Genomic DNA, 57671 nt, shown 5'->3' with positions numbered 1-57671 from the left:
TCGATGGCGCTGTACATCGGGACGTTCTCGACGATGTTCTTCATCGAGCGACCGGTGCGGCGCTTCGGCTTCAAGGCCGTCATCGTGACGGGCATCGTGCTCATCACCGCCGCCACGCTGCTGTTCCCGCTGACGGCGGGCTCGCTGACGGCGTGGTTCCTGCTGCGCCTCGTCATCGGCGTCGGCGACAGCGGCATGCATTTCGCCACCCAGCTCTGGATGGTCAGCCGCGCGCCGGCGAGCCGCCGCGGCACCTTCATCTCGCTGTACGGCATGTCCTACGGCGTCGGCTTCAGCATCGGTCCGCTCGGCATCAACCTGCTGCATTTCGGCGAAGCGGCGCCGTTCCTCGTCAGCGCCGGGCTGTACGCCGTCGTGCTGCTGCTCGCGCTCGGCCTGCCGGCTAAGGATCGGCCGGAAGCGGCCGAGCCGGGCGAGGCGACGGGCGCCGCGCGCTACCTGAAGGTGTATCGGATCGCCTGGTACGCGCTGCTGCCGGCGATGCTGTACGGCATCATGGAAGCGTCGATGAACAGCAGCTTCCCGCTGTACGGCACGCAGATCGGCCTTGGCCGCGAAGCGATCAGCGCGCTGCTGCCGGCGCTCGGCCTCGGCGGCCTGCTGCTGCAGCTGCCGCTCGGCTCGCTCAGCGACCGGATCGGCCGTCTGCCCGTGCTGATCGGCTGCGGGCTCGGAGGCGGCGTGCTGTTCGCCTGCATCCCGGCCGCGGGCGACAGCGTCGTCCTCGTCGCCGCGCTGCTGGCGCTGGCCGGCGGCCTCGTCGGCTCGTTCTTCTCGCTCGGCCTCGCTTATGCGGCCGACCAGCTGCCGCGCCATCTGCTGCCGGGAGCGAACGTGCTCGCCTCGATCCATTTCTCCGTCGGCAGCATCGCCGGTCCGGTCGTCGGCGGCTTCGGCCTCCGGTACGGCGCGGCCGGCAGCCTGTTCTGGCTGCTGGGCGGAGCGTTCCTGCTGTTCGGCATGATCGGGCTGGCGCTCGCGCGCCTGCGTCCTCCGGCCGCGGCCGCGGACGCCGAGCGCTGACGCTTTTTCCCGGATGTTGGATAATGTTCGGAAAATAAGCCGAAAATCAAAGAGATCGGTTGACTTATGTCGAAAATGAAGGTAAATTAGTTACGTTCTGATTGATATCCAACGCAACTTTCGTATAATTCCGGGGATCGGCCCGGAAGTCTCTACTCGGTCACCGTAAATGACCAGGCTACGAAAGTTCGGAGCGGAAGCCGCTTGCGCCCCGCTCGCTGTCGCCTTCATCGTCCGGCTGTTGCCGGCCGTCGGGGCGGCAGGGAGCGGAGCCGGGACCATTTCCGCTCCGGACGATCCGGGAGAGACGCTTCCGGCAGCTGCCCGCCAGCTGCCGCGCGCTCTCCTTTTTGCTTTTCCGAAAGCAAGGCCCGAGGCCGCTCCCGCGAAGGGAGCGCCTCGGGCGCCAGCCAATCCAACTGTCCAGGGGGGACAAGCAGCATGGAGCGCTTCTTCAAGCTCAAGGAAAACGGCACCACCATCCGCACCGAAATCATGGCCGGCCTCACGACGTTCATGACGATGGCCTACATCCTGGCCGTCAACCCGAGCATCCTCTCGGCGTCCGGCCTGAGCTGGACCGCAGTGTTCCTCGCGACTGCGCTGGCGGCAGGCATCTTCACGATCGCGATGGGCCTGTTCGTCAACTTCCCGGTCGCGCTCGCGCCGGGCATGGGCCTCAACGCCTACTTCGCCGCCACCATCATCGCCTCGCAGGGGACGGGCAATCCGATCTCGCCGGCGATGGGCCTGACCGCTGTCTTCATCTCCGGGATCATCTTCCTCATCCTGACGGTGACGCAGATCCGCCAGATGCTCATCACCGCTGTGCCGGACAGCCTCAAGCACGCGATCACGGTCGGCATCGGCCTGTTCATCGCCGTCGTCGGCCTCAAGAACAGCGGCATCATGACGATTGCCGCCGAGACTGCGGTCACCGACGTCGAAAAAGGCACTTTCACCAACCTGCTCAGCTTCGAGACGGTCATCCACATGGGCGACATCCATAACCCGTCCGTCTACCTGACGATCCTCGGCCTGCTGCTCATCGCCGTGCTGATGGTGCTGCGCGTGCCGGCCGCGTTCCTGTGGGGCATCCTCGGCACGACGCTCGTCGCCTGGCTCACGGGCAACCTGCCGACGATGGCGGAGAACCCGACGTGGCTGCCGGACTTCGGCGAGCTCAACTTCTGGCACTTCGACTTCGCCGGCGTCATGCAGGTCGGCCTCATCACCGTCGTGCTCACGTTCACGTTCGTCGAGCTGTTCGACACGTTCGGCACGCTCGTCGGCACGGCCAACCGCGCCGGCTTCATGAAAAATCCCGAGGAAGGCAAGAAGCGCGTCGGCAAAGCGATGTTCGTCGATGCGGTCGGCGTCAGCGGCGGCGCGATGCTCGGCACGAGCACCGTCACGGCCTTCGTCGAAAGCTCCTCCGGCATCGCCCAGGGCGGCCGCACCGGCCTGACGGCCGTCACGACCGGCATCTGCTTCCTGCTGTCGATCTTCCTCGCTCCGCTCGTGGCGCTCATCCCGGGCTCCGCGACGGCGGCGGCGCTCATCCTCGTCGGCCTGCTCATGATGCAGTCCGTCAAGGAGATCGACTTCCAGGACATGGTCTACGCCGTTCCTTCGTTCTTCATCATCATCATGATGCCGTTCACGTACAACATCGCCAACGGCATCAGCTTCGGCATCGTGTCGTACGTCCTGCTCGCCCTGCTGGCCAACCTGATCGGCAAAGCCGGCAAGAAATACAACATCCATCCGCTCATGTGGATCCTCGCCTTGCTGATCGTGCTCCGCTACCTGTACCTCGGAGCGGGCTGATCCCGTTCGGGTCCGCCGCCCTTCCCGCTCTACGCGGGAAAGACGGCGGACCCCGGCCTGCGGCATGCAGCAGCCGCCTCTCGCGCCATTCGGCGTGCGGAGGCGGCTTTTTTGTTTTGGCGCACGGTCCATATGTTTCCAGGTGGTGGGGGTCGGGTAAGGATGGAGACGATGGGATGGATTTATACCTATTCGATCTCGGACTGAACGTGGGTCGCTCCAACGAGATGGAAACCTGGACGAGCACGAAGTCCGAGTTCGAGAGCAACGTTGGCGGAAATCGTCACATGACGGAATTCGAGTTCAAGACTTCTCAGTCGAGCGAAAGTAGCTTCGACCTCGGCCTGAATGCGGACAAATCCTCTTCGTACGAGAAGTGGAGCCGCGATTCGGAAGGCTACAATCACAGCAAGGACCTTGCTGAAGGAGGTCAAGGAATGGAGTCCGGCGCCAATGCGAACTCGATCGAGTCTTCGGTCGAGCGTGCAAGTAAAGGCAGCCTCGATCTCAGACTTGATCTGAACCTACATGCTTCCTCGGCATCGGATTTCTTCCGCTCTGCCAATAGCCGCTCAATCGCGTAACCTTCCTCCATGTGGGAAGAGCCATTGAAACACGGAATGAAAGCAGGCCATTCGGCTCCAGCGGAGCTGAATGGCCTGCTTTTTGCTTTGATAGTGGATAGTTAAAATGAATTAACTAGATAGCGCGAGTTTAGATGACTTGATTTAAAAGTACATCGACTGATTTGATTTGCGAATTGATGGAACTGGTAAAATTATTTGAAATAAAATTTTTAATAGTTTTAATAATACAAAATATCAAATTAATAGATTTAATCATTATAATGAACTATTATGTATATTGTTGTAATATAAAGGATTTGATTTGATGAAAAGGGGAGGGTTGGTTCTGATTTGTTGATTCAATAAAAAATGGGGAGGTTCTTTTTCTTGATTAAAATAAAATACAAAAAGTGGATTTCTTCGTTATTGTTCTTTCTTTTGATTTGTACAATGATAAACCCTGCTATTATAGCTTCAAATATTTCGAATAATGAAAACATTTCAAGTGAGTTGGTTGTTACGGATAGTACATATAACCTTGATTCTTCTGTTACCGAAAACATTTATAACACTAGAAGCTATTTTGTTAAGTTAAAAAATTCCAAGCAAGATAAACTTGAATTCGTTAATAAAAAGAAGTTGAAAAAATTTAAACATAAGATTCTTAAATATGCCGATTCTATTGAAATTGAACTGACTGAGCAAGTCGCTGCTCAAATGTCGGCGGATCCAGAGGTCTTGCTTGTAGAAGAAAACTCAATAGCTTCAATTTTGTCTATAGATAAACCTAATAAAAATAATTCTGAAGTTCGTAAAATCAAAAATAACACTGAGATTATTCCTTGGGGATTAAAGGCCATAGGAGCTGATATGGCAAAAAACAAAGGGAATTCTGTGAAAGTAGCGGTTCTTGATACGGGAATCTCCAATCACCCGGATTTGAAAGTGGAGGGTGGAATATCCTTCGTTGAAAATGCTTCCTCGTCGATAGATGACAACGGTCACGGAACGCATGTCGCGGGGACAATTGCTGCAAAAGATAACAAGCAAGGAGTAGTGGGCGTTTCTCCCAAGGTGGACTTGTATTCCGTGAAAGTTCTAGATGCTTCTGGGGCGGGAACTTACTCAAGCATTATTCAAGGAATTGAATGGGCTATAGATAACAAGATGGATATAATTTCAATGAGTTTTGGTGGTGCTGAACCTAATGTTTCTTTACACGAAGCCATTATCCAAGCCTCAAAAAAAAACATCATACTCGTGGGGGCGGCTGGGAATTTAGGTTATGGAAGCGAGAATGAAGTTTACCCCGCTAGATATGATGAAGTAATTTCAGTTGCTGCTGTTAATAAAAACTTTAAACGAGCAAGCTATTCAAGCACCGGATCTGGAGTTGATATTGCAGCTCCCGGTGCTGAAATCCTCTCCACAAGCAATCAGGCTGATTATGCGACGCTGTCCGGTACGTCAATGGCCGTTCCTCATGTAACAGGGGCTGTGGCTTCTCTATGGTCTCAAAACAAAAAATGGACTTCCCAACAAATTGTAAACAGACTTTACATGACCGCCACCCCTATGGGGCAAAAGAGTGAATACGGTTATGGAATACTAAATCTGGCAAGAGCGCTTGGTGTAATCGACCATCCAATTCCACCTTTTGAGGAAGAGTCTTCATTTAACATTAATGCTTGGGATACTAGAGTACTTGTACAGTTAAATCGTTTAATAGATCTGCAGTCATTTGCTAAAGAAGCCGGATTTAAAGAACTTGCTTCCCAGATGGAAGAGAAAATTAACTACCTTAATGAATTAAATAAAAGTCTACATGAACTTCCGATTGAATTTTCTCAAATTTATTCAAAAGAAGAAGTAATTCAGCGCAGCTATGACGAAAATGAATACTTCAAGTTAAATAGCCAAGCTTTTCAGGAATTAGAGAACGAATATAAAACTGCAGTTTCGACATATCAAACAATTCTCGAACGACCGGCTGTCGGATTAAATGGAATCAAAGCTTCTGACCTGAGTGTTCAAGAATCTAAAACTGTGACCGTTCAGTTTCCGGAAACGCTTGATAATTCCTACAACAGAAGCCAGACCATCTCGATTCCTAATCTGACTAGCATAGACGGTATTACTGTCTCAAATGGATCTGTCTCCTACGCTGTTTCTGGAAGTAATGTGACCGTGACGGTCGGTGGAGGGAGTCCTACTCGTACAGCATATAACGGCTATAAATTTCAACAATTGAAATCACTCACTGTATATCGAGATCGATTAGGTGAACTGCCGCCAACTTGGAGTATCGATGAAAACGGGTATAAAGGAGATATACCTAAAACGGGAGAACCTTACGCATATACAGGAAGCTACACCTCGTCGGATACCAAAACGGTTAATACAGTGGAATGGGGCACGGTCAATACGGAATTCCCTCCTTATAAATCCTATGATCAGGATGGATATAAAGGTCCCCTATATAAAACAGGAGATAAGTATCAGCTTTCTCAAACCCAGTATGGTTCTAGAGACAGTTCTTCCAGTTCGGGCTTCGCTTCATATATCATGTACGATGACGGATCATATAAAGGCGCCTTATATACAACAGGTTCCAGCTATGTCGTTTCTGGTGCATATACACCATCCTCCAGTCAAAGCTTTACCGGAAGTTGCAGCAATAATGTCGTCAATACTTACCGGTATGGAGTGCTTCAAAATTCAAGTTCCGGATCATGTCCATCGAGTTATTCCATTAACTCGAATGGCTACGTAGGTTCAATTCCTCAGTCGGGGTCAGCCCAACTGACCTATAATTCGGGATCTTGCCCATCGACAGCGGCTAGTTGCACGCAAACAAAGACCTATGTTCAAAATTACGCCGGTACGTTGTCAAAGCCGGCTGTAGATACGAGAACATGGAGACAGGACTATCGAGGAACGGTCTATAGCTACAATTATTATCAAAATTATCGAGGAGATGTCACACGTCCTGAAGTAGATACTAGAAAATGGCTTCAAACGTATGAAGGGCACATTTATAAGGGAGGTACCGATACTTTCTATTCGTATACGGTCAACATCAACGCGACGGTGACTCCTCCAGACGTCACTCCTCCCTCAACGCCAGGAAATCTATTCGCTAGAAACGTGACTTCTTCAACCGTTACGCTTCAATGGGATGCTTCAACCGACGATTCGGGAGTGCCTGGATATAACGTTTACAAAAACGGAGTTTTTGAGCGGACATCTACTGCGGCAGTGGCCCAAGTTAGTAATTTATCAGCAAGCACATCTTATCAATTTAGTGTTCGAGCCATTGATCGTTCGGGGAACCTGTCCGCATATAGCAACACGATAACTGTGACCACCGCCGGTCCCAGCTATGATAATTCTCCAATATTATCGAGTGGCTCGTCTGTGGATGTTGATTTACCTTCAGGCAGCTTCAATGTTTATCGAATCATCCCATCAACAAGCGGAACCTACTCATTTACAACGGGACCTTTTGGAGGCACTGGAAGTTCCAATGATACTTATTTGGAGCTTTATTCAGATTCTCAATTAACTAACCGGATTGCTTTTAATGATGACTACAACAGTACTATGTTCTCCCATATCTCGACCATGTTGACGAGCGGGACCATTTATTATCTAAAGTTAAAAGGGTACGAATCTACTGCTGTTCATGCCAGGCTGAGTGTTACCCAGACCCAAGTACTTCAACATCAAACGATGCTTCTCGACCAGCCGATTGATGTTGAGAGTCCAGCAGGAACATTTAAGACCTATCAGTTCACGCCTGCAGTTACCGGGAGCTATCGGATTTTTACGAATTATTTTATGGGTGCCAACTCAAGCGGAACGAACGATACTTATCTATCCTTATACTCGGACTCCGCGATGAGTAATCATGTTATTTCAAATGATGATTCAAATGGTACGGTGTTTTCAACGCTCACAACTACTTTAGAGGCTGGGAAAACCTACTACATTAAGCTCCGACACTATAATACAACGACTTCTATTAAAGCAAGATTGATGGCGACAGTAGGACTGCCTTCGTTCACTATCTTGGATCTAGGTAGCAATTCATCCAAGAGCATAAGTACACCGGTAGGCACTCCAGCTTATTTTTCCTTTACAGCACCAGACAGCTCTTTATACCGCTTCTATACTTCATCGTATCAAGGAGTAGGATCGAGTAGCAACACGGCGCTTCGTCTTTACCGGGACCAAGCATTGACAAGCGAATTGGCATACAATAATGACCTTGTCAATAATCCTTATGGTGATCAATTTTCCAGTATTGAGTTTTCTCTTACAGGTGGCACCACTTATTATATTAAAGTGGAATCGGCAGACAATACAGGGATTTATGCGAATATCACAGTTGAGAAAGATTCTGACGGGACAAGAGCCGGTGCAACTCCGGCCAGCTGGGAGCAAATATACACAAATGAACTAAGCTCTAAGTTGGACAAGGATTATTTCCGAGTCGATGTCTCAGAGCCTATGGAAGTACACTTGAATATTACGGCCAATAAAGTTACCTTGTACGATTCCGTGGGAGATATTTACGGACTATTTCTACCGAATGATTTAGAAAGCTTTACTCTACCAACAAGCGGAGTATACTACGCATTGGTTGAATACTATTCAGATATTGAGACAGCTGCTTTAAGTGCTCAATCAAATCCGGTAGTGAATCTGTCAGTCGCTCTATCTGTATATTCGGATGGAATATCCATTGCGAATGTAAGAGCTCAAGCCATTAGCACTTATTATGTCTCTAACAAGCAGACAGGCGTTATGTTCGGTTCTGATGGGGCATCTTCAATGGGGACTACTGGGTATTTAGATGGTACAAATACGGTCAATTATGCCAATATTAAATATTCATATTGGAGTTCTCATAACAATACAACGATTCAAGTATTAAACCAATTTGGTAATTTAGTCTATGAAGAAACCGTAGGATATCGAGCCGGACAAACCATGAGTCCTGGCGGTTACGCGATTCCTAGCACTTATTATTTTAAATGGAAAGGAGAATTAAATCGTAATACCAGCCTAGCTGTACCTTATGATACGGATTGGGATGGCTATCCAGATAAAAATCTTGCTCCGAACGGTATTTATTATGTTGTTATCAAGCCTACTGATGCTCCCGGAAATTCTCATCCTACGATAGCCAGTTTAAGTGTGATCAATGATTCAAATTATCTAACCAAAACAATTCTTCCGCCTCCAAAAACAATGAAGAATGGTGTGGTTATTACATCATCAAACAAAGGAAAATGTGAGGTATGTCTTAAATACTTTATCAAGTATGTTTGGGATCGTGGAGGGAGTTTCCCGACTCCTCAACTGACTCAATATGATGCATGGCTCAGAGGAATTTACGGTCTGAACGGTCTTGAAAAGTTTTGGGCATACACAGAATCCTTTGTTTATAACCCTAATCAGTCCGTAATGGATAATTTGCAAAGACTGATTAGCTATGGGGGCTTTATTCCTGTATTAGGAGCAGGTCCTGACGGAATTAATTCGGTTTTATACTTGATTCGAGGGCAAGAAGCAAATGCTGCATTGTCAGCAGTAGGAATGGTGCCTTTTTACGGAGATTCTATTCTTGGAGTAAGGGTTTTTAAACAGATCTACCGCTTTAATCCTTGCAACTGTTTTGCCGCGGGCACTGAGGTTGACACTGAGACGGGGCTAAGGCCGATTGAGACCATACAGGTAGGTGACCGTGTATGGTCAAAGAATCCGGATACAGGCGAGGTTGCGTTCAAACGGGTTGAGGCGATCTATACTCGCCAAACAAATGAAACCTGGACGGTTTATTTCGGAAATGAGTCTTTAAAAACCACCGATCTCCATCCTTTCTGGATAAAGGGAAAAGGTTGGGTTTACGCAAGGGACTTAAAACCTGGTGACGAGTTGGAAAGTCGAACGGGCGCATTCCTTACAGTAAAAAAAATTGTACAAGCTTCTGAGAAAATAACCTTGTATAATTTTAGTGTAGAGGATTTCCATACCTACTACGTTTCTTCGATTGGAATTCTGACTCATAATTCTACTTGCATTCCAGCTTCTATTTATGAAGCTCGTGTTGCTGGTAAAATTAAGTCCACGATGACGGGAAGCACTCCTTCTGAAATTTTAAGAAAAGAGCTTCAAAGCGCAAATCTGATTCCGGACGCTGCAGAAGGAAGTATTTCAAGTTGGCAGGCGCACCATATTGTTCCGGCGGGTGCTTCAAATGTGAAAGATGCAAAAGATGCAAGGGATACTCTTGTAAATGATTTTAAAATTGATATCAACTCAGCGGCAAATGGGATATGGCTTCCGAAAGTAAAAGGAGAAACATTTTATGCTATGCAGGATTGGGATGGAGTTACCGTTCAATTAGCGACACATAATGGCGGCCACACAACAAGTTATTATTCTTATGTTAATAAAAAGCTTTCGGACACCTATTTGAAATATGGTCCATCTGGCATGAACCTTCCGCTTGCAGATCTTCAAAGAGAGGCGCAGTTAACTTTGCAAAGCATCCGAAAGGACTTAATCGAAGGTAAAATCGCAATCGGAAAAGTTAAGTAATTAATTTAAATAATATCTGGAGGTGTGTGACTTGCGAATCTGGAGTTTCTCTTACGCGATGGACAAAGGATACGACTTATTGGAGTTCCTAAACGATGACTTTAACTTTAACCATCATTTTAACGGTAAACCGATGAAAGAAGATTGGGTTCCATTCGAGGTGAAGACCATCTCGAAGAAAAGCTTGCCTACCGATTGTACAGGAGTGGGGGGGACTCCTATCATTTCTGATAGGGCATTGGCCGTACTGCAACCGATCATTGACCGCAACGTCGAAGCGCTGCCGTTCATTCATCCGGAGAAGCCCTACTATGCCATCAACGTGACGACGGTGTTGGAAGCTCTGGATTACGAGAAAGCGATCTACACAAGAAATCCGAGATATCCGCAGGTAATTACAGATATTGAGCGATATGCTTTTCGTCCAGAGATCATCGGGGACAATGCTATATTCAAAACTCCTGAGTTTCGTGGAACCGAAGTCTATGTCACCGACACGTTCAAGCAAGCGGTTGAAGCCGCGGATTTGAAGGGCTTTGCTTTCTTTCTCCTATGGGATTCGGAGCAAGAGGAACAAGGCGGGGCGGCAACGGAGACGGAACCAGAAGAGGTCGGCGAGCAATTTTCCTTTGACGAAGCGCAGAAGCGGATCGAGGACGGAACCGTCGTGGCGAGCGGAGAATGGAGGCTGAAGAAGGACGGGGACGGAGAAATCCTGCTCGGTCGCCTCTACGCGAACGGAGAGCTGTCGTGGATCGCACCGATCTATTACCCGCCGATCCTGCTCGATTTGAAGTGGTATGTCGTGAGGGGGGAGGAAAACCTGTAACGGCAGTTGACGATTTTTACAAGCTCGGCCCGTGAACGATTCACGGGCCGAGCTTTTTATTACGCGTTCCCAGTGCCAGGCGGCAGAGCTTCCTAACGTCAAAATTGCCTTTAGGGAGAGCGAAACAGCGGCTGTGGAGCTTCCTGACGACAAAATTGCCTTTAAGGAGAGCGAATCAGCGACTGAGGAGCTTCCTAACGACAAAATTGCCTTTAGGGAGAGCGGAACAGCGGCTGAGGAGCTTCCTAACGACAAAATTGCCTTTAGGGAGAGCGGAACAGCGACTGTGGAGCTTCCTAACGACAAAATTGCCTTTAAGGAGAGCGGAACAGCGACTGTGGAGCTTCCTAACGACAAAATTGCCTTTAGGGAGAGCGGAGCAGCGGCTGCGGCGCAATCCTTGACCCATTCTCATGAATGGATCACGGGGCGGCCAAGCTGCGAAGCGCAGACTGACACGATCCGGCGGAGCGCTCCCTCGGCAGCGGATCGGCGAATCAGGGGCTGCTGCTCGTGCCCGCCCCCCTCACTCCTGCTGCGAAACGATCCGCACTCGGTAGCGCGGAGCGAGCGCGACGCCGCGGTAGACGCGCCCCTCCAGCTCGTAGCTCCAGCTGAGCGCGGCGGTGCCGACGATCTCGCCGTCGAAGACGATCCCGCTGCCGCCGGCATCGCTGCCGCCGAGGCCGGAAATGCCTGCGATCCCGCCGCCGCCGAAGTCGGCGGCGACGCGGCCGCTGTACCGCACCCGATGCACGCTGCCGGGCAGCAGCCGGCCGAGCTGCAGCCCGTCGGCCAGCACCGCCGCCGGCGCGCCGTCCAGCCGCAGCGTTTCCGGCAGCAGCTGCAGCCCGTCGGGCACGAAGCCCGAGAGGAAGCCCTCGGCGGGCTGGCTGCCGATCGCGCTGATCGCGATCTCGATGCCGACCGTCTCGCCGGGCTCGCTGACGGTGCGGTCGGCTGCCGCCGCGACGCGGAAAGCCGCTGCCGTCACGACGGTCAGCGCCGGTCCGGCCGCGACCTCGCTCTCGACCGGCCGACCCGCCCCCGCGCTGAAGCGGACGACCGCTTCATTGCGCAGCGGGAGCGGCTCGGAGCCCGGCCGTCCTTGGAGCGGCAGCACCTCCGCCCGGTAAAACGCCGTGACGGGAGCTCCCGGCGAGACGAAGCCGAGCGCCAGCCCGCTCTCCAGGCTGCCCGCCGATGCCGGCGGCGCTTCGCCGTCCACCCGCAGGCTGCCGGCCAAGTACCTCAGGCCGGCTGGCAGCGGATCGGCCAGCACCGCGTACAGCGGCGGCCCGGACGGCACGCTTGCCGTCACGACATAGCTGAGGATGTCGCCGGGCGAAGCCTGATGGGCGTCGACCCGCTTCGTCGCCTCGGGCGGATCCGGCGGATCGGGCGGATCGGGAGGTACGATCGTCAGCCGGACGGGGTTGGACGCGACGGCTTCCGGCTCCCCGTCCGCCGACACGTACTCCGCCGACGCGGAGGCGAGCTGGCCGGAGGCGGCAGTCGAGACGACGGTCGCCGCGAACGACAGCCCTACTTCGGCGCCGGCCGCCAGCTCGCCGACGAAGATGCCGGCGAGCGGATCGGCGTCCGGCAGGCGGACGCCGTTCAAGGTGACGCTGCCGGGGATGAACGCCACGCCCGGAGGCAGCGCGAACCGGACGACGATGCCGGTTGCGGCGGAGCTGCCGCTGTTCACGAGCCGCAGGACGTATTCGGCGGTTCCGCCGACCGCGACGGGGTCGGGGCCGGCCGTCAAGTACGCGGCCAGCGCGGCCGGGCGCACCGGAATCGAGAGCGCCGCCGGCTCGGCGCCGACTGCGAGCACCCGCCCGCTCGGCGTGCGGAATGTCGCCGAGCCCCACGCCTCGTTCACGAGCGCGCCTCCCGGCACGGGGCCGGTCACCAGCGCCTGAAAGCGGAACGAGGCGCTGCCGCCGGGCTCGAGCAGGCCGAGGTAGATGCCCTGCGCCGGATCGGCGCCGGGCAGCAGGCCGCCGCCGAGGACGACGCTGCCGGGCACGAACGAGGCGCCGGGCGGAATGCTCGCTCCGGCCGTCAGCTCGCCGGCGAGATTGCCTTCGTTGAAGGCGGTCACCGTATAGGCGACGATGCCGCCGACGGCCGCCTCCGCCGTCGAGGCGGTCAGCTGCAGCCGGATGCGCGGCCCTGCGACGAAGGTGACGACCGTATTGGAGTAGGCGGCGGAGCTGACGACGCCGGACTGGAAGCGGACGGTCGACTGGTTGTGCAGCGGCTCGAGCGGCGGCGCCATCAGGAGCTCACCGCCGTCACCGTCACCTGGAACGTGACGGCGACGGACGCGCCGGCGGCGATCGTGCCGACCGCGATGCCGGACGCCGGGCTGGCCGCGGGCTGCGCCGCTCCGTTCACCGTGACGCTGCCGGGCACGAACGCGGCCCCGGCCGGCACGGGGTCGACCAGCACGACGCTGCTGACGGTCGAGATGCCGCTGTTCGTCACGGTCATCGTATAGGTGAGCGTGTCGCCGACGACGGCGTCGATCGCCGAGGCGCTTTTGACTACAATGACATCCGGCGAGGAGACGGGAATGACGAGCGTGTTGGAGAGGACGCTCTGCGTCAGCGTGCGTCCGTCCGGCGGGCTGAACGTGAACGAGCCGGTCGCCTGGTTGCTGAGCAGCTGCGGATTCGGCAGCGAGTTGACGTTCACCTGCAGCGACAGGACGATGACGGCGCTCGCGCCCGGCGCGAGCACGCCCGCCGCGATGCCGGCCGTTGGATCGGCGCCCGGCTGCGGGACGCCGTTCACGAGCACGCTGTTCGGCACGAAGTCGGAGCCGGCCGGCGGGCTGTCGAACACGGTCAGACTGGCCGGGTAGTTGCCTGTATTGGTCGCGGTGACGAAGTAGGTGACGGTGTCGCCGACGGTCGCCTGCGTCCGGTCCGCCGACTTGACGAGCGCGACGATCGGCTGGTAGACGGGCGTAATGACCGGATTCGAGATCGAGCTGCCGGCGAAGGCGCCTGAGGTGAAGGCGGCCGAAGCGCTGTTGGTCAGGCTCGGCGGCGTCGGCAGTCCGTTCACGAGCACGTTGAAGGCGACGGCGACCGAGCCGCCCGGAGCGATCGTGCCGACCGGGATGCCGGTAGCGGGGTTGGCCGTCGGCAGCGAGGCGCCGCCGACGGTGACGCTGCCGGGCACGAACGAGCTGGCCGCAGGCACCGTATCCGACAGCACGACATTCGCGATATTTTCGATGCCGCTGTTGCTCACGAGCGCCGTATAGACGAGCGTGTCGCCGACGACGGCGTCGCCGGCGCTGACGCTTTTGACGACCTGTACGTTCGGCGAGCTGACCGGGATCGTCACCGTATTGCTGACGGCGCTGCCGGTGAGCGTGCGCGAGTCGGGCAGCGTGAAGGCGAAGGAGGCGGTCGCCTGATTGGCCAGCTGCTGGCCGGCCGGCAGCGACTGGATCACGACGGAGAACATGACGCTGACCGGCGTGCCGTTCACGACTCCGGCCGGGATGCCGGTCGCCGGATCGGCGCCGGGAACCGGCGAGCCGCCGACGATGGCGCTGTTCGGCACGAAGGCCGTGCCTGCCGGGATGACGTCGAACACGGTGACGCTCGCGCCGTAATTCCCGGTATTGCTCAGCAATACCGTGTAGACGACCGTGTCGCCGACCGTGGCGTTGACGGCGCCGGCCGATTTGACGGCCGCGACGATCGGCTGATAGACCGGCGTGACGACCGTATTGGAAAAGGCCGCTCCCGAAAACGTCCCGGTCGTGAAGCTGGCCGAAGCCGTATTGGAGATCTGCGCCGGAGTCGGCAGCGAGACGACCTGGAGCGAAAAGGTAGCGGTGGCGCTTGCGCCTGGCGCCAGATCATGCACGGGCGCTCCGGCTGCGGGATTCGCGGCGGGGTTCGCGACGCCGTCCACGGCGTAGCTGCCCGGCACGAACGCGGTGGCTGGCGGCAGCGGATCGGTGAGCACGAGGCTGCCGAGGGTCGTCGCTCCGCTGTTCGTGAGCACGATCGTGTACGGGATGATGTCCCCGACCGAGGCGGCGCTCAGCCCGGCGCTCGCGGCCAGCGTCAGATTGGGCGCCGACACCGGGATCGGCAGCAGGTTGGAGCTCGTGCTGCCCGTCAGCGTGCGGCCGCTCGGCAGCGTGAAGCTGTAGGCGGCCTGCGCCTGGTTGACGATGACCTGCGGCACGGGCAGCGAGACGATGTTGAACGAGAACGAGACGGCCACGCTCTGGCCGGGGGCGGCGACGCCCGCGGAGATGCCGGCGCTCGGGTCGGCTCCCGGCTGGGGGACGCCGCCGACGATGACGCTGTTCGGAACGAAGGCGGTTCCCGCCGGAACCGGATCGGTTACCGTCGCCAGCGCGGCGTAGTTGCCGCTGTTCGTCAGCGTGACCGTATAGCTGATCGTATCGCCGAGCGTCGCGCTCGCCGTTCCGGCGGTCTTGACGGCGGCCAGGCTCGGCTGGTAGACCGGCGTCGAGACGAGCGCGGACAGCGCGGAGGCGGCGAGAGCGCCGGAGGTGAAGGCGACGGAGGCCTGGTTGCCGACCGCTCCGCTCGCCGGCACGCCCGTCACCGTCAGGCTGAAGGCGACCGTGGCGCCTGCTCCGGGCGCGAGCGTCCCGAGCTGGATGCCGGCCGCGGGCGTAGAGGCGACCGGGATGCCGTTCACCGTGACGCTGCCCGCCGTCAGCGCCGTGCCGTCCGGCAGCGGATCGGTCAGCACGACGTTGTTGACCGGGTCGATGCCGGCGTTGACGACGGCGATGCTGTACGGAATCGAGTCGCCGACGGCGGCGTCCGCGGCGGTCGTCGTCTTGACGATGGACACGTTTGGCGGCGAGACGGAGACGCTCACGGCGTTGGACACGGCCGTCCCGCCCAGCGTGCGCCCGTCCGCCGTCGTGAACGAATAGGTCGCCGACGCCTGGTTGACGTACGTCTGCGGGCTCGGCAGCGTCGCCGCGGCCAGCGAGAACGTCGCCGTCAGGCTCGCGCCGGGCGCGATGCTGCCGATGCTGAACGGAGCCGCCGTCGGATCGACGCCGGGCAGCGGCACCCCGCCGACGGCGAGGCTGTTCGGCACGAAGCTCATGCCGGCCGGGAGCGTGTCGGCAAGCGAGACGATGCCGGCCAGATTGCCGCTGTTCGTGACGACGACGCTGTAAGCGACCGTATCGCCGAGCGTCGCGGACGAGCGGCTCGCCGATTTGACGAGCGCGATCTGCGGCTGCGTGACCGGCGTATTGGTCGCGTTGGAGGCCGACGTGCCGGAGAAGCTGCCGGAGGTAAAGCTGACCGTCGACTGGTTGATGATCTGCGATGGGATGGCCATCGTAACGTTCACCTCGTATTGGACGGCGGCCGAAGCCCCCGGTGCCAGAGTGCCGAGCGGAATGCCGGTGGACGGCGATGCGGAGGGGAGCGCGCTCCCCGAGACGACGACGCTGCCAGGGACGAACGCGGTGCCGCCCGGCAGGCTGTCTGCCAGCACGACGCTGTTCACCGGCGAGGCGCCGTTGTTCGTGACGATCACGGTATAGACGAGCGTATCCCCGACGACGGCCACGGTCTGGTTGAAGCTGGCAGCGGCCGAGACGCTCGGCGAGGAGACCGGCAGCGTCACCGTGTTGGAAGCCGCGCTGCCGATGACCTGGCGGCCGCCGGGCAGCGTGAAGGAATAGCTGCCGCTGGCCGAGTTGCTGGCCGTCTGCGGGGAAGGCAGCGAGACGACGTTCGCCACGAACGCGACGGTGACGGAGGCGCCGGGGGCGATATTCGGCAGATCGATGCCGGCTCCCGGATCGAGGCCGGGATTGGGCGCTCCGTTCAGCGTGACGGTATTGACGGAAAACGCGAGGCCGGAGGGCAGGATGTCCTTCACCGTAAACGGAGCGGCCGCGTTGCCGCTGTTGCGGATGACGAGCGTATAGGTGAAGGAATCCCCGACGGTGAGCGAGGCCGAGCTGGCCGACTTGACGATGGAGAAGACCGGCTGGACGACGGGCACGGACACGGCGTTCGAGACGGATGCGCCGGCGAAGGCTCCCGAAGCGAAGGCGGCCTTGGCCTGGTTGGCGACGGCGCCGGAGGCCGGGATGGCGTTCACGGCCGCCTGGAACACGATCGTCGCGCCGCCGCTCGGGACGATCGTGCCGAGCGCGATGCCGGTATTCGGATTCGCCGACGGCTGGGCGATGCCGTTCACGGTGACGCTGCCGGCGACGAAGCTCAGCTCCGCCGGCAGCGGATCGGAGACGATGACGTTCTGGATCGGCGATCCGCCGCTGTTGAACAGGACGACCGTGTAGGCGATCGTGTCGCCGACGGCCGCGGCCGGGGCGCTCGCGTTTTTAGTCAGCGTGACATTAGGCGAAGAGGCGGGCAGCGCGACGGTGTTCGACACGGCGCTGCCGCTCAGGCTGCGTCCGCTCGGCAGCGTATAGCTGTAGGCGGCCGAAGCCTGGTTGGCCAGCTGCGGCGGAGACGGCAGCGAGGCGAGCGTCAGCTGGAACGTGACCGCCCGCGAGCCTCCTGAGGCGATCGTGCCGGCGTTGATGCCGGACGCGGGATTCGCGGCCGGCGCGGGCACGCCGCCGATCGTGACGCTGCCCGGCACGAAGGTCGAGCCGGCCGGGATCGGATCGGTGATCGTGACGGCGGCGGCGATGTTGCCGCTGTTCGCGGCCGTCATCGTGTACGTGACGGTATCGCCGACGACGACTGCAGCGGCGGAAGCCGATTTGGCCAAGGAAACGACCGGCTGATAGACCGGCGTCGCTACGAGGTTCGACAGCGCCTGCCCGCTCGCCGTGCCGGAGCTGTACGAGGCTGCCGCCTGGTTGGAAAGGCTGCCGCCGGCCGGCACGGATTGCGCGGCCGCCTGGAACGCGACGGCGACGGAGGCGCCGGGGGCGATCGTGCCGACCGCGATGCCCGCGCCGGGAACCGCGGTCGGCCGCGCCGCGCCGCCGACCGTGACGCTGCCCGCAACGAACGCCGTCCCCGTCGGCACCGGGTCGGTCAGCACGACGTTCGTCAGCGCGGTGCCGCCGCTGTTCGTGATGACGCTCGTGTAGGTCAGCGTCTCGCCGACGGCGAGATCGGCCAGGCTCGCCGTCTTGGCGACGCTCACGCTCGGCAGGCTGACTGGGATCGTGACCGTGTTCGAGGCGGCGGAGCCAGACAGCGTCCGGCCGTCCGGCGGCTGGTACGTGTAAGCGGCGGTCGCTTGGTCGACGAGCTGCGGCGGCGCGGGCAGGCTGTTCACATTCACCTGAAAGGTGACGGTCGAGCTACCGCCGGCGGCGATGCTGCCGATCGCGACGCCGGCCGGCGGGTTCGCGCCCGCGATCACCGTCCCGTTCACCCGGAAGCTGCCCGTCACGAAGCTGCTGCCGGCGGGGATGTTGTCGGTCAGCGTGACGGACGCCGCGATGCTGCCGCTGTTGGCGGCGACGATCGTATAGGTGATCGTGTCGCCTACGGTCGCGGCCGCGGCGCTCGCCGTCTTGGCGAGCGAGAGGACGGGCGCGTATACCGGCGTCGACACCGTATTGGACGGGATGACGGCGGTGATCGTGCTGCCGCCGGCGATGCTGACGAACGAGAACGAGGCGCTCGCCGTATTGTTCAGCTGCGGCGGGCTCGGCAGCGCGGTGACGGTCGCCCGGTACGTCGCCGTGATGCTCGTGCCGAACGCCAGCGTGCCGATCGCCACGCCGCTGCGGATGTCGGCGGTCGGGAGCGCGGTCCCGCCGACCGTCACGCTGCCCGCGACGAAGCTGAGTCCGGCAGGCAGCGGATCGGTGAGGACGACGCTCGTCACGTTGGCGGTGCCGCTGTTCGTCATGACGACGGTATAGGTGAGCGTGTCGCCGATGACGGCGCCGGCGGCGCTGGCGCTTTTGACGACGGTGACGCTCGGGGAGTTGATGTTGATCTGGAGGCCGCTGGCGTTCAGGATGTAGGCGTCGCCGGAGGTGGTGAGCGTGAGGACGGCGCTCGTCTGGCTGTTGACCAGGCGCGGGCTGATGTCCACGTTGGTGATGTCCCAGCCTTGGCGGCCGCCGACGATGTTGGTGCCGGGCGCGCCGTTGGTCTGGTTGCGCGTCCCGAACGTGCCGGTCGTATCGAGCAGGCCGGCGTCGTTGTTGATTTGCGAGGCGAAAAAATTCGCGGCCAGATTGTTCGGCCCCGAGAGCGCGACGAGCGAGGAGGCGGTCGGGCCGAACAGCGCCTGGTCGCCGGTCCGGTTGGCGTCGCCTTCCTGGGAGCTGAACAGCGCCCGGGCGCCAAGCGCTCCGGACACGGGAGTGGCGAAGCCGGTGATCGGCGTCGTCGTCGAGCCGGACGTGGTGACGAGCACCGACCCGACCCGCAGCGACAGGTTGCGCAGCGGCAGCGAGGCGTTGCTGTAGATGACGGCCAGCGTCCAGCCGCAGTGGTTGGCCGTCGAGTCGCCGCTGACGACGATCGTGCCGACCGCGCCGCCCGTCGTGTAGGTGCCCGCTCCGCCGGCCTGAACGAGCGGAGTGACGTTGGCGGTCCGCACATAGGCCAGCACCCCGGTGCCGAGCGCGATGCCGGTCTGTGCTGTGACGCTGTCCGGCGAGACGGAGCTCGCTCCGACTGGCGTCGTGAACGTGACGGGGTTGTTGATCGCCGACGTCAGGTTGGCGCTGCCGTTCACATAGGTGCCGCCCCAGATGAGCTCCGCGTACAGGACGGTGCTGCCTGCGGGCAGGACGAGCACGGCCGACGAGCTGTTCAGCGTGTAGGCGTCGGTCGTGCCGGCAGGATAGCTGCCGTACTGCAGCGCGGTGTTCGTCGTGATGAAGGCGCCGATGCTGTCCTGCGTGCCGGGCACGCCGACCGTATCGGAGCGGCTGAGGCCGAGCGTGTTGCCGGTGAACGTCATGGCGCCCGCCGCGTTGAAGATCGCTCGAACGAGCAGTGGAATGGTCATCACCGCCTTGCGGATAAAGTCTTGGACGAGGCAGGACGAGCCTGCGCAGAAAGCCGATCGTAGACATCCGTCGCCAAAATAGCCGTCGTTCAACTCTATGCCGCGCGTCCTCCATAGTTGTTTGACTGCTGAATAATTAACTTTGCCCAAGGTTTCCACGGATCGCCCGGCCCGTTATAATAGAAGAAGCAATGTCCGAATGCATGGATGGTCCGGACCTGACTTTGCAGAGGAGGGGAAGCGGATGGAGCTGCAGCAAGCGATCCGGCAGCGGAGAAGCATCGGCAAGGTGCTGGATCTGCCGGTTGAGAAGGAGAAGATCGAGCGCATTCTGGAATCGGCGGTATGGGCCCCCAATCATCACCATACGGAGCCGTGGAAGTTTTTTGTCATGACGGGCGAAGGGCGGCGAGTGCTGGGCAGCGCTTATGCCAATGCGGCGCTCGATTCGCTGGCTGGACTGGATCCCGAGGAAAAGGAAGTCCGCCTGTCGCGAGAGGAAGCGAAGGCGATGCGTGCCCCGGTCGTCATCGCGGTCGCCTGCTCGCCCTCGACGAATCCCCGGGTCATCCGCTCGGAGGAGTTCGCGGCCGTCCATTGCGCCGTGCAGAACATGCTGCTGACGGCGCATGAGGAAGGGCTCGGCGCCGTCTGGCGCAGCGGCGAGCCGATGCATCATTCGTCGATGAAGTCGGCGTTCGGGCTCAAGGACGGAGAAGAGCTGGTCGGCTTCATCTACCTCGGCTATCCGGGCATGAACGTTCCGGAAGGGCGGCGCATCGCGGCCAAGGACAAGACGTTCTGGATGTCCTGACGTTCAAAATGGTTCGGATGGGGAGCATGGGCCGGTGCGGAACGATCGTTTTCGTGTCAGCTAACATCACATCCCCTTGAATGGAGATGTTCGGTTTTAAGGCGATGGAAGCCAACCTGCCATATTCGGCAGGTTGGCTTTTTTAGACCGGTTCGGCGGACCCGGGCCTGCCCTCTTCCGTCGAAAGCGCTTCCTGCCGTGCGGCATCCAGAGCTTGCGGGAGGCGGAAAAGCTTGTGTCGCTGCGGCATGTCCCGTCGAAACGAAGCGCCAGGAAGCGGCCTCTGAGAGCGGCAGCAGCCTTCAGGACGGAAATGTTGAAAGACGAACTATAGATGGATATTATCTTAGCAATGTTCGCTTTCTGCAGTTGACAGTGCCAAGTCGGATTGGTACACTAGGAAAGCAAAGCGGGGCAGCCGGGTTTGGCTCGCCTCGCAGATGTCGAATCTTGGAATAGGGCGAGCAGGGACGCGCGGCGTCCGGCTTGCCCGATAATCGCATACTCCTCGTATATATTCGGGAATCGGCCCGAACGTTTCTACCCGGCGACCGGAATCGCCGGACTACGGGAAGAACCGAAGCTCCGCATAGGCGCTTCGGGCAGAGCGGCGCCGTTTCCGGCGCGCGTGTTTCGGCGCCCGGCCGCCGCGCCGCTCTGCGATCCCGCAGGCTGGACGGCCCTCCCGCCCTCTCTTCACGAGAGGGCGGAGCGTCTTTCGTTCCGCGGGATTTTTTTGTACCTCCATAATCAGGCGAAGGCGGGATGAAGAGATGGGTGCAAGCGTAGGCGTCATCATGGGCAGCAAGTCGGATTGGGAAACGATGAAGCTTGCATGCGAGGTGCTGGACGAGCTCGGCATCGCCTACGAGAAGCGGGTCGTGTCCGCCCACCGGACGCCGGACCTGATGTTCGACTACGCCGAGAGCGCCGCGGAGCGCGGGCTCAAGGTCATTATCGCGGGAGCCGGCGGAGCGGCTCATCTGCCCGGAATGGTCGCGTCCAAGACGCCTCTTCCGGTCATTGGCGTACCCGTCAAGTCGTCTGCGCTGAGCGGGATGGACTCGCTGCTGTCGATCGTGCAGATGCCGGCCGGGATTCCGGTCGCCACGGTGGCGATCGGCGCGGCCGGCGGCACCAACGCCGGCCTGCTGGCGGCGCAGATGCTCGGCGCCTTCGACCCGGCCGTGCAGGCGCGCGTCCAGGCGCGGCGGGATGCGACGCGCGAGCGGGTGCTCGCGAGCGGGGAGGAGCTGCTGTGAGCGCGCCCGGCAAGGACGCGGCGCTCGGTCCCGGCGGAGCGGCGGTGACGCCGGAGCAGGCCCGCGTCGTCTTGCCCGGCGCGACCGTAGGCGTGCTCGGCGGCGGGCAGCTCGGCCGCATGCTGGCGCTCGCCGGCAGCGCGATGGGCTATCGCTTCGTCGCCCTCGATCCCACCGAGGACGGCCCGGCCGCCCAGGTCGGCGGCGGCATCCGCGCCGCGTACGACGACCGCGAGGCGGCGCGGGAGCTGGCGGAGCGCTGCGACGTCATCACCTATGAGTTCGAGAATGTCGACGCCGGCGTCGCCGCGATGCTGATGGAGCAATCCTATGTGCCGCAGGGCAGCGAGCTGCTCTACACGACGCAGCCTCGACTGCGCGAGAAGCGCGCCGTCGAGGCGGCGGGCGCGCGCGTCGCTCCCTATGCGGAGATCCGCAGCGAGGACGAGCTGCGCGAGGCGGCGGCCCGGCTCGGGCTGCCGGCCGTGCTCAAGACGGCGACCGGCGGCTACGACGGCAAGGGCCAGTGGGTCATCCGCAGCGAGGAGGAGATTCCCGCCGCCTATGCCGAGCTGTCGCGGGCGGGCACGGATCTCGTGCTGGAGCAGTTCATCCGCTTCGCCAAGGAGCTGTCCGTCGTCGCGGCGCGCAGCTCGCTCGGCGAGGTGCGGGCGTTCCCGGCCGCGGAGAACGTCCACGTGGACAACATCCTCCACTTGTCGATCGTGCCGGCGCGGGTCGCGCCGGACGTGCTGGCGGAGGCGGAGCGGCTCGCGCTGCGCATCGTGGAGCAGCTGGGCGCGGTCGGCCTCGTCGCGGTCGAGCTGTTCCTGACGGAGGACGGCGAGCTGTACGTCAACGAGCTGGCGCCGCGCCCGCACAACAGCGGCCATTATACGATGGAAGCCTGCCGCACCTCGCAGTTCGAGCAGCATGTGCGCGCCGTCTGCGGGCTGCCGCTCGGCGATCCGTCGCTGCTGAGCCCGGTCGTCATGGCCAACCTGCTCGGCCAGCATGTCGAGCCGGCGATCGCCCGGCTGAGCGTCCGCGACAGCGAGGCGGAGCGCCTCGGCGTCGCGCCCAAGCTGCATCTGTACGGCAAGGCCGAGGCCAAGCCGGGCCGCAAGATGGGCCATGTGAACGTGCTGGCGCCGGATGCGGACGCCGCGCTTGCTTGGATTCAGGGAACCGGCATCTGGCAGGCGGAGAACGAAGCGATCGGATCCTAGGCAGTTCAATTTATAGACAAGGGTGTGGAAGACAACATGCTGGAGCGTTACAGCAGGCCCGAGATGCGGGCGATCTGGACGGAAGAGAACAAATTCAAGGCGTGGCTGGAGGTGGAGCTCTGCGCCTGCGAGGCGTGGGCCGAGCTCGGCGTCATTCCGCGGGAGGACGTCGCCGCGCTGCGCGAGAAGGCCGGCTTCGACATCGACCGGATCAGCGAGATCGAGCTGGAGACTCGCCATGACGTCATCGCCTTCACGCGCGCGGTGTCCGAGACGCTCGGACCGGAGCGCAAGTGGGTGCATTACGGCCTCACGTCGACCGACGTCGTCGACACGGCGACGGGCTATCTGCTGCGCCAGGCCAACGAGATCCTCGAGCGCGACGTCGTGAATTTCATCGAGATCCTGCGCGGCCAGGCGGTCGCCTACAAGGATACGGTCATGATGGGCCGCACGCATGGCGTGCATGCGGAGCCGACGACGTTCGGCCTCAAGCTGGCGCTCTGGTACGAGGAGATGAAGCGCAACCTGGAGCGCTTCCGCCATGCGGCGGACGGCGTCCAGTACGGCAAGATTTCCGGCGCGGTCGGCACGTACGCCAACATCGACCCGTTCGTCGAGGAGTTCGTCTGCCGCAAGCTCGGCACGAAGCCCGCGCCGATCAGCACGCAGACGCTGCAGCGCGACCGCCACGCCGAGTACATGGCGACGCTGGCGCTGATCGCCACCTCGCTGGACAAGTTCGCCACCGAGATCCGCGCGCTGCAGAAGAGCGAGTTCCGCGAGGTCGAGGAGCCGTTCGCCAAGGGCCAGAAGGGCTCGTCGGCGATGCCGCACAAGCGCAACCCGATCGGCTGCGAGAACATCTCCGGCCTGGCGCGCGTCATCCGCGGCCACATGATCAGCGCCTACGAGAACGTGCCGCTCTGGCATGAGCGCGACATCAGCCACTCCTCCGTGGAGCGCGTCATCCTGCCGGACGCGACGATGCTGCTCAACTACATGCTCAACCGCCTCGGCAACATCATCAAGAACCTGCAGGTGTTCCCGGACAACATGAAGCGCAACATGGGCCGCACGTTCGGCGTGCCGTTCTCCGGCCGCGTCATGACGATGCTGATCGACAAGGGCTTCAGCCGCGAGCAGGCGTACGACACCGTGCAGCCGCGCGCGATGCAGGCTTGGGAGGAGCAGCGCCAGTTCCGCGACATCATCGCGGAGACGCCGGAGATCACGGCCGCGCTGAGCGCGCAGGAGATCGACGACGCGTTCAACCCGAGCTGGCATCTCAAGCATGTCGACACGATCTTCCGCCGGCTGGAGCTGATCTAGGGGGCTTTTGCGGCGGCGGGCACCGTTCGCTCGCTAGGGATCGTCCGCTCGGACGGCTGCAGGCTCGCTCAAGCGACCCATCGTTTTCGCTTCATCCATCTCGCATTGGCAGGAGGAACCATCATGGCTGCAGCAACGGAGGCGCTATCGACGGCGGCAGGCCTCATCCAGGCGCCGCTGCTCTATAAAGGAAAGGTCCGAGAGCTCTACGATCTCGGCGAGCATTACCTGATCGTCGTCACCGACCGCATCAGCGCGTTCGACTACGTGCTCGATCCGCCCGTCCCGGACAAGGGCAGCGTGCTCAACCGGCTGAGCGCCTACTGGTTCGAACAGACGGCCGCGATCCAGCCGAACCACGTCGTCCATACGGATGTGGAGCGACTGGGCGAGCTCGTCTCCGACAAGGACGCGCTGCGGGACCGCATCATGGTGACGCGCAAGGCGGAGCGGATCGACATCGAATGCGTCGTGCGCGGCTACATCACCGGCGGCGGCTGGCGCCAGTACGCGGCGACCGGCGAGATCAACGGCATCCCGCTGCCGGCGGGCCTGCGCAAGAACGAGCGCTTCGAGCGGCCGATCTTCACGCCTGCGGCCAAAAACGACGTCGGCCACGACGAGGACATTCCGTTCTCGCGGATGGAGGAGCTGGTCGGAGCGGACGTCGCCGCCCAGCTGCGCGACCGCAGCCTCACGCTGTACGAGTTCGCGCATGCGCGCTGCCTCGAGCAAGGCATTCTGCTGGCCGACTGCAAGTTCGAGTTCGGGCTCGTCGATGGCGAGATCATCCTGATCGACGAGATCTTCACGCCCGACAGCTCGCGCTTCTGGGCGCAGGACAAGTACGAGCTCGATACCGAGATCGACAGCATGGACAAAGAGCCGGTGCGGACGTATCTGCTCGGCTCCGACTGGGACAAGGACAGCAAGCCGGCGCCGCTGCCGGAGCCGGTCGTCGCCGCGACGACCGCCCGCTACCGCGCCATCTACCGCGCCATTACCGGCGAGGAGCTGAGCTGACCGCTATTCCGCGGAGCCGCAGCCGGATTTTGATCGGGCTGTATGCACCCGGGGGCTCGAAGCAGAGGCTGTAACCCGGAAAAGTCCGGTTGCAGATGCTCGGAGGCCTGAGGCAGGCGCTGCAACCCGAGAAAATCGGGTTACGGGAGCCTGGGGGCCAGAAGCGGGCGCTGTAACCCGACAAAATCGGGTTGCAGGGTGCCCGGAGGCCAGAAGCAGGCGCTGCAGCCCGAAAAAATCGGGTTGCAGGGCGCCAATTGAGCAACTCGGCACCAGCAGGCGGTCTGCGGTCGGAGTTGTGCGGAAAACCCGAGTAACTCAGCACCAACAGGCGGTCGACGGTCGGAGTTGCGCGGAAAAACCGAGTAACTCGGCACCAACAGGCGTTCGACGGTCGGAGTTGCGCGGAAAACCCGAGTAACTCGGCACTAGCAGGCGTTCGACGGTGGGAGTTGCGCGGAAAACCCGAGTAACTCAGCTTCGAGGAGCGCGACCGGTAGGCGTTAAGTCGAAAAAATCGAGCTGGTGAGCATTACGCAGGGAGCGGAGGGGACGGAAACCTCTTGGAGAAGCGGCAGCGGTTCCCTTGAAGGCCGGATTCCTTACGTTTCGGAAAGGGAGATCGAGGAATCTGGGCTTCAGCGGAATCGGAAAGAGGTTCCGTCCCCGGAGCGGCGTCAGCGGATAGCTCCGGCGGCCCCAATCGTTCCGCCGCCCGCCCATCAGCCCGCAAGCAGCTTCACCCGACAAACATTCAGCCCGACGAATCTTCAACCGCCTTGATAATCAATCCACTCAAGAGGAGTTGCCACGATGAAAGCAACCGTATACGTGACGATCAAGCAAAACGTGCTCGACCCGCAAGGAACGGCCGTCCAGGGAGCCCTGCACAGCATGGGCTTCGCGGAAGTGGACAAGGTCCGCATCGGCAAGTACCTGGAGCTGACCCTGGACACGACGGACCGCGCCGAGGCCGAGGAGCGCGTGCGCGCCATGTGCGAGAAGCTGCTGGCCAACACGGTCGTGGAAGACTACCGCTTCGAGCTGGAGGGCTGATCGGATGAAGTTCGCCGTCATCGTTTTCCCCGGATCGAACTGCGACATCGACTGCTACAAGGCGGTCGAAGAAACGATCGGGCAGTCCGTCGACTACGTCTGGCATACCGCCACGGACCTCTCCGCCTACGACGCGATCCTCGTGCCGGGCGGCTTCTCCTACGGCGACTACCTGCGCTGCGGCGCGATCGCCCGCTTCGCTCCGGTCATGGCCGAGGTCGTCAAGGCCGCCGAGGCCGGCAAGTACGTGCTGGGCATCTGCAACGGCTTCCAGATCCTGACCGAGGCCGGCCTGCTGCCGGGCGCGCTGCTGCGCAACCGCGACCTCAAGTTCCTTTGCCACCAATCGCCGCTCGAAGTCGTCAACGCCGCCACTCCGTTCACCAACCAGTACCGCGAGGGCGAGGTCATCTCGATCCCGATCGCCCACGGCGAAGGCAACTACTACTGCGACGACGAGACGCTGGCGCGGCTGCAAAAAAACAACCAGATCGTGTTCCGCTACGCCAGCGGCGGCAACCCGAACGGCTCGGTCCACGACATCGCCGGCATCTGCAGCGAGCGCGGCAACGTTGTCGGCATGATGCCGCATCCCGAGCGGGCGGTCAGCCAGCTGCTCGGCTCCGAGGACGGCAAGCGGATGTTCACATCGATTTTGAACGCATGGAGGGAACAGCATGACGCAGCAGTCAACAGCTAAGGCGTTGGAGCCGACGGCGGAGCAGATCGCCGAGCAGAGGATCTACCAGCAGTTCGGCGTGACGGACCACGAGTACGAGCTCATCTGCGGCTTCATGGGCCGCCTGCCCAACTACACCGAGATCGGCGTCTTCAGCGTCATGTGGTCGGAGCACTGCTCCTACAAGAACTCCAAGCCGATCCTCAAGAAATTCCCGATCACCGGCCCGAAGGTGCTCATGGGACCGGGCGAGGGCGCGGGCATCGTCGACATCGGCGACAACCAGGCCGTCGTGTTCAAGATCGAGTCGCATAACCACCCGTCCGCGGTCGAGCCTTACCAGGGCGCGGCGACGGGCGTCGGCGGCATCATCCGCGACATCTTCTCGATGGGAGCGCGTCCGGTCGCGCTGCTCAACAGCCTGCGCTTCGGCCGGCTGGAGAGCGACCGCGTCAAGTATCTGTTCGAGCATGTCGTCGGCGGCATCGCCGGCTACGGCAACTGCATCGGCATCCCGACGGTCGCGGGCGAGGTCATGTTCGACGAGAGCTACGAGGGCAACCCGCTCGTCAACGCGATGTGCGTCGGCCTGATCGACCATGACAAGATCCAGCGCGGCGTCGCCAAGGGCGTCGGCAACCCGGTGTTCTACGTCGGTCCGGCGACAGGCCGCGACGGCATCCACGGCGCGACGTTCGCGTCGGTCGAGCTGTCCGAGGAGTCCGAGGAGAAGCGCACGGCTGTACAGGTCGGCGACCCGTTCATGGAAAAGCTCGTCATGGAATCGACGCTCGAGCTGATCGACTCCGGCATCGTGCTCGGCATCCAGGACATGGGCGCGGCGGGCCTCACCTGCTCCAGCGCCGAGATGGCTTCCAAGGCCGGCAACGGCCTCGAGCTGTACCTCGACGAGGTGCCGCAGCGCGAGGAAGGCATGACGCCGTACGAGATGATGCTTTCCGAGTCGCAGGAGCGCATGCTGTTCGTCGTCGCTCCGGAGCATGAGGCGCAGGCGCGCGAGATTTTCGAGCGCTGGGGCGTCATCTGCGCCAAGGTCGGCAAGGTGACCGACGACGGCCGCCTGCGGCTGTTCCACCAAGGCGAGCAGGTCGCCGACATGCCGGTCAAGGCGCTCGTGGACGAGTGCCCGGTATACAGCAAGCCTTCGCAGGAGCCGGCCTCCTATGCGGCGAGCGCGTCGATCGACACGGCCGCTTTCGAGGAGATCACGGATCTGACGGGCGCGCTCAAGGACGTGCTGGGCTCCCCGACGGTCGCGAGCAAGGAATGGGTGTACCGTCAATACGACTACATGGTGCGCACGGGCACCGCGGTGCCTCCGGGCTCGGACGCGGCCGTCGTGCTCGTGCCGGGCACGCGCAAGGCGCTGGCGATGACGACCGACTGCAACGGCCGCTACGTCTACCTCGATCCCGAGGTCGGCGGCGCGATCGCGGTCGCCGAGGCGGCGCGCAACATCGTCTGCTCCGGCGCGCAGCCGCTGGCGATCACGGACAACCTCAACTTCGGCAGCCCGGAAAAGCCGGAGGTGTTCTGGCAGCTCGAAAAGGCGGCGGACGGCATGAGCGAGGCGTGCCGCGTGCTGGAGACGCCGGTCATCGGCGGCAACGTCAGCCTGTACAACGAGAACGCCAAAGGCGCGATCTACCCGACGCCGGTCATCGGCATGGTCGGCCTGATCGACGACATCGACTACATCACGACGCAGGAGTTCAAGCAGGCCGGCGACGCGATCATCCTGCTCGGCGAGACGCGCGCCGAATTCGGCGGCAGCGAGCTGCAGCAGGTGCGCGGCGGCAAGGCGGAGGGGCGTCCCCCGGCGCTTGACCTGGCGGTCGAAAAGACGCTGCTGGACGCAGTCCAGGCGGCGATCCGCGCCGGCCTCGTCGCCTCCGCGCATGACCTGTCCGAGGGCGGCCTGGCGGCGGCGCTGGCGGAAGCGAGCTTCGGCCGCGGCCTCGGCGCGAGCGTGGACGTCGCGACGGAGCTGCGCGCCGACCACGCGCTGTTCAGCGAGTCGCAGTCGCGCATCCTGCTGAGCGCATCGCCGGAGCGCAAGGGCGAGCTGCTGGCGCTGCTCGCGGAGCGCGGCGTGCCGCATGCGGAGCTCGGCACGGTCGGCGGGGAGGAGCTGGACATCCGGGTGAACGGCCGGCCGGGCGTGCGCGCGGCGGTGTCGGAGCTGCGGAGCGTGTGGAAGGAAGCGATCCCATGCCTCATGAAGTAGCAGGCCTGGAGGTTCAGTCCGGCTCCCGCTGGGGCGAGGGCGCAGGCAGCGCCCCCGCCCTCCATGCTGACGGCACGGCGGCCTCCGGCGAGGCGCCTCCGGCGCTTGCCGCCGGGGGACGCTTCGCCGGCCCCGGCTCCGAGGAGCTGCGCGCGGTGTCGCGCGCCTGGGAGGACGCCCATTACAACGCGGGCATCGGCCGCGACGATATTTTCGACAAGCTCAAGGAAGAATGCGGCGTGTTCGGCGTGTTCGGCACGCCGGACGCCTCGTCGCTGGCGTACTACGGCCTGCACGCGCTGCAGCATCGCGGCGAGGAAAGCTCGGGCGTCTGCACGGTGGACAGCGCGACCGGCGGCTTCGCCTACCACCGCGGCATGGGCCTCGTCAAGGAAGTGTTCACGAGCGACATCCTCGCCTCGCTGCCGGGCGACCGCGCGATCGGGCATGTGCGCTACTCGACGTCCGGCGCGAGCCAGCTCGGCAACGCGCAGCCGCTTGTGTTCAAGTACCGCGACGGCGACCTGGCCGTGGCGACCAACGGCAACATCGTCAACGCGCCGTCGATCCGCCGCGAGCTGGAGAGCATGGGCTCGATCTTCCAGACGACGAGCGACACCGAGGTCATCGCCCATCTGATCGCGCGCTCGCCCAAGGACTTCGTGAGCGCGGCCCGGGACGCGCTGCGGCGCATCGTCGGCGGCTTCGCCTTCCTCATCATGACCAACGAGCGGCTGCTCGTCGCCTCCGACACGAACGGCCTGCGTCCGCTCGTCATGGGCCGGCTCGGCGACGGCTACGTGTTCGCCTCCGAGACCTGCGCGTTCGAGACGATCGGGGCCGAGTACGTGCGCGACGTGCAGCCCGGCGAGCTGCTCATCCTCGACGCGGACGGCCTGCGCGAGGAGCGCTTCGACGAGGAGGAGCGCCGCGCCAGCTGCGCGATGGAGTACATCTACTTCGCCCGGCCGGACAGCGACATCAACGAGGTCAACATCCACACGGCCCGCAAGCAGATGGGACGCCGCCTCGCGGTCGAGGCGTTCGTGGACGCGGACATCGTCGTCGGCGTGCCGGACTCCAGCATCAGCGCGGCCATCGGCTACGCCGAGCAGACGGGCATTCCGTACGAGATGGGGCTCATCAAGAACAAGTACTCCGGCCGCACGTTCATCCAGCCCTCCCAGGAGCTGCGCGAGAAAGGCGTCAAGATGAAGCTGTCGGCCGTGCGCAAGATCGTGCAGGGCAAGCGCGTCGTCATGATCGACGACTCGATCGTGCGCGGCACGACGAGCCTGCGCATCGTCAACATGCTGCGCGAGGCCGGCGCGGCCGAGGTGCATGTGCGCATCAGCTCGCCGCCGTTCGCCAACCCGTGCTACTACGGCATCGACACGCCGGACCGGCGCGAGCTGATCGCCTCGTCCAAGACGGTCGAGGAGATCCGCGAGGCGATCAACGCCGACTCGCTCTACTTCCTGAGCGCCGAGGGGCTCATCGAGTCCGCCTCGGTGCCGGGCGACAGCAAGGGCGGAGGCCTGTGCCTCGCCTGCTTCAACAACGACTACCCGACCCCGGTCGACGAAAGCTCGGACAAGAGCTGCAGCTGCTAGAAGATCAAATTGCAGGGAGTGACAGGTGAATGGCAGAGGCATACAAGCAAGCCGGCGTCGACATCGCAGCGGGCAACGAAGCGGTCGAGCGCATGAAGAAGCATGTGAAGAGGACGATCCGTCCGGAGGTGCTCGGCGGGCTGGGCGGCTTCGGCGGCCTGTTCAGCCTGGACAAGAACAAGTACGAGGAGCCGGTGCTTGTTTCGGGCACGGACGGCGTCGGCACGAAGCTCATGCTCGCCTTTGCCATGGACAAGCATGACACGATCGGCATCGACGCCGTCGCGATGTGCGTCAACGACATCATCGTGCAGGGCGCGGAGCCGCTGTTCTTCCTCGACTACCTGGCGACGGGCAAGGTCGAGCCGGAGAAGATCGAGCAGATCGTGGCCGGCATCGCCGAAGGCTGCGTGCAGGCGGGCTGCGCCCTGATCGGCGGCGAGACGGCCGAGATGCCGGGCATGTACACGCCGGAGGAGTATGACATCGGCGGCTTCACGGTCGGCGTCGTCGACCGCGCCAAGATGATCGACGGCAGCGCGATCGCTCCGGGCGACGCGGTCATCGGCCTGGCGTCGAGCGGCATCCACAGCAACGGCTACTCGCTCGTGCGGCGCCTGCTGCTGGAGCAGGCCGGCTACGGCCTGCAGGACGAGCTGGCGGAGCTCGGCGGCAAGCGCCTCGGCGACGTGCTGCTCGAGCCGACGCGCATCTACGTCAAGCCGGCGCTGGAGCTGATCGGCAAGGTGCAGGTGAAGGGCATGGCCCACATCACCGGCGGCGGCTTCATCGAGAACATCCCTCGCGTGCTGCCCGAAGGCGTGAACGTCGAGGTGGCCTTCGGCAGCTGGCCGATCCAGCCGATCTTCAAGCTGCTGCAGGACAAAGGCTCGATCACGAACCGCGACATGTTCACGACGTTCAACATGGGCATCGGCCTCGTCGTCGTCGTGCCGGCGGACGAGGCGGAAGCGGCGCTCGCCGCGCTCGCGGAGCTCGGCGAGCAGGCGTACCGCATCGGCGCCGTCACGGAGGGCAGCCGCATCGTCACCTTCACGGGGGCGGACGTCTGATGGCCGAGCAGCTGCGCTTCGATCTAGGGGACGGAGACCGGACGGGCGGGCAGCTGCGCGTCGCCGTCTTCGCCTCCGGCCAGGGCAGCAACTTCCAGGCGCTGGCGGACGCGGCGGCGGACGGGAAGCTCGGAGGCTCCATCGAGCTTCTCGTCTGCGACCGGGCGGAGGCGCCCGTCGTCGGGCGCGCCCGACGCGCCGGCATCGACGCCTGGGTGTTCGATCCAAAGGCGTACGCCTCGCGCGAGGCCTACGAAGGCGAGATCCTCGCCGAGCTGCAGCGGCGGGGCGTCGGCCTCGTCGTGCTGGCGGGCTACATGCGCATCCTGACGCCGGTGCTCGTCGACGCCTACGCCGGGCGGATGATCAACATCCACCCGTCGCTGCTGCCGGCATTCCCCGGCATGCATGCGATCCGGCAGGCGCTGAACTATGGCGTCAAGGTGACCGGCGTCACGATCCATTTCGTCGACGGCGGCCTCGACAGCGGACCGATCATCGCGCAGCGGGCGCTGGAGATCGGCGAGGGCGAGAGCGAGGCCTCGCTCGCCGAGCGCATCCACGCCGCCGAGAACGCGCTCTACCCGTGGGCGGTGCGCGGCTTCGCCGAGGGGCGGATCTCGCTTGACGGCCGCCGCGCGCTCGTCTCCGCCGACGCAGGAGCCGGAGCGGACGACGATTCGGCGGACAAGTAGCATTCATCGATCCATTTTCATACAGGAGGGGACAACGTGGCTATTCGCAGGGCGCTAATCAGCGTATCGGACAAGACGGGCATCGTTGCATTCGCGAGGGAGCTGGCGGACGCCGGCGTGCAGATCATCTCCACGGGAGGCACGCACGGCCTGCTCGAGAAGGAAGGCATCCCGGTCATCGGCATCTCCGAGGTGACGGGCTTCCCGGAAATCATGGACGGCCGCGTCAAGACGCTGCATCCGGCCGTGCACAGCGGGCTGCTCGCCGTGCGCGACAACGAGGAGCATCAGCGCGCGATCCGCGAGCTGGGCCTCGACTACATCGACCTCGTCGTCGTCAACCTGTACCCGTTCGCGGCGACGATCGCCAAGCCCGACGTGACGTACGAGGACGCGATCGAGAACATCGACATCGGCGGTCCGACGATGCTGCGCTCCGCGGCCAAAAACCACGCGTTCGTCACCGTCGTCGTCGACGCCGCCGACTACGAGGGCGTGCTGAGCGAGATCAAGCAGGACGGCGACACGACGCTCGACACGCGTAAGCGCCTCGCGGCCAAGGTGTTCCGCCACACCGGCGCGTACGACGCGCTCATCGGCGACTATCTGTCCAAGCTCGGCGGCGACCCGCTGCCGGAGCGCTACACGGTCACGTATGAAAAGGTGCAGGATCTGCGCTACGGCGAAAACCCGCATCAGCGCGCCGCCTTCTACCGCCGTCCGCTGGCGGAGGCGGGCAACGTCACCACCGCCGAGCAGCTGCACGGCAAGGAGCTCAGCTACAACAACATCAACGACGCCAACGCGGCGCTCGCCATCGTCAAGGAGTTCAGCGAGCCGGCCGTCGTCGCCGTCAAGCATATGAACCCTTGCGGAGTCGGCGTCGGCGCCGACATCCATGAAGCGTACCAGAAAGCCTACGCGGCCGATCCGACGTCGATCTTCGGCGGCATCGTCGCGGCCAACCGTACGATCGGCGCGGAGACGGCGACGCTCCTTTCGGAGATTTTCCTGGAGATCATCCTCGCGCCGGACTTCACGCCGGAGGCGCTGGACATCCTCAGCCGCAAGAAGAACATCCGCCTGCTGCGCACCGGCGAGCTCGCAGCGGCCGCCGGCCGCAAGAGCGACTGGGTCGTGACGAGCGTCGAGGGCGGCATGGTCGTGCAGGAGAGCGACGTGCACAGCATCTCCGAAGCCGACCTGAAGGTCGTAACCGAGCGCCAGCCGACGGCCGAGGAGATGAAGCAGCTGCTGTTCGGCTGGAAGGTCGTCAAGCATGTGAAGTCGAACGCGATCCTGCTGGCCAAGGACGACATGACCGTCGGCGTCGGCGCCGGCCAGATGAACCGCGTCGGCGCGGCCCGCATCGCCATCGAGCAGGCGGGAGAGCAGGCCAAGGGGGCGGCGCTCGCTTCGGACGCGTTTTTCCCGATGGGCGATACGGTCGAGCTCGCGGCCAAGGCCGGCATCACCGCGATCATCCAGCCGGGCGGCTCGATCAAGGACGAGGAGTCGATCCGGGCGGCCAACGAGCACGGCATCGCGATGGTGTTCACCGGCGTGCGCCACTTCAAGCATTAGGGCGGCAAGGCTCGGCCAGGCTCGGCCAGGCTAAGCAAGCTTGGCAAGTCTAAGCAAAGCTCGGCCAGGCTCGGCCAGGCCGACCAGGTTCAGCTAAGGCAGCTTGGCCGACTAAGGCGGCCAGGCCGGCAAGGGCGCTTCGGCGCCCTTTTCGTTTGGCTGAGGGAACGATTTGCGCTTGAGCCTAGTCCAGTCCACTTCATTTCAAGGAGGAGTTTCCATTGCGTATTCTGGTCATCGGCGGCGGAGGCCGCGAGCATGCGATCGTCTGGTCGCTGGCCAAAAGCCCGAAAGTGAGCGAGCTGCTCTGCGCCCCCGGCAACGCCGGCATCGCGGAGCTGGCCGAATGCGTGCCGATCGCGGTCGACCGCTTCGACGATCTCGTGCAGCTGGCGCGGGAGCGCGAGATCGACCTCGTCTTCGTCGGCCCGGACGACCCGCTGGCGGCGGGCATCGTCGACGCGTTCCAGGACGCGGGCATCCCGGCGTTCGGCCCGGACCGCAAGGCGGCGGAGATCGAGGGCAGCAAGATCTTCATGAAGGACCTGCTCCGCAAATACGACATTCCGACGGCCCGCTACGAGTCGTTCACCGACTTCGAGGCGGCGCTCGCCTACCTGCGGACGCAGCAGGCGCCGATCGTCGTCAAGGCCGACGGGCTCGCTGCGGGCAAGGGCGTCACCGTCGCGGCGACGCTGGAGGAAGCCGAGGAGGCGCTGCGCGGCATGATGCTCGGCGGCGTGTTCGGCGCTTCGGGCAGCCAGGTCGTCATCGAGGAGTTCATGACCGGCGAGGAGATGAGCATCCTCGCCTTCGTCGACGGCGAGACGGTGCGGGCGATGGTGCCGGCGCAGGACCACAAGCCGATCTTCGACGGGGACAAAGGGCCGAACACCGGCGGCATGGGCACGTACTCGCCGCTGCCGCATCTGTCCGAGGCGCTCGTGAACGACGCCATCGCGACCATCATCGAGCCGACCGCGCGCGCGATGGTCGCCGAGGGCCGGCCTTTTCGCGGCGTGCTGTTCGCCGGCCTCATGCTGACGCCGGACGGCGTCAAGACGGTCGAGTTCAACGCCCGCATGGGCGATCCGGAGACGCAGGTCGTGCTGCCGCGCCTCGAGACGGACCTGCTCGACATCGTGCTCGCCGCGATGGACGGCCGCCTGGCCGACATCGAGATCAAGTGGAAGGACGAGGCCGCCGTCTGCGTCATCGCCGCGAGCGAGGGCTACCCGGGCTCCTATCCGAAAGGCCGGCCGATCTCCGGGCTGGAGGCGGCCAAGGAGGCGGGCGCGCTCGTCTTCCACGCCGGCACGGCGGAGAAGGACGGCGAGATCGTGACGAGCGGCGGCCGCGTGCTCGGCATCGTCGGCCTCGGCCGCGACATCGCCGAGGCGCGGGAGCGCGCGTACGAGGCGGCGGACCGGATCTCGTTCGAAGGCATGCAGCGCCGCAGCGACATCGCCATGAAGGCGCTCAAGGCGGCCGGGCAGGCGTAAGCCCGGCGACCGCGCGGGCGCAAGTCGTCCGGCGGCCGAGCATGCAGCGGTCGGAAGGGCTCGCGCGGCAGAGCAGCGTAAGCCGCCCGGCGGCCGAGCGTGCAGCAGTGGTCGGAAGGGCTCGCGCGGCAGAGCAGCGTAAGCCGCCCGGCGGCCGAGCGGGCGAGCCAGCTCGCTGCTTGCTCCCGCCCGTAGCCTGCTGCCAGCTGTATCTCGCTGCCCGACACTCGTGTTGTCTGCCGCCCGCTGCCAGTTGTATCTCGCTGCCCGACACCCGTGTTGGCTGCCGTCCGCTGCCAGTTGTATCTCGCTGCCCGACACCCGTGTTGGCTGCCGCCCGCTGCCAGTTGTCGGCAGTCGCGCCTGCCTGCTCTCGCATGGGAGAAGCGCGGGCGGGTGCTGCAGTTGGATTCCGGGAGTGAAAGCCAGAACCAAGGCACATTTCTGCCTTGGATTGGCTCAATCGGCCCTGGAAGCCGGAACCAAGGCACATTTCTGCCTTGGATCGGTTCAATCGGCCCGGAAAGCCAGAATCAAGGCACATTTCTGCCTTGGATTGGCTCAATCGGCCCGGGGAGCCGGAACCAAGGCACATTTCTGCCTTGGATTGGCTCAATCGGCCCGGGGAGCCGAAACCAAGGCACATTTCTGCCTTGGATCGGCCCAATCGGCCCGGAGAGCCTGAACCAAGGCCCATTTCTGCCTTGGATCGGCAACTACCGGCTACAGCTGGCTCCAAAAGCGTTCCTCTACCTGAATCGGGTGGAGGAACGCTTTTTTTCTTCTGAGAATCCGTCAAGGCGCTTCCAAGAAGCCGGTGATTCGTTTAGCGAGAGTGTGTTCCCCCGCTTCTATAATGCTGCGGGAACACGCTGGCGGATTGTTTCATCCCTATATGAAAGCGATGACATATTTTTTTATCTTCATAATATCCTGACAAAGGGAAAACAAATCTTCCTTATCGTAGGAGAAGCGAGCCCGAACCGGCCCGCAAGGCCGACTATTCGACAAAGGCGGTGGACAACCTTCCATGAGCACCTCACCTGTTGACCGATCCCGGCCGCAGCACCGGACCGAGCCTCGCGCGACACCCGCCGCGTCCGACGCCACCGCTGCCGAGCACCACGCTGCCGCCGTTGCCGAGCACCACGCTGCGTCCGTCGCCACCGCTGCCGAGCACCACGCCGCGCCTGAAGCCGTCGCCGCCGCTGCCGAGCACCGCGCCGCGTCCGACGCCACCGCTGCCGAGCACCACGCCGCGCCTGAAGCCGACGCCACTGCTGCCGAGCACCACGCCGCGCCCGAAGCCGTCGCCACCGCTGCCGAGCACCGCGCCGCATCTGATGCCACCGCTGCCGAGCACCACGCCGCGCCCGAAGCCGTCGCTGCCGAGCACCGCGCCGCATCTGATGCCGCCGCTGCCGAGCACCGCGCCGCGTCCGGCGCGCCCCATCTCGCCCTGTCCGGCGCATCCAGCCATCTGGCATCCGGCGCGGCCAGCCCGCGCGGCGCGGCGCGCTCCGCCCGGCTCCGCCGCTGGCGCGAGCAGGCGCTCGGCTATGCGTTCCTCGCGCCGTCGCTCGCCGTGTTCGCCGTGTTTCTTTTCTACCCGATGATCCGCTCCGTCTATCTCAGCTTCCAGCTCACCGACCCGCGCGGCCGCGTCGCCGCCTATGCGGGCTGGGACAACTATACCGGCATGCTGCAATCGTCCGCGTTCTGGAACAGCCTGCTCGTCACGCTCAAGTTCACGCTGCTGACCGTACCGGCCGGCCTCGCGCTCGGCCTGCTCTGCGCCAGCCTCGTCCACTCGGCGGGGCGGGGGAGGAGCGCGCTGCGCTTCCTGTTCTCGCTGCCGCTGGCGATGTCCGTCAGCACGGCCTCCATCATCTGGATGATCCTCTACCACCCGTCGCTCGGCATGCTCAACTGGCTGCTGCTGCAGCTCGGCCTCGGCCCCGTGCAGTGGCTGACCGATCCCGGCAGCGCGCTCGGCTCCGTCTCGCTCATGACCGTGTGGATGAACTCGGGCTTCCCGTTCGTGCTGCTGCTGGCGGCGATCCAGGGGCTGGACGGCGACGTGCTGGACAGCGCCCGCATCGACGGGGCTTCCGGCTGGCGCACGTTCGTGTCGGTCAAGCTGCCGCTGCTGTCGCCGACGCTCTTTTTCCTCGCGGTCGTGTCAGTCATGAGCGCGTTCCAGTCGTTCGGGCAGATCCACATCCTGACCAAGGGCGGACCGGCGGGCTCCACGGACGTGCTAGTCTACTCCATCTACCGCGAAGCGTTCGTCAACTACCAGTTCGGCACGGGCAGCGCGCTGGCGATCGTGCTGTTCGCGATCATGCTGCTGCTGACGCTCCTCCAGTTCCTCGTTCTCGGAAAGAAGGTGCATTACCAATGAGCGCCGCGTCTCCTTCTCCCGTCGAGCCGGCGGCCCGAGCCGCCGCAAGCGCCTTGCCGTCCGCCGCTTCCCGCCGCCTCGTCGTCTCCGCGCTGCGCTTCGTCCTGACCGCCGCGCTCGCGCTGCTGACCGTCGGTCCGCTGCTCTACCTGCTGGCGCAGATCTTCATGACTCCGGCGGAGGCGTCGATGTACCCGCCGCGGCTGCTGCCGTCCGGGCTCGACACGTCCAGCCTGCGCCAGGCGATCGAGACGGTGCCGATCTTCGGCTTCATCGCCAACAGCTTCGTGCTCGCCAGCGCGGTCACCGCGCTGCAGGTGCTATCGGCGGCGCTTGCCGCCTACGCGTTCGTCTACGTGCGCTTCGCCGGCAGCCGCTTCTGGTTCGCGCTGTTCATCAGCACGATGATGATTCCATGGGAGGTGACGATCATCCCCAACTACCTCACGGTCAAAAGCTGGGGCTGGCTCGACACGTTCCCGGGCCTGATCGTCCCGTTCGCGGCGTCGGCGTTCGGCGTGTTCCTGCTGCGGCAGTTCTTCCTGCAGCTGCCGCGGGAGCTGTTCGAGGCGGCGCGCATCGACGGCTGCGGCCATGTGCGCCACTTCCTGTCCGTCGTGCTGCCGCTCTCCGGTCCGGCCGCCGCCTCGCTCGGCGTGTACGTGTTCCTGAACGGCTGGAACATGTACCTGTGGCCGCTGCTCGTGACGAGCAGCGACGCGATGCGCACGGTGCAGATCGGCATCGCGATGCTGCAGTTCGAGGAGATGACGAGCTGGAACCTCGTGCTGTGCGGCGTCGCGCTCGTGCTCGTGCCGTCGCTGGTGCTGCTCGCGCTCGGCCTGCGGCCGCTCGTGCGCGGCATCACCGCCGGAGCGGTGAAGGGCTGAGCGGCCAAGGGCTTGCCTAGGCAGGCGCAGCCGGGGCCGATGCGGCCTGCGGGCCGTCTGCCCTGTCCTGCGGCCGTCTGCCCTGTCCTGCGGGCCGTCTGCCCTGTCCTGCGGGCCGTCTGGTCTGCCCTGGCCGTCTGGTCTGCCCTGTCCTGCGGCCGTCTCCGACATGGCTGAAGGCCGTCGTCGATGCCGGGGCCTGCCTTGCGCAGCCCCGCGAACCGCGCTGTGCGAGCGTGGAACCTTTTGCAGGCGTCCGCCCCTCGGGGCTTGCCATAGCGTCATCTGCCATCCGATCATTTCAACGAAAAAGGGAGAGATTGCACACATGGTCATCCGCAATTGGAAATGGGCGCTGCCGGCCGCGGCGGCGATGCTGATCCTGCCACTGTCCGCCTGCGCGGGCAATCCGGACACGAACAACGGCGGCGCGGCTTCGTCCGAACCGAGCACGACGGCCTCGCCGTCCTCGTCTCCGGCCGGAGGAGAAGCGTCGAAGGCGCCGGTGAAGGTCGTCTGGTGGCACTCGATGAGCGGCGAGCTCGGCAAGGCCGCGGACGCGCTCGTCAGCGGCTTCAACTCCACCCATCCGGACGTGCAGGTCGAGGCGGTGTTCCAGGGGACGTACGACGAGAGCCTCAACAAGATGAAGGCGTCGATGGACTCCAAGTCCGGCCCGTCGCTCATCCAGGTGTACGAGATCGGCTCCCGCTTCATGATCGACTCCGGCGCAGTGACGCCGGTGCAGCAGTTCATCGACGCCGAGGGCTACGACGTCGGCTCGCTCGAGCCGAACATCCGCGGGTACTACACGTTCGGCGGCAAGCAGTATTCGATGCCTTTCAACACGTCCAACCCGATCCTGTACTACAACAAGGATCTGTTCAAGGCCGCCGGGCTCGATCCGGAAAAGCCGCCGGCCACGTACCAGGAAGTCGCCGACGCCGCAAAGGCGCTCACCAAGGACGGCGTGACCGGCGCCTCGTTCGCGATCTACGGCTGGTTCATGGAGCAGCTGCTCGCCGCCCAAGGCAAGGAGCTCGTCAACAACGGCAACGGCCGCGACAGCGCCGCCACCGAGTCGCTCGTGAACCAGGAGGCGGCGGTGCAGACGCTGGAATGGTGGAAAGGGCTCGTCGACGCCAAGACCGCGCTCAACCTCGGCCGCAAGACCGACGACACGAAAAAGGCGTTCCTCGCCGGCCAAGTGGCGATGACGCTGGATTCCACGGCGGGCCTGCGCGGCATCGTCGACGGCGCGGCAGGCAAGTTCGAGGTCGGCACGGCGTTCCTGCCGCGGCCATCCGCCGATGCCGAGGGCGGAGTCGTCGTCGGCGGCGCGAGCCTGTGGGTGCTGAACAACAAGCCGGCCGAGGAGCAGCAGGCCGCATGGGAATTCATCAAGTACCTGGCTGAGCCGGCGACGCAGGCCCAGTGGCACATCAACACCGGCTACTTCCCGATCACGACCAAGGCGTACGACGAGCAGGTCGTCAAAGACAACCTCGTCAAGTACCCGCAGTTCCAGACCGCCGTCGACCAGCTGCACGCCTCCAAGCCGAGCACGGCGAGCCAAGGCGCGGTCATGGGCGTGTTCCCGGAGGCGCGCCAGCTCGTCGAGGCCGCGATCGAGGAAGCGTTCACCGGCAAGAAGGACGTCAAGGCCGCGCTGGACGACGCCGCCAAGCAGATCACGGACAAGATCGCCGTCTATAACAAGACCGTCTCGAAGTAAGGGACGCTTTTGAACCAGCCAGCTCGATACAAGGCTCTGACCGCCGGGATGATTCCGGCGCGTCAGGGCTTTTTTCATCCTGGCCGGAAACGAACAGGGGAGGCGCTGCGGCCGAGCCGCTCCAAGTCCGTTTTCGCCCCTCGATTGGCGGATCGGCAAAAAACGGGCTCGCTCCGCTGCAACTTAACCAGGCACCCGCTCCGTCTGAGGTGTTACCGGATTGTAACTCCTTGACGATTTTTGTCCGGTACGATAAAGCTATCTTACTAGAGTTAGGAGCACCTCAGATGAACCCGATTTGTCTTTTCTTGTCGAAAAACGTCTCAAAACGCAGCCAGGCTGCGAATGATAGAAGTAGAAAGCATTTGCGAAAACCGGCGGGCGCCGCTGTCCGCCGACGCGCGCCGCAGGCGGCTGCGCTCGCGGCGCTGACCGCGCTCGCGCTGGCGGCCGGCGGCTGCGGCAGCGCCGACCATGTCGAAGCCGGCGGCTTCCAGCCGTCCGCCTCGGCCTCGCCCGGCGCTAGCTCGCCATCGGCTTCACCTGACGCCGGCGCGACGCAGCCCGGCGCCGGCGCGCCGACGGCGATCCCGGCCACAGCCTCGCCTTCGCCGCATCCGTCGGCCTCGTCCGGCCCCAAATCGCCGCATCCGTCGCCGACGGCTTCGCCGCATCCGTCTCCGTCCGAGCGGCCGCACACCGTGACCGGCGACACGTACGAGAAGCCGCCGCTCCAGGCGCAGGCCGGCCCGCTGGCCGAGCCGAACGACGGCCGCGCGCATACGGCCAAGCTGGAGAAAGGGGCCAAGGCGGTCGCCCTGACGTTCGACGACGGGCCGGATGCGGCCACGACGGTCAAGATTCTCGACATTCTCCGGAAAGAGAAGGTCAAGGCGACCTTTTTCGTCGTCGGCACGCAAGTGAAGAAATACCCCGAGGTCATGCAGCGCATCGTGGACGAAGGCCACGCGCTCGGCAACCATACGACGCATCATCCCGACCTCTCAAAAACAGGAAAGACAAAGATCCTGCAAGAAATCAAGGATAATGATACACTTATTCAAAAAGCCGTCGGCATCACGCCGACGATGTTCCGTCCGCCGTACGGCGCGACGTCCGCGGAGCTGAAAGCGATCCTGAGCGAGGGCGGCCGCACGGAGGTGCTCTGGAACGTGGACACGAGAGACTGGGCGGGCACGTCGGTCAAGACGATGAGGGCGAACGTCGCCAAGCACGCGAAGCCCGGCAGCATCATCCTCATGCATTCCTTCGGCAGCAAGCTGCATACGGCGGAGCTGCTGCCGCTCATCATCCATGATCTCAAGACCGCGGGCTACCGCTTCGTGACGCCGGACCAGCTCGGCTGAGCGGCGCCGCCGCAGGCGGTCCTCGAAGCGGCGCCGGCCCGGACGGCGGCATCATCCAGACGACGGAGGCAAAGGAGGGGCGGAAACGAACGTGAGCAACAGCTGCAATCGCATCAATCGAACGAGCCGTCCGCCCCGCAGCGGCGCCCGCAAGCCGCTGCGGCTGCTCGCGCTGCTCGGAGCCTGCGCGCTCGCGCTCTCCGGCTGCCGCTATACGGCCGCGCCTGCCGATCTGCTGGGACCGCCGATGGAGGCGCCCCAGGCCGGAGGCGCCAGCTCCAGCCTCAAGCAGCTGCTGCCTGCAGGCGGCTCGCTGTCGCTGCCGACGCGCGAGCGGCAGCCGGAGGCGATCCGCTCCATCGACCTCGACGGCGACGGCTCGCCCGAGGCCGTCCTGACGTACAGCGACGCATACGGCAGCTCGCGCATCCTGATCGCCCGGCAGGAGGCCGGCGAATGGAAGACGTGGGCGGTGCTCCGCTCCGCGATGGGGACAAGCCTCGAGTGGCTGAGCTTCGTGGACATGAACGGGGACAAGCAGCCGGAAATCATCGCGGGCTGGCTCGTCAGGCAGCCCGGCAACAGCCTGACCTGGCAGCAGTACGAGGTGCAGGTCTACTCGGCTTCGGACCCTCTCTTCGAGGAATCGGAGGAAGGAAGGCTGCTGAAGCCGGTCGCGGAGCTCGGCTATGAGGCTGGAGATACGGGCGATGTCGACGGAGACGGGCGCCAGGAGCTCGTGCTCGTGCGCCGGCCGGGAAGCCCGAACGAGCCGATGCTGGAGGTATACCGGTTCGCGAACGGGAGACTGGACCGCGCCGCGACGCTGCCGCTCGAGGCGGATGCGACGCTGTACGAGCGGCTGGCGATCGGCCGCATCGCCAAGGACCGGTTCGGCGTCATCGCCGAGGCGGGCGCGGGCGCGCATTCGTCGCTGACGCTCATGGCCGGATGGTACGACGACGGCCTGGAGCAGGTGTATCCGCCGGTCGAGGAGCCGGATCTCGGCTTCAACATGAGCCCGGTGCTCAACACCGACATCAACGGCGACGGCATCCTCGAGTGGAGCCGCCAGGTGGAGGCGCCGGGCCAGCCCGAGGGCACGCCTTATTCGGATCTGATCACGTACACCGAATGGACCCAGTGGAGCGGGCTGCGGCCCCAGGATCCGGGCTTCGTCCGCAAGGACATGTTTCTGCCGGTCACGCTGGAATACAACGACTTCAGCTCTGGCGTCTCCGTGCAGATCCCGTCCCGCTGGAGAGGACAGTTCACGCTGTCGCGACCCGTCGAGGAGCCGGAAGCGATCATTCAGCTCGACTACTACAACGCCAAGAGCGGGGCGATCGCGCCGCTCTGGACGCTGTACGGCATCCCGATCAAGGAGTGGGGGAGCTGGTCCGCCGCCATGGAAGGGAAGGGACGCAAGCCGGCGAATCTGCGCACGGCGGGCGGCTATGTCTATGCGGCGATCGAGGAGCCCAAGCCGAAGGCGGAGGACGGATGGTCGGACACCGACCTCAACCGCTACGACGCGATGAGGCTGACGGGCGAGCAGCTCGCCTCGTCGGTGCGGCTGCAGCCGGCCGATTGAAGACGACGGAACGGAAAGGGGGATGAAGGCGGTGAAGATCCTGCTGGTAGAGGACGAAGAGGCGATCCGCGGCTTCGTGAGGATCAATCTGAAGCGCGCGGACATGGAGCCGGTCGAGGCCGGCAGCGCCGAGCAGGCGCTGCGGCTCGTCGCGGAGCAGGGCCCGCCGGACATCGCCCTGCTGGACATCATGCTGCCGGGGCTTTCCGGGCTCGAGCTCTGCTCGGCGCTGCGCGAGGCCTATCCGGAGATGGGCATCATCATGCTCACGGCCAAGTCGCAGGAGCAGGACAAGATCGAGGCGCTGGAGCTCGGCGCGGACGACTACATCCAAAAGCCGTTCAGCCCCGGCGAGCTGATGGCGCGGATCCGCTCGCTGCAGCGGCGCATGAACATCGGCGCTTGGCGCGGCCCGGCTCCTGCGGCTGTCGCGGCTCCGGAGGCCGAGGGCGAAGCGGCGGCCGCGCGGACGGCGGCCATGCCGGCTCCGGCGGAGGCGGAGGCGCATGGAGCGCCGGCTCCATCCGCGGCTGCGCCTGCCCCGGCTTCCGTCCCCGCCTCGGCGGCTGTCCGCAGCGGCGAGCCGTTCCGGCTGGCGCCCGGCGACCGCCGCCTCTGGAAGCATGATCGGGAGATCGTGCTGACGCCGACCGAATGGTCGCTCGTCAAGCTGCTGCTGGAGCGGCGCGGGCAGAGCGTCAGCCGCGATGAAATTTTAAGCGAGGTGTGGGGGAGGTACTACGTCGGCGACCTCAAGGTCGTCGACGTCAACATCCGGCGCATCCGCCAAAAGGTCGAGGACGATCCGTCCGAGCCGGCGATCATCGAGACGGTATGGGGGTTCGGCTACCGGTGGAACAGGAGCGATCCGGGATGAGGAGCCTGCGGACCAAGATGGTGTTCAGCTATTTGCTGCTCGTCTTTCTGACCGTCGTCGTGCTCGGCGGCATGTTCCTGACGCTCATCTGGAACTACTACTACGGCAGCGCCTCGAGCGCGATGAAGCAGCGCGTGGCCACCTCGATGTCGCTGCATGCGCGCGCGATGCAGTGGATGTCGGCCAACGAGCGGGCGAGCTACATGCTGCAGAGCATGAGCGAGGCGGACACCCGCATCCAGCTGCTGCAGCCCGACGGCATGATGTTCCTCGACTCCAACGGCTTCAGCGACAACCGCACGATCCGCACGCCCGATGTTGTGCGGGCCGCCGAAGGCGACACGAGCGCCTGGATCGGCAAGGACGAGACGAGCGGCGAGCGCATCGTCGCCGCCTCCGCGCCGCTGCTCCGCGAGGGCAGGATCATCTCGGTCGTCCGCTATTCGGCCGCGCTCGGCGAGGTCGACCGCATGGTGACGCTGCTGATCCGCATGACGCTGCTGACCGGCGCGGCCGTCATCCTGCTGTTCCTTGCGCTCAGCATGTGGATGGCGGGCCGCATCGTCCGGCCGCTGCGCGAGCTGACGCGCCGGGCGCGCCATATGGCGGCCGGCGACTGGCAGCTCGGCATGAGCGGCCAGCGCGGGCGGGACGAGATCGGCCAGCTGTCCGATACGCTGCATACGCTGGCGGTGGAGCTCAACAAGCGGGAGAAGCTCAAGAACGACTTCATCTCGTCCGTCTCGCATGAGCTGCGCACGCCGCTCACCTCCATCAAAGGCTGGAGCGAGACGCTCGCCGATCCCGGCTCCCGCCGCGAGGAGGTGCAGGAAGGGCTCGGCATCATCGCCCGCGAGACGGAGCGGCTGACCGGGCTCGTGGAGGATCTGCTGGATTTCTCCAACCTCAGCTCCGGCAGCATGGACCTCCATCTGGAGGAGCTGGATCTGAACCTGCCCGTCCGGGAATGCGTCACGCAGCAGGCCGTTCGGCAGGAAGAGACCGGCGTGCGGCTGCTGAGCCTGCTCGAGCCGGCGCCGCTGCTCGTGCGGGGCGACCCGAACCGGCTGCGCCAGGTGCTGATCAATCTGATCGACAACGCCTTCAAGTTCACGCCGGAGGGCGGCTCGATCCGCGTCAGCGCGCATCGCGAGGGAGCGGAGGCGGTGCTGCTCGTCGCCGACAGCGGCGTCGGCATCGCGCCCGAGGATCTGCCCCATGTGACGGACAAATTTTACAAAGGGCTGTCCGCCCGTCCCGGCAGCGGCCTCGGACTCGCCATCTGCAAGGAGATCGCGGAGCAGCACGGAGGCTCTCTGCATATCGGCAGCGAGCCTGGAGCCGGCACGACGGCCGAGCTGCGCCTGCCTTTGATCGACGGCTCCGGCCCGCTCCTGCCGGGCTGATCCCGGCAGGCTCGGCTATTCCTTGTAGAACAGCGCCTTTCGATTGACGAGCACGAACACGCAAGCGACGATGAGAGCGGCCGCGATCATCGCGGATACCCAGTGGCGGACGAGCCAGCCGAGCAAAGCGTCCATCGGGATTCCTCCTTCAACGTTCGTTTGTTCTCTCTACCGCTAGTATGGACCGGCGCCGCCGTTCCATGCGAGAGACGCGCGAAAAGGGCCGTCCTCCACGTCGTTGTCGACGCGGAGGACGGCCCTTTTCGGACAGTGCGATCGCCTGGGCGAGCCGTGCCCGCGATGCGGGCACGGGCTGGCGGGTACGGGTTGGCGGCCGGAGGCAGCCGGATCAGGACTCGGCCGGGTCGGGAGATGAGGCGGGCAGCCAGTCCTGCGACCAGCGGGCGATCTCGCTGACGATCGGCTCCAGCGCGCGTCCTTTGTCCGTCAGCGAATATTCGATGCGCACGGGCATCTCGGGATAGACGGTCCGCAGCACGACGCCCTCGGCCTCGAGCTCCTTGAGCCGTTCGGCAAGCATCTTGCCGCTCAGCCCCGGCAGCGAGTCCTCGATGCGGGCGAACCGCTGCGGTCCCGCGAGCAGCTTGTAGACGATCAGCGTCGTCCACCGCTTGCTGAGCAGGTCGACGGCTTTTTCGAAGCGCGGGCAGAGCTCCATGTCCAGTCGGGACATTCCATCACCTCATTCGAATTCTTCTCATTATACTGCTGTTACACCTCCGTCACAAACGGCAAACAAGAAGAGCGATTGACAATCGAACGAGAACGATGGTAAGCTGAAGACATCTAAACCCGATTAAACAGGTTGGAATAATATATGATTAATAAACGAACCCGCAAAGGATGGATCGATCGATGGAAAAACAACTGATTCTGCGCCATGAAGGGCTGGAGCTCACCGCCACGCTGCATTATCCTGCCGCGTCCGCGGCCGACGAGCGCGAGCGGCAGCCCGTCGTCGTCATCTGCCACGGCTTCATCGGCAGCCGGATCGGCGTCGACCGTCTGTTCGTCAAGACCGCCCGGGCGCTGGCCGCCCAGGGATCGTTCGTCCTGCGCTTCGACTACGGCGGCTGCGGCGAGAGCAGCGGCAGCTACGGGGCGCTCGGCTTCGACTCGATGATCGGCCAGACGAGGGCCGCGCTCGACTACGTGCTGGCGATGGACTGCGTCGATCCGCAGCGGGTGACGCTGCTCGGCCACAGCCTGGGCGGAGCGGTCGCCCTCCATGCCGCGGTCAAGGACAAGCGCGTCAACCGGCTCATCCTCTGGTCGGCCGTCGGCTATCCATTCAACGACATCGTCCGGCTGGTCGGCCGCAGCGGGTACGACGAGGCCGTGCTCAAGGGCTCGACCGACCACGCAGGCTACACGCTGGAGCCGAAGTTCTTCGACTCGCTGCAGCAGCATCAGCCGTTCCAGGCGGCGGTGCGCTTCGGCGGCGACGTGCTGCTCGTGCACGGCACGAGCGACGACGTCATCCCGGCCGATTACAGCTTCCTGTACCAAAAGGTGTTCTGGACGCGCGGCGACGGCCTGTGCGACAAGGAGATCCTGTTCCAGGCGGACCACACCTACTCGACCCGCGCGCATCAGGAAGAGGCGATCCGCGTCACCGTCGACTGGCTCGCCAAGCTGGAGAAGCGGCATGAGCAGTGGCTCGACTGGAGCATCTGAGCGGCTAGGGCGGAGCTGCGACGACGCCCTAAGCACGCCCTAAGGCTTGTATTTGCCGGGGCTCTCGAGATCGACGCGCACCTCGGCCAGCCGCAGCGAATCGGGCTTGAGCAGCGTTTTTGCGCCGCCGTCAGTCCGCTCCTGCCATTCGCGCGGATGCTTCCGATAATAAAGCTCCTCCAGTTCGAATATATCGATCTTTCGGCTCAGAGCGCTCCGGTACGTGGAGACGATCTGGGCCTCGATCATTTTTGCCGCCGCTTCCTCCACCTCCGCCATCGGCGACTGCGTATTGCGCGTCATGAGCACGCCCTTGACATGCACGCGGGCCTCGAACGCCGGCTCGCCTTGCTCGTCCTCTTTCAGGCGCAGCTTGATCTTCGTGCGGGTGAAGCTGCCGTAGCCGTAGTCGACTCCGTCATGCACGATCTCGATCAAGTACTGCTCCATGTGCGGATTCATCCAGTGCCAGCCCTCCAGCTGGCCGATCGGCAGCCGCGTCTCGTAGGCCGCCTGGCGGAAGAAGAACGCGCCGGCAACCTTCAGCTCCGGATGCGGCTTCTCGTCCTTTTCCCAGGCGCGCTCCTCGAGCATGAGCTCTGGCACGTAGCCGTTTATGGCGGGATGCTGGAGCTCGCGCAGCAGCTTGAACAGGAACACCGGCTCGATGTCGGACTTCTGGCTGTAGCTCGCTTCGGGCGAATGCAGCAGCGTCGTCGTGTTGGACAGGTTGAAGAAGGACTTGGTGATGAAGATGTCGTCGAGCTTATGGCGCGTGCCGAACATCCAGACGTTCATGCGGCTCTCCGGATACCCGGCGATCAGCTCGGAAATATCCCGGCTCGACATCGCTTTAAGCGCGCCTTCGGTCAGCAGCAGCGCCGACACATGCGAGAAGTCCATAGGCTGCTGCGAGCTGTTCATCAGCTTGGCATTGGCGTCGCCGATGCTTTTCCCCGATCCGTGTCCGGTCCAGATCGGAATCTGCTTTCCGCTCACAGTGCCGGTTTCCGACTTCGATTCGCCGGCGAAATCGAGCATCTGCACGTACATCGTGTAGATGCCGTCTTTATAGTCGATGCCGATCGCTTTCAGATACAGCTCGTTGTTCGTCTTCGATCCTTTGCAGCCCGCCAGCAGCAAGAGCAGCGCGGCGGCTGCGATCAGGCGCAGGCGGCGCATGGAGCAATCACCTCATTTCAACGGTTTCTGCACGCGGAGCGCTTCCGCCCGGCGAGGGCGCTTGCGGAACGGCAGGATGAACAGTCCCGGCAGCAGGTCGCGGAGCTGGATCGGCGAGATCGGGGTCAGGTACGGTACGCCGAACGATTGGATCCGCGTCAGATAGACGAGCACGCTGATCGTCGAGATCATGAAGCCGAAGAAGCCGAGCGCCGAGCTGGACGCATACACATAGAACCGAATGAGCGTCACGGCGCCGGTCAGCGACTGGTTGACCAGCGTGGAGCCGGCGACGAACGTCATGGCCGCCATGACGATCATGACCGGGGAGATCAGTCCGGCCCGGACGGCCGCATCCCCGATGATGAGGCCGCCGACGACCGTCAGCGTCTGCCCGATCGCCCCCGGCAGCCGCGCGCCGGCCTCTCGGAAGATCTCGATCAGCAGCAGCGCGAGGAACATCTCCTCGATTGACGACAGCGGCAAGCCGAGGCGCGAGTTCATGATCGTCGCCAGCAGGTTGAACGGAATCTGGTCGACGTGGTAGACCGCCAGGGCGATGTAGAGGCCCGGCAGGAAGCAGGTGACGAGCAGGCAGACGTAGCGCAGCAGCCGGGTGAAGTTCACGAAGAAATAGTTCTGCTGCGCATCCTCGGCGGACTTCATCAGCAGGAACAGGTTCGCCGGCGCGATGATCGCCGTCGGATTGCCGTCGAGCAGGATGACGGCTCGTCCGGCCGCCAGGCATTGCACGGCGAAGTCCGGCCGGCCCGTATAGGACGTCCGGGGCAGGAGCGACCAGGAGCGGTCGACGAGCAGATCCTGCAGATGGCGCGTCGAAACGATGTCGTCGGCGTCGATGCCGGACAGCTTGTCGCGGATCGCATCGACGAGCTGCGGATTGGCGATGTCCGCCTCATACAGGAGCGCGGCCTTCGTGCCGGAGCGCGTGCCGACGCAGAGCTGCTCGCAGCGCAGGCCCGGCGTGCGGAGCCGGTAGCGGATGAGCGCCGTATTCGTATGCAGCTGCTCGACGAAGCCGTCCTTCGGGCCGCGCACCGACACCTCCGTCGCGGCCTCGGACGGAGAGCGGCCCGGCACCGTTCCGGCCGACATCGACCAGGCACGCTGCTGCTCGTCGCAGAACAGGATCGCATTGGCCTCGAAGATCATCCGGCAGATGTAATCGCGCCAGGTGATCGTATGGGGCGCCTCCTTCGAGATCCGGGGCAGCTTCAGCTCCTGCCACGCGCCCATGTTGCCCGGCCGCGCGCTCGCCGCTTCCTCCGGCGCCAGCGCGGGCACGCCGGCGCGCGCCTGAGGCAGGACGACCTTTTGCAGCAGCATCGGATCGGCCATCGCGCTGCAGTAGACGAGCGTCAGCTTCAGCGGACGAGCTCCGGAGGGAGGTCCCGGCTCCGGCAGCCCGCGCGGCGGCTTCTCCGCCTCGTCGACTTCGTCCGGCGCCTCGCTGGCTTGCGCCTCTGCTCCCGGTCTAGCGCGCTCTGCCTCTACTTCGATGTCCAGGAGGGAGACGTCGTCGCTGCCTTGGAGCCACTGGCGCAGCTGCTCCCGGCCGGGCAGGCGCTCGCCTTCGCTGCCGCCGTTGCCGGCGCTGTTGCCGGCGCTGCCGCCGTTGCCGCAAGCCGTCGCCGTTCCCGCCGCCCGGTTGGCGTTCGGCTTCTTCATCCCGGCTCCGCCTCCTTTCCGGCCGTCGGCAGCGGAGAGCGCCAGCGCAGGAGGATGGCGAGCAGCGCGGTGAGCGCCGGGACGAAGGCGATGAAGACGGGGTACTGGTACTCGATCAGGAAGAAAAAGAGCTCCGAATCGGTGACCTTCGAGCTGGAGAACGCGGTGACGACCGCCGCCATGCCGACGAAGAAGATCGTCAGCCCGCGTCGGCCCCGCACCGGGCCGAGCCGCGCGGACAAGTAGAAGAGCAGCGAGATGCGGGCGAACGTGCTGGAGACGCGCTGCACGATCGCGAACAGATCGATATGCTCGATCGTGGGGCCGAGCGAGATCACCTTCCAGATCTCGAGCACCGGGCTGCGCAGCTTGAACGCCTGGTCGGAGCCGAAGACGCAGATCGAGACGACGACGGGAATGAGCTGCAGCCAGCACAGGAACAGGACCAGAAGGGCGAACTGGTACCAGCGGAACCGGCCTTTGACATGCTGCTGCACGAACAGGACGAGCCAGATCTCCAGCATCGCCGCCGCCGCGAGCGGCATGCCCTTCAGCGCCGGGCTGATGCCGTTCTCCAAGATCGGCAGCAGCATCCGGCTGTCCATGTTCGGCCAGTTCAGCATCAGCAGCAGCGAGTCGAGGATGACCGCGATCGGGACGAGGATGACGCAGGCATAGGCGATCGAGCGGAGCCCGCCGGATGCGGTCCAGGCGCAGAGCGCCGCTGTCGCTCCCGCGATGATCCAGACCGGCGTATGGCTCATGTAGCTGTGGATGGCGATATGCGCCGTTTCCCAGGAAAGGGTGGAGGCCTGGAGGAGCAGCAGGACGACGACGAGCGCGCGCATCGTCCAGGAGGCGGCCCGGCCGAACCGGTCCGACAGCCATTGCTCGATCGGCACGCCGTTCAGCTTGCGGATGACGTAGCAAAGGAGGCCGCACCAGAGCAGCATGGGCGGCAGGGCGAGCAGGATCGCGACCCAGGAGTCGCTTCCCGATCGGGAAAAGATGAACGGCGGAACGAGGATGTTCGCTACGCCTCCGCTGCTCAGCAGCAGCATGATGATGCATGTCCAGACGCTGATCCGGTTTGAGATCGGCATGGGATTCCGTGCCTCCTTTCGCGCATGCCTGGGGTCGCTCGGGCGACGCCGGCCCATGCGGCTAGTATGGATCGGCGCAGGCATTGCTATCCGCTGGAGGAAGGTTCTTGCAGGATGGAAGCGCCTCCCGGGCGGGGGCGAAAAAGGTTCCCAAGCGCATCCGGCTGGTCTATGATGGAAACGGAGGGGATGAATGCATGTCTGGAACCATGACCGGTAAATGGCTTCTGATGGCGGCCGCGGCGTCGATGCTGCTCTCCGCCTGCTCGCAAAAGGCCGACGCTCCCGTCGAGACGGCCGGCCCGCCGAGCGTGACCGCCTTGCCGACCGCTTCGCCGAGTCCGGCGCCGTCCGCAGCTCCCGCCTTCACGGCGCCGCTCACGGGAGAAGCGCTGCAGGGGCCGATCGACAGCCGGCCGTATCTGGTGATGATCAACAATCACGCCAAGGCGAGGCCGCAGTCGGGGCTGGGCTCGGCGGACCTGCTGTACGAGGTGCTCGCGGAAGGCGAGATCACGCGTTTCCTGGCCGTCTTCCAGAGCCGCGCCTTCGACGGGGCGATCGGCCCGGTGCGCAGCATCCGGCCGTACTTCATCGACGTCGGCAAAAGCCAGGACGCGATCCTGATCCATTCCGGCGGCAGTCCGGACGGCTATGCGATGCTGTCGCGGGAGAAGCTCGACCATATGGACGAGATTACGAATGCAGGGGCTTACTTCTGGAGGGACAAGTCCAGGAAGGCTCCGCATAATCTGTACACGAGCCTCGAGAAGCTGGCGGCCGGCGCCGCCAAGAAGAAATTCGAGACCGCCCAGACGGGCGCGGTGCGCACGCTGCCGTTCGTCTCCGATCTGCAGCAGGCGCCGCCCGGCAGTCCGTCGTCGGGACTTGAGGTCACGTTCCTGCTCCAGTCGTACAAGGTGTCGTACCGCTACGATGCGGAGTCGCTGACGTACAAGCGCTCGATCAACGGCGAGCCGCATGTCGACCTGAACGACGGCAAGCAGCTGGAGGCGGCCAACGTCGTCGTGCTCGAGGCGCCCCACCGCGTGCTGGACGATGTCGGCCGGCGGGAGGTCGATCTGGATCGCGGAGGCCGGGCGAAGCTGTTCCAGCGCGGCCAGGCGAGAGACATTCAGTGGAAGAGGAGCGGCACGGACGATCCGATCCGGTTCTACGACTCGGAGACGGAGGCTCCGCTGTACCCGGGCCAGACCCATGTGCTGATCGTGCCCGACAAGCCGGGTCTCGAGCAGCGGCTCGCGGTGCTGCCTTAGGCTCCAGCAACGAACCTTCGGCCCTGCCTTGACGGCAGGGTCTTTTCGCGCGTTTTGGGCAAAATGAACCAGGGCGAAAATTCGACAAAATTCGATTTTTCGAGGCGCTGGCGTTTACAAATCCTTTACACCACCCGGATGAACTGTGATAAGATAAGTGGGGCCTGAAAAGGGCTGTCTAACCATTTTTTTGAAAGCAAAGGGGACGAACATGGCTAAGAAGAATATCTTCTTCAAAACGCTGGAGGAAATGGCGGATTCGATTGTCGAAAGCGTGGAGTATTTCGCGCGCGGGGTGGACGACCTGTCGAATGTCGGCGAGTTCGCCAAGGCGATGAAAGAATACGAGAGCCAATGCGACCGCTATACCCATACGATCATCATCGAGCTCAACAAGACGTTCATCACGCCGATCGAGCGCGAGGACATCATGGCGCTGACGACCGCGCTTGACGACGTCGTCGACGAGATCGAGGCTTGCGCGTCGCGCTTCGAGATGTACCAGGTGACGGACAAGGACGAGTACATCCGCCTGTTCGCCGACAACCTCGTGCGCTGCGCCCACCAGGTCAAAAACGCGATCTATCTGCTCACGCAGAAGAAGCTGCTGGCGATCCGCGAGCCGAACATCGCGATCAACGAGCTGGAGAACCAGGCCGACGACCTGCTGCGCGTGAGCATCAAGGCGCTGTTCGCGAACCAGAAGGATCCGATCGAGCTGATCAAGCGCAAAGAGCTTTACGAAATGCTCGAAAAGACGACGGATTACTTCGAAGACGTCGCCAACACGCTTGAAACGATCATCATGCGCAACAGCTAAGGACAGGAGACGACCTGAACGATGGATACAGTATTGATAATTATGGCGGTCGTCGTGTTCCTGGCGCTGGCGTTCGACTTCATCAACGGCTTCCATGACACGGCCAACGCCATCGCGACCTCGGTGTCGACGCGGGCGCTCAAGCCGCGCGTCGCCATCCTGCTGGCGGCGACGATGAACTTCGTCGGAGCGCTCAGCTTCACCGGCGTCGCCAAGATGATCGGCGGCGGCATCGCCGATCCGACCACGCTGCAGCACGGCGAGGAGATCGTCATCGCGGCGCTGCTCGGAGCGATCATCTGGAACCTGATCACCTGGTGGTTCGGCATCCCGTCCTCCTCGTCGCATGCGCTCATCGGCGGCCTTTCCGGAGCGGTCGTCGCGTCGGCCGGATTCGGCGCGATCAACGGCAGCGGCTTCTCGGACATCATCAAGGCGCTCATCTTCTCGCCGATCATCGCGTTTGTCGTCGGCTATCTGCTGATGACGCTGCTCAAGCTGGTGTTCGCCAGGTCGAGCCCGCATCAGATCAACAAGGGCTTCCGCACCGGACAGATCATGACCGCGGCGTTCCAGTCGTTCACGCACGGCACCAACGACGCGCAAAAGGCGATGGGCATCATCACCTTCGCGCTCGTGTCGGCCGGACTCCAGGACAACATGGACGTGCCGCTCTGGGTCAAGCTGTCCGCGGCGACGGCGATGGCGCTCGGCACCTCGGTCGGCGGCTGGAAGATCATCAAGACGATGGGCACGAAGATTTTCAAGATCGAGCCGATCAACGGCTTCGCCGCCGATCTCGGCGCCGCCTCCGTCATCCTGACGGCGACGATGCTGCATTTCCCGGTCAGCACGACCCATACGATCACGTCCTCGCTGCTCGGCGTCGGCAGCGCGAAGCGCTTCTCTGGCGTGAAGTGGGGCATGGCCGGACGGATCGTCGTCTCCTGGGTCATCACGATTCCGATCTCCATGGGCTTGGCCGCGCTGATCTACCAGATCATCGAGTGGCTGTTCCTGTAGCGTTCGTCCCCTTTTCAAGTCGAAGCCCGCTTCTCCCTTCACCGAGGGAAAGCGGGCTTTTTTCGTCCTATTCTTCTTGCTTCGGCCTGCGGCGCTTGGCGCCCGGACGCCGCTTGGCGCCGGTGCGGCGCTTGCGGCTGCGGCCGCCCTTGGCATAGCCGCCTCCGCCGGTGCGGCGCTTCTTGCTTTTCGTCCGCTTCTTCTTCGGCGGCGACCATTCGTCGTCCTCCAGATCGACCATCTTGGACTTGTCGGAGCCTTTCTTGCTGCCGAATGTGCCCATCATCACCTTGACGAGCGGAGCCATCTGCTGCACGCTGCCGATGATTTTCTGCGCCTTGGTCATCGTGCCGAGGATGCCGTCGAGACCCCCGATCCGATCGACGAAGCCCTTGAGCTCGGTCAGCTTGTCGAGAGAGAACAGGCTGCCCTTTTTTTCCGTCTCCGCCGCTGCCGCAGTAGGCAGAGCGGCGCCTTCCAGCGTCGCCAGCGGGCCGATCGACGGCGCCGGGCCGGGCGGCATCAGCGAGGGCGGCGGGGCGAACAGCGACTGGGCGGGAAGCTGATTATAAGGGAACCCTTCGCCGAGACCGGGAAAGATGCTTCCCTGCGCCGGGACGGCAGGCGTATTGCGCTGCGGCATAGGCGGGTAATAGGAAGGATAGTTCGGATTCACTTGGCTTTCACATCCTTGTGGGATTGCGGAGGGCGAACTCCGCGTTTGTTCCAGTGTATGGCCTAAAGCGGCGTTTGGGTTGGACGTTCGCCCGGTTTTTGCCGAAAAACCCAGTCGGGGACTGGCACGGGCGGCGGGAGGACAGGGCGCCGCGGAGGAACGATCGGGACGCCGCGGCCGGCTGCGGCGCGCGTCGGCCTTCCTCGCTTCGTCGATAGGCACACTTGAGACGGAAGCACCGGAGCAGAGTTCGTTCGACCTATCGTGATGTGCGCGAGGAGAGGACGGTTCCGGACAGCATGAATTTTGAGGTAGCATAAAATGTAGGTCCGTAGTAAAATAGGTGCGCGTCCCATCCGTGACGGCCGCAAACTCATGTACGCGTCCAGTGGACATCGTCCTAGCCGCGCCTCGTTGAAGGAGGCTGAACCGATCCGACGGGCATTCTGCCCGCCATCCGAAGAGAGCGCTTGCAAAAAACATCGCTCCTCTAAAGCGTGAACACGGTGATAGTTGTATTCTCTAGCGCAGCAATATAAAATGGAATGTAGGATTATTTCACAGGGGTGAAGTTGATGCAGCTCAAGAAGCTGAACGATAAAGCGATCGACCAATTATTCGAAGCGGTCCTCACGCTCAAGAGCGTCGAGGAATGCTATATTTTCTTCGATGATCTTTGCACGGTGAACGAGGTTCAATCCCTCTCCCAGCGGCTCGAGGTGGCGCGCATGCTCGGCAAGGGCAGCACGTACAACCAGATCGAGGCCGAGACGGGAGCGAGTACGGCGACGATCTCCCGCGTCAAGCGCTGCCTCAATTACGGCAACGACGGCTACAAGATGACGCTGGACCGTCTGAACCGCTGATGGACAGAGAGCCGCTGCGTCCCGGCATCCTCGTCATCAGCCATGGCTCGCGCGACCCCGGGTGGGTGGCGCTCGTCGACGAGGCCGTAGCGGCCGCGGCGCAAACGATTACGCAAGCGACCGGCCCTGTGCCGGTCCTTTCGTCGTTTCTGGAGATTGTGGATGGACGGCTGATCCAGGACGGCATCGACGAGCTGCTCGCGCTCGGCGTGAGTGATCTGTTCGTCCTGCCGCTGTTCGTCTCTTCCGGCAGCACGCATGTCGACGACATCATGCAGGCGTTCGGCCAGCCTCCGGCGGGCCTGCGCGAGGGCGAGCTCGAGCCGCTGCGCACAGGCGGAGCGCGCATCCATCCCGGCGTTCCGATCAACGACGAGCCGGAGATCGCCGAGCTGCTGCTGCGGCAGGCCCGGGAGCTCTCGCGCGATCCGTTCCGGGAGGCGCTGCTCGTCGTCGGACACGGCTCGATCGAGCCGGTATTCCACGAACGCTGGCGCAGCAGCCTGCAGCGGCTCGGCGAGCGGCTGCGGGAGGGCGGAGGCTTCGCCCGCGCCGAGACCGCGATGCTGCTGCCGGACGAGGCGGCCGACCGGCTGCGCGAGATGCGGAGCCGGCGGCCCGAGGAGACCGTGATCGTCGTGCCGGCGTTTCTTAGTCAAGGATTTTTCACATCGACCGTGATTCCATCGAGGCTCGGCGAGTTAGAATATGAATATGACGGCCGGGCGATGCTGCCGGACGCGGCGGTGCCGCGCTGGCTGGCGCGCCAGGCGCTGCAGTGGATGCAGCGGATGCGACAAGCAGGAGGATGAGAGAAGGCATGACGAGCGGATACAAGAGAGCGCGGCTGATCTACAACCCGACGTCCGGACGCGAGGAGATGAAAAGGCGGCTCGGCGAGATTTTGACGCTGCTGGAGCGGGGCGGCATCGAGACGAGCACGCATGCGACCTGCGGCGAAGGCGACGCGTCGGTGGCCGCCGCCGATGCCGCGGACCGCGGCTTCGACATGATCATCGCGGCCGGCGGCGACGGCACGCTGTACGAGGTCATCAACGGCCTCGGCGAAA

The 57671-nt window shown here is 63.3% G+C and carries 40 protein-coding genes and 2 riboswitches (2 of these 42 only partly in view); of the genes, 33 read left to right on the top strand and 7 right to left on the bottom strand.

Annotated elements, in window-relative coordinates; all coding sequences use genetic code 11:
• The 5 genes from GE073_RS21430 to GE073_RS21410 form a co-directional block, all read left to right on the top strand.
• Nucleotides 1-1044, top strand: partial view of an MFS transporter gene (locus GE073_RS21430; RefSeq protein WP_153784301.1) — the 3' portion only. It extends 180 nt beyond the left edge of the window; the window shows 1044 of its 1224 coding nt (coding positions 181-1224); its start codon lies off the left edge, out of view; it ends in the stop codon at nt 1042-1044.
• A gap of 100 nt (nt 1045-1144) precedes the next feature.
• A riboswitch (purine riboswitch) is annotated at nt 1145-1245 on the top strand.
• 240 nt (nt 1246-1485) lie between these two features.
• On the top strand, nt 1486-2874 hold the full coding sequence (locus tag GE073_RS21425) for an NCS2 family permease (protein ID WP_153784300.1): 1389 nt from the start codon (nt 1486-1488) through the stop codon (nt 2872-2874).
• A 176-nt stretch (nt 2875-3050) separates the two neighbouring features.
• The gene (locus tag GE073_RS21420; protein ID WP_153784299.1) at nt 3051-3458 is read left to right on the top strand and encodes a hypothetical protein; all 408 of its coding nucleotides are present in this window, start codon (nt 3051-3053) and stop codon (nt 3456-3458) included.
• A gap of 369 nt (nt 3459-3827) precedes the next feature.
• A complete protein-coding gene (locus GE073_RS21415; RefSeq protein WP_194843437.1) occupies nt 3828-10049 on the top strand; it encodes a S8 family serine peptidase in 6222 nt (2073 codons plus the stop codon).
• A 58-nt stretch (nt 10050-10107) separates the two neighbouring features.
• Nucleotides 10108-10878, top strand: coding sequence for an imm11 family protein (locus GE073_RS21410; protein ID WP_153784297.1), 771 nt, complete (start codon nt 10108-10110; stop codon nt 10876-10878).
• Nucleotides 10879-11404: 526 nt separating this feature from the next.
• Here the strand turns inward: GE073_RS21410 and GE073_RS21405 are convergent.
• Nucleotides 11405-13165, bottom strand: a complete 1761-nt coding sequence (locus GE073_RS21405; protein WP_153784296.1) for a DUF11 domain-containing protein — start codon at nt 13163-13165, stop codon at nt 11405-11407.
• Nucleotides 13165-19884, bottom strand: a complete 6720-nt coding sequence (locus tag GE073_RS21400) for a DUF7507 domain-containing protein (RefSeq protein ID WP_228551699.1) — start codon at nt 19882-19884, stop codon at nt 13165-13167. The genes GE073_RS21405 and GE073_RS21400 overlap by 1 nt, the downstream gene beginning before the upstream one ends.
• A 244-nt stretch (nt 19885-20128) precedes the next feature.
• Between GE073_RS21400 and GE073_RS21395 the strand changes: the two genes are divergently transcribed.
• From GE073_RS21395 to GE073_RS21305, 21 genes are all read left to right on the top strand, one after another.
• Nucleotides 20129-20698: a nitroreductase family protein gene (locus tag GE073_RS21395; protein WP_153784294.1), complete on the top strand. Its 570-nt coding sequence runs from the start codon at nt 20129-20131 to the stop codon at nt 20696-20698.
• Nucleotides 20699-21186: 488 nt separating this feature from the next.
• Nucleotides 21187-21286, top strand: a riboswitch (purine riboswitch).
• Nucleotides 21287-21471: 185 nt separating this feature from the next.
• Entirely contained in the window at nt 21472-21960 is a 489-nt protein-coding gene (gene purE / locus GE073_RS25625; protein ID WP_028598677.1) for a 5-(carboxyamino)imidazole ribonucleotide mutase, read from the top strand.
• Nucleotides 21961-22004: 44 nt separating this feature from the next.
• Entirely contained in the window at nt 22005-23189 is a 1185-nt protein-coding gene (purK, locus tag GE073_RS21390; RefSeq protein ID WP_228551908.1) for a 5-(carboxyamino)imidazole ribonucleotide synthase, read from the top strand.
• A 36-nt stretch (nt 23190-23225) separates the two neighbouring features.
• A complete protein-coding gene (gene purB, locus GE073_RS21385) occupies nt 23226-24521 on the top strand; it encodes an adenylosuccinate lyase (RefSeq protein ID WP_153784292.1) in 1296 nt (431 codons plus the stop codon).
• Nucleotides 24522-24644: 123 nt separating this feature from the next.
• A complete protein-coding gene (locus GE073_RS21380) occupies nt 24645-25544 on the top strand; it encodes a phosphoribosylaminoimidazolesuccinocarboxamide synthase (protein WP_028598680.1) in 900 nt (299 codons plus the stop codon).
• 813 nt (nt 25545-26357) lie between these two features.
• A complete protein-coding gene (gene purS, locus GE073_RS21375) occupies nt 26358-26600 on the top strand; it encodes a phosphoribosylformylglycinamidine synthase subunit PurS (protein WP_028598681.1) in 243 nt (80 codons plus the stop codon).
• Between the two features lie 4 nt (nt 26601-26604).
• Nucleotides 26605-27300, top strand: a complete 696-nt coding sequence (gene purQ / locus GE073_RS21370; protein ID WP_028598682.1) for a phosphoribosylformylglycinamidine synthase subunit PurQ — start codon at nt 26605-26607, stop codon at nt 27298-27300.
• Nucleotides 27278-29527: a phosphoribosylformylglycinamidine synthase subunit PurL gene (gene purL / locus GE073_RS21365; protein ID WP_153784291.1), complete on the top strand. Its 2250-nt coding sequence runs from the start codon at nt 27278-27280 to the stop codon at nt 29525-29527. The genes purQ and purL overlap by 23 nt, the downstream gene beginning before the upstream one ends.
• Nucleotides 29512-31140 (top strand): amidophosphoribosyltransferase, encoded by a 1629-nt coding sequence (gene purF / locus GE073_RS21360; RefSeq protein ID WP_228551698.1) that lies wholly within the window; start codon nt 29512-29514, stop codon nt 31138-31140. Before purL ends, purF begins: the two co-directional genes overlap by 16 nt.
• Nucleotides 31141-31169: 29 nt before the next feature.
• Nucleotides 31170-32213, top strand: coding sequence for a phosphoribosylformylglycinamidine cyclo-ligase (purM, locus tag GE073_RS21355; protein WP_153784290.1), 1044 nt, complete (start codon nt 31170-31172; stop codon nt 32211-32213).
• Nucleotides 32213-32908, top strand: a complete 696-nt coding sequence (gene purN / locus GE073_RS21350; RefSeq protein ID WP_153784289.1) for a phosphoribosylglycinamide formyltransferase — start codon at nt 32213-32215, stop codon at nt 32906-32908. Before purM ends, purN begins: the two co-directional genes overlap by 1 nt.
• A 36-nt stretch (nt 32909-32944) precedes the next feature.
• Nucleotides 32945-34492, top strand: coding sequence for a bifunctional phosphoribosylaminoimidazolecarboxamide formyltransferase/IMP cyclohydrolase (gene purH, locus GE073_RS21345; protein ID WP_101808211.1), 1548 nt, complete (start codon nt 32945-32947; stop codon nt 34490-34492).
• A 221-nt stretch (nt 34493-34713) separates the two neighbouring features.
• The gene (gene purD / locus GE073_RS21340) at nt 34714-35994 is read left to right on the top strand and encodes a phosphoribosylamine--glycine ligase (RefSeq protein ID WP_153784288.1); all 1281 of its coding nucleotides are present in this window, start codon (nt 34714-34716) and stop codon (nt 35992-35994) included.
• A gap of 396 nt (nt 35995-36390) precedes the next feature.
• Nucleotides 36391-37044, top strand: coding sequence for a hypothetical protein (locus tag GE073_RS25620; protein WP_228551696.1), 654 nt, complete (start codon nt 36391-36393; stop codon nt 37042-37044).
• Nucleotides 37025-38398, top strand: a complete 1374-nt coding sequence (locus GE073_RS21335) for a carbohydrate ABC transporter permease (RefSeq protein ID WP_323744209.1) — start codon at nt 37025-37027, stop codon at nt 38396-38398. Before GE073_RS25620 ends, GE073_RS21335 begins: the two co-directional genes overlap by 20 nt.
• Nucleotides 38395-39288, top strand: a complete 894-nt coding sequence (locus tag GE073_RS21330) for a carbohydrate ABC transporter permease (RefSeq protein ID WP_153784287.1) — start codon at nt 38395-38397, stop codon at nt 39286-39288. The genes GE073_RS21335 and GE073_RS21330 overlap by 4 nt, the downstream gene beginning before the upstream one ends.
• A gap of 328 nt (nt 39289-39616) precedes the next feature.
• A complete protein-coding gene (locus GE073_RS21325; protein ID WP_153784286.1) occupies nt 39617-41023 on the top strand; it encodes an ABC transporter substrate-binding protein in 1407 nt (468 codons plus the stop codon).
• 365 nt (nt 41024-41388) lie between these two features.
• Nucleotides 41389-42390, top strand: coding sequence for a polysaccharide deacetylase family protein (locus GE073_RS21320; RefSeq protein WP_052333168.1), 1002 nt, complete (start codon nt 41389-41391; stop codon nt 42388-42390).
• Between the two features lie 91 nt (nt 42391-42481).
• Entirely contained in the window at nt 42482-43984 is a 1503-nt protein-coding gene (locus tag GE073_RS21315; RefSeq protein ID WP_153784285.1) for an FG-GAP repeat domain-containing protein, read from the top strand.
• Nucleotides 43985-44015: 31 nt separating this feature from the next.
• The gene (locus GE073_RS21310; RefSeq protein ID WP_153784284.1) at nt 44016-44861 is read left to right on the top strand and encodes a response regulator transcription factor; all 846 of its coding nucleotides are present in this window, start codon (nt 44016-44018) and stop codon (nt 44859-44861) included.
• Nucleotides 44858-46267 (top strand): sensor histidine kinase, encoded by a 1410-nt coding sequence (locus GE073_RS21305; RefSeq protein WP_028598693.1) that lies wholly within the window; start codon nt 44858-44860, stop codon nt 46265-46267. Before GE073_RS21310 ends, GE073_RS21305 begins: the two co-directional genes overlap by 4 nt.
• A 349-nt stretch (nt 46268-46616) precedes the next feature.
• On the opposite strand, the gene GE073_RS21300 is transcribed toward GE073_RS21305, so the two are convergent.
• Complete coding sequence (locus GE073_RS21300) at nt 46617-46961, bottom strand: winged helix-turn-helix transcriptional regulator (protein ID WP_028598694.1); 345 nt, start codon at nt 46959-46961, stop codon at nt 46617-46619.
• Between the two features lie 182 nt (nt 46962-47143).
• Between GE073_RS21300 and GE073_RS21295 the strand changes: the two genes are divergently transcribed.
• Entirely contained in the window at nt 47144-47965 is an 822-nt protein-coding gene (locus GE073_RS21295; RefSeq protein WP_153784283.1) for an alpha/beta hydrolase family protein, read from the top strand.
• A 39-nt stretch (nt 47966-48004) separates the two neighbouring features.
• Here GE073_RS21295 and GE073_RS21290 read toward each other — a convergent pair whose 3' ends face one another.
• Genes GE073_RS21290 through GE073_RS21280 form a run of 3 tightly spaced genes read right to left on the bottom strand, consistent with a single transcriptional unit; the run spans nt 48005 to nt 51939 of the window.
• Nucleotides 48005-49147: a Ger(x)C family spore germination protein gene (locus GE073_RS21290; protein WP_028598696.1), complete on the bottom strand. Its 1143-nt coding sequence runs from the start codon at nt 49145-49147 to the stop codon at nt 48005-48007.
• 12 nt (nt 49148-49159) lie between these two features.
• Nucleotides 49160-50836, bottom strand: a complete 1677-nt coding sequence (locus GE073_RS21285) for a spore germination protein (RefSeq protein WP_153784282.1) — start codon at nt 50834-50836, stop codon at nt 49160-49162.
• Nucleotides 50833-51939: a GerAB/ArcD/ProY family transporter gene (locus GE073_RS21280; RefSeq protein WP_028598697.1), complete on the bottom strand. Its 1107-nt coding sequence runs from the start codon at nt 51937-51939 to the stop codon at nt 50833-50835. The genes GE073_RS21285 and GE073_RS21280 overlap by 4 nt, the downstream gene beginning before the upstream one ends.
• 197 nt (nt 51940-52136) lie before the next feature.
• Between GE073_RS21280 and GE073_RS21275 the strand changes: the two genes are divergently transcribed.
• The 3 genes from GE073_RS21275 to GE073_RS21265 all read left to right on the top strand — a co-directional run bounded on the left by GE073_RS21275 (nt 52137) and on the right by GE073_RS21265 (nt 55059).
• Nucleotides 52137-53216, top strand: coding sequence for a DUF3048 domain-containing protein (locus GE073_RS21275; protein WP_028598698.1), 1080 nt, complete (start codon nt 52137-52139; stop codon nt 53214-53216).
• A 211-nt stretch (nt 53217-53427) separates the two neighbouring features.
• The gene (locus tag GE073_RS21270) at nt 53428-54036 is read left to right on the top strand and encodes a DUF47 domain-containing protein (protein ID WP_043111216.1); all 609 of its coding nucleotides are present in this window, start codon (nt 53428-53430) and stop codon (nt 54034-54036) included.
• Between the two features lie 21 nt (nt 54037-54057).
• Nucleotides 54058-55059: an inorganic phosphate transporter gene (locus GE073_RS21265; protein WP_028598700.1), complete on the top strand. Its 1002-nt coding sequence runs from the start codon at nt 54058-54060 to the stop codon at nt 55057-55059.
• A 67-nt stretch (nt 55060-55126) separates the two neighbouring features.
• Here the strand turns inward: GE073_RS21265 and GE073_RS21260 are convergent, their stop codons facing one another.
• Nucleotides 55127-55735 carry a hypothetical protein gene (locus GE073_RS21260; RefSeq protein ID WP_101808209.1) on the bottom strand — a complete coding sequence of 203 codons (609 nt, stop codon included), beginning with the start codon at nt 55733-55735 and terminating at the stop codon, nt 55127-55129.
• Between the two features lie 575 nt (nt 55736-56310).
• Between GE073_RS21260 and GE073_RS21255 the strand changes: the two genes are divergently transcribed.
• The 3 genes in view from GE073_RS21255 to GE073_RS21245 are tightly spaced (at most 8 nt apart) and all read left to right on the top strand, a layout consistent with a single transcriptional unit that may run on beyond the window.
• The gene (locus tag GE073_RS21255; protein WP_028598701.1) at nt 56311-56601 is read left to right on the top strand and encodes a YerC/YecD family TrpR-related protein; all 291 of its coding nucleotides are present in this window, start codon (nt 56311-56313) and stop codon (nt 56599-56601) included.
• A complete protein-coding gene (locus GE073_RS21250; RefSeq protein ID WP_043111217.1) occupies nt 56601-57413 on the top strand; it encodes a sirohydrochlorin chelatase in 813 nt (270 codons plus the stop codon). The genes GE073_RS21255 and GE073_RS21250 overlap by 1 nt, the downstream gene beginning before the upstream one ends.
• Before the next feature lie 8 nt (nt 57414-57421).
• On the top strand, nt 57422-57671 hold the beginning of the coding sequence (locus GE073_RS21245; protein ID WP_028598703.1) for a diacylglycerol kinase. The gene runs 668 nt beyond the window's last position; only the first 250 of its 918 coding nucleotides appear in the window; it begins with the start codon at nt 57422-57424; the stop codon falls past the right edge of the window.

The organism is Paenibacillus sp. B01, from assembly GCF_009649995.1.
GTDB lineage: Bacteria > Bacillota > Bacilli > Paenibacillales > Paenibacillaceae > Paenibacillus_O > Paenibacillus_O pasadenensis.
The sequence above is the reverse complement of the archived record's forward strand: the minus strand, read 5'-3'. Positions and strand labels throughout refer to the sequence as shown.

Coding starts and splice junctions, on each gene's coding strand:
- GE073_RS21255 (WP_028598701.1), top strand. CDS start 56,311: ATGCAGCTCAAGAAGCTGAACGATAAAGCGATCGACCAATTATTCGAA.
- GE073_RS21295 (WP_153784283.1), top strand. CDS start 47,144: ATGGAAAAACAACTGATTCTGCGCCATGAAGGGCTGGAGCTCACCGCC.
- GE073_RS21425 (WP_153784300.1), top strand. CDS start 1,486: ATGGAGCGCTTCTTCAAGCTCAAGGAAAACGGCACCACCATCCGCACC.
- purQ (WP_028598682.1), top strand. CDS start 26,605: ATGAAGTTCGCCGTCATCGTTTTCCCCGGATCGAACTGCGACATCGAC.
- GE073_RS21330 (WP_153784287.1), top strand. CDS start 38,395: ATGAGCGCCGCGTCTCCTTCTCCCGTCGAGCCGGCGGCCCGAGCCGCC.
- GE073_RS21405 (WP_153784296.1), bottom strand. CDS start 13,165: ATGGCGCCGCCGCTCGAGCCGCTGCACAACCAGTCGACCGTCCGCTTC.
- GE073_RS21335 (WP_323744209.1), top strand. CDS start 37,025: ATGAGCACCTCACCTGTTGACCGATCCCGGCCGCAGCACCGGACCGAG.
- GE073_RS21325 (WP_153784286.1), top strand. CDS start 39,617: ATGGTCATCCGCAATTGGAAATGGGCGCTGCCGGCCGCGGCGGCGATG.
- GE073_RS21280 (WP_028598697.1), bottom strand. CDS start 51,939: ATGCCGATCTCAAACCGGATCAGCGTCTGGACATGCATCATCATGCTG.
- purM (WP_153784290.1), top strand. CDS start 31,170: ATGGCAGAGGCATACAAGCAAGCCGGCGTCGACATCGCAGCGGGCAAC.
- GE073_RS21420 (WP_153784299.1), top strand. CDS start 3,051: ATGGATTTATACCTATTCGATCTCGGACTGAACGTGGGTCGCTCCAAC.
- GE073_RS21300 (WP_028598694.1), bottom strand. CDS start 46,961: ATGTCCCGACTGGACATGGAGCTCTGCCCGCGCTTCGAAAAAGCCGTC.
- GE073_RS21265 (WP_028598700.1), top strand. CDS start 54,058: ATGGATACAGTATTGATAATTATGGCGGTCGTCGTGTTCCTGGCGCTG.
- purS (WP_028598681.1), top strand. CDS start 26,358: ATGAAAGCAACCGTATACGTGACGATCAAGCAAAACGTGCTCGACCCG.
- purE (WP_028598677.1), top strand. CDS start 21,472: ATGGGTGCAAGCGTAGGCGTCATCATGGGCAGCAAGTCGGATTGGGAA.
- GE073_RS21285 (WP_153784282.1), bottom strand. CDS start 50,836: ATGAAGAAGCCGAACGCCAACCGGGCGGCGGGAACGGCGACGGCTTGC.
- purB (WP_153784292.1), top strand. CDS start 23,226: ATGCTGGAGCGTTACAGCAGGCCCGAGATGCGGGCGATCTGGACGGAA.
- GE073_RS21270 (WP_043111216.1), top strand. CDS start 53,428: ATGGCTAAGAAGAATATCTTCTTCAAAACGCTGGAGGAAATGGCGGAT.
- purN (WP_153784289.1), top strand. CDS start 32,213: ATGGCCGAGCAGCTGCGCTTCGATCTAGGGGACGGAGACCGGACGGGC.
- GE073_RS21410 (WP_153784297.1), top strand. CDS start 10,108: ATGGACAAAGGATACGACTTATTGGAGTTCCTAAACGATGACTTTAAC.
- GE073_RS21395 (WP_153784294.1), top strand. CDS start 20,129: ATGGAGCTGCAGCAAGCGATCCGGCAGCGGAGAAGCATCGGCAAGGTG.
- purL (WP_153784291.1), top strand. CDS start 27,278: ATGACGCAGCAGTCAACAGCTAAGGCGTTGGAGCCGACGGCGGAGCAG.
- GE073_RS21305 (WP_028598693.1), top strand. CDS start 44,858: ATGAGGAGCCTGCGGACCAAGATGGTGTTCAGCTATTTGCTGCTCGTC.
- GE073_RS21380 (WP_028598680.1), top strand. CDS start 24,645: ATGGCTGCAGCAACGGAGGCGCTATCGACGGCGGCAGGCCTCATCCAG.
- GE073_RS21400 (WP_228551699.1), bottom strand. CDS start 19,884: ATGACCATTCCACTGCTCGTTCGAGCGATCTTCAACGCGGCGGGCGCC.
- purF (WP_228551698.1), top strand. CDS start 29,512: ATGCCTCATGAAGTAGCAGGCCTGGAGGTTCAGTCCGGCTCCCGCTGG.
- GE073_RS21275 (WP_028598698.1), top strand. CDS start 52,137: ATGTCTGGAACCATGACCGGTAAATGGCTTCTGATGGCGGCCGCGGCG.
- GE073_RS21250 (WP_043111217.1), top strand. CDS start 56,601: ATGGACAGAGAGCCGCTGCGTCCCGGCATCCTCGTCATCAGCCATGGC.
- GE073_RS21290 (WP_028598696.1), bottom strand. CDS start 49,147: ATGCGCCGCCTGCGCCTGATCGCAGCCGCCGCGCTGCTCTTGCTGCTG.